Annotated in this window: 41 protein-coding genes and 1 tRNA gene (2 of these 42 running past the window's edge); 33 read left to right on the top strand and 9 right to left on the bottom strand. The window is 73.0% G+C overall.

Translation table 11 applies throughout. From position 1 onward, the window contains the following. From gltB to ACH45N_RS18190, 4 genes are all read left to right on the top strand, one after another. A protein-coding gene (gltB, locus tag ACH45N_RS18205; RefSeq protein ID WP_397396361.1) for a glutamate synthase large subunit crosses the window boundary here: on the top strand, positions 1-3,594 show its 3' portion. It extends 990 nt beyond the left edge of the window; the window shows 3,594 of its 4,584 coding nt (coding positions 991-4,584); its start codon lies beyond the left edge, outside the window; it ends in the stop codon at positions 3,592-3,594. Then, positions 3,587-5,065 (top strand): glutamate synthase subunit beta, encoded by a 1,479-nt coding sequence (locus ACH45N_RS18200; RefSeq protein ID WP_397396359.1) that lies wholly within the window; start codon positions 3,587-3,589, stop codon positions 5,063-5,065. The genes gltB and ACH45N_RS18200 overlap by 8 nt, the downstream gene beginning before the upstream one ends. Before the next feature lie 71 nt (positions 5,066-5,136). Further along, complete coding sequence (gene pyk, locus ACH45N_RS18195; RefSeq protein ID WP_397396357.1) at positions 5,137-6,573, top strand: pyruvate kinase; 1,437 nt, start codon at positions 5,137-5,139, stop codon at positions 6,571-6,573. A 160-nt stretch (positions 6,574-6,733) separates the two neighbouring features. After that, on the top strand, positions 6,734-8,398 hold the full coding sequence (locus ACH45N_RS18190; RefSeq protein ID WP_397396355.1) for a RyR domain-containing protein: 1,665 nt from the start codon (positions 6,734-6,736) through the stop codon (positions 8,396-8,398). An 86-nt stretch (positions 8,399-8,484) separates the two neighbouring features. Here ACH45N_RS18190 and ACH45N_RS18185 read toward each other — a convergent pair. Next, a tRNA-Leu gene (locus ACH45N_RS18185) sits at positions 8,485-8,561 on the bottom strand. Positions 8,562-8,632: 71 nt separating this feature from the next. Here ACH45N_RS18185 and ACH45N_RS18180 point away from each other — a divergent pair. Beyond that, on the top strand, positions 8,633-9,295 hold the full coding sequence (locus ACH45N_RS18180) for an ANTAR domain-containing response regulator (RefSeq protein ID WP_285102343.1): 663 nt from the start codon (positions 8,633-8,635) through the stop codon (positions 9,293-9,295). Between the two features lie 147 nt (positions 9,296-9,442). Beyond that, entirely contained in the window at positions 9,443-10,099 is a 657-nt protein-coding gene (locus tag ACH45N_RS18175) for a GNAT family N-acetyltransferase (protein ID WP_397396353.1), read from the top strand. A 184-nt stretch (positions 10,100-10,283) separates the two neighbouring features. On the opposite strand, the gene ACH45N_RS18170 is transcribed toward ACH45N_RS18175, so the two are convergent. After that, complete coding sequence (locus tag ACH45N_RS18170) at positions 10,284-10,667, bottom strand: PaaI family thioesterase (RefSeq protein WP_377221261.1); 384 nt, start codon at positions 10,665-10,667, stop codon at positions 10,284-10,286. Between the two features lie 70 nt (positions 10,668-10,737). Here ACH45N_RS18170 and polA point away from each other — a divergent pair, with 70 nt between their 5' ends. Further along, the gene (polA, locus tag ACH45N_RS18165; protein WP_397396351.1) at positions 10,738-13,467 is read left to right on the top strand and encodes a DNA polymerase I; all 2,730 of its coding nucleotides are present in this window, start codon (positions 10,738-10,740) and stop codon (positions 13,465-13,467) included. 6 nt (positions 13,468-13,473) lie between these two features. On the opposite strand, the gene ACH45N_RS18160 is transcribed toward polA, so the two are convergent. Next, positions 13,474-14,274 carry a class I SAM-dependent methyltransferase gene (locus tag ACH45N_RS18160; RefSeq protein ID WP_397396349.1) on the bottom strand — a complete coding sequence of 267 codons (801 nt, stop codon included), beginning with the start codon at positions 14,272-14,274 and terminating at the stop codon, positions 13,474-13,476. Positions 14,275-14,490: 216 nt separating this feature from the next. On the opposite strand from ACH45N_RS18160, the gene ACH45N_RS18155 reads away from it, so the two are divergent. The 6 genes from ACH45N_RS18155 (at position 14,491) to ACH45N_RS18130 (ending at position 24,794) form a co-directional block, all read left to right on the top strand. Continuing rightward, the gene (locus ACH45N_RS18155) at positions 14,491-16,143 is read left to right on the top strand and encodes an ABC transporter substrate-binding protein (protein WP_397396347.1); all 1,653 of its coding nucleotides are present in this window, start codon (positions 14,491-14,493) and stop codon (positions 16,141-16,143) included. Between the two features lie 171 nt (positions 16,144-16,314). Then, positions 16,315-17,322, top strand: coding sequence for an ABC transporter permease (locus ACH45N_RS18150; RefSeq protein ID WP_397396345.1), 1,008 nt, complete (start codon positions 16,315-16,317; stop codon positions 17,320-17,322). A gap of 56 nt (positions 17,323-17,378) precedes the next feature. Further along, positions 17,379-18,281 carry an ABC transporter permease gene (locus tag ACH45N_RS18145; protein ID WP_397397509.1) on the top strand — a complete coding sequence of 301 codons (903 nt, stop codon included), beginning with the start codon at positions 17,379-17,381 and terminating at the stop codon, positions 18,279-18,281. After that, positions 18,278-20,080 carry a dipeptide ABC transporter ATP-binding protein gene (locus ACH45N_RS18140; RefSeq protein ID WP_397396343.1) on the top strand — a complete coding sequence of 601 codons (1,803 nt, stop codon included), beginning with the start codon at positions 18,278-18,280 and terminating at the stop codon, positions 20,078-20,080. The genes ACH45N_RS18145 and ACH45N_RS18140 overlap by 4 nt, the downstream gene beginning before the upstream one ends. Before the next feature lie 192 nt (positions 20,081-20,272). After that, a complete protein-coding gene (gene rpsA, locus ACH45N_RS18135; RefSeq protein ID WP_397396341.1) occupies positions 20,273-21,748 on the top strand; it encodes a 30S ribosomal protein S1 in 1,476 nt (491 codons plus the stop codon). A gap of 244 nt (positions 21,749-21,992) precedes the next feature. Next, positions 21,993-24,794 carry a tetratricopeptide repeat protein gene (locus ACH45N_RS18130; protein WP_397396339.1) on the top strand — a complete coding sequence of 934 codons (2,802 nt, stop codon included), beginning with the start codon at positions 21,993-21,995 and terminating at the stop codon, positions 24,792-24,794. Between the two features lie 43 nt (positions 24,795-24,837). Here ACH45N_RS18130 and ACH45N_RS18125 read toward each other — a convergent pair whose 3' ends face one another. Next, the gene (locus ACH45N_RS18125; protein WP_397396337.1) at positions 24,838-25,761 is read right to left on the bottom strand and encodes a cation diffusion facilitator family transporter; all 924 of its coding nucleotides are present in this window, start codon (positions 25,759-25,761) and stop codon (positions 24,838-24,840) included. 233 nt (positions 25,762-25,994) lie between these two features. Then, the gene (locus tag ACH45N_RS18120) at positions 25,995-27,884 is read right to left on the bottom strand and encodes an ABC transporter ATP-binding protein (RefSeq protein ID WP_397397507.1); all 1,890 of its coding nucleotides are present in this window, start codon (positions 27,882-27,884) and stop codon (positions 25,995-25,997) included. A 247-nt stretch (positions 27,885-28,131) separates the two neighbouring features. On the opposite strand from ACH45N_RS18120, the gene ACH45N_RS18115 reads away from it, so the two are divergent. Further along, positions 28,132-29,364 carry a cytochrome P450 gene (locus ACH45N_RS18115; protein WP_397396335.1) on the top strand — a complete coding sequence of 411 codons (1,233 nt, stop codon included), beginning with the start codon at positions 28,132-28,134 and terminating at the stop codon, positions 29,362-29,364. Positions 29,365-29,383: 19 nt separating this feature from the next. On the opposite strand, the gene ACH45N_RS18110 is transcribed toward ACH45N_RS18115, so the two are convergent. After that, on the bottom strand, positions 29,384-30,358 hold the full coding sequence (locus ACH45N_RS18110; RefSeq protein WP_397396333.1) for an alpha/beta hydrolase: 975 nt from the start codon (positions 30,356-30,358) through the stop codon (positions 29,384-29,386). Positions 30,359-30,481: 123 nt separating this feature from the next. Between ACH45N_RS18110 and coaE the strand changes: the two genes are divergently transcribed. The 6 genes from coaE to ACH45N_RS18080 all read left to right on the top strand — a co-directional run bounded on the left by coaE (position 30,482) and on the right by ACH45N_RS18080 (position 36,834). Beyond that, on the top strand, positions 30,482-31,111 hold the full coding sequence (gene coaE, locus ACH45N_RS18105; protein WP_397396331.1) for a dephospho-CoA kinase: 630 nt from the start codon (positions 30,482-30,484) through the stop codon (positions 31,109-31,111). Between the two features lie 31 nt (positions 31,112-31,142). After that, a complete protein-coding gene (locus ACH45N_RS18100; RefSeq protein WP_397396329.1) occupies positions 31,143-31,829 on the top strand; it encodes a pyroglutamyl-peptidase I in 687 nt (228 codons plus the stop codon). A gap of 37 nt (positions 31,830-31,866) precedes the next feature. Further along, positions 31,867-33,978: an excinuclease ABC subunit UvrB gene (uvrB, locus tag ACH45N_RS18095; protein WP_397396327.1), complete on the top strand. Its 2,112-nt coding sequence runs from the start codon at positions 31,867-31,869 to the stop codon at positions 33,976-33,978. Positions 33,979-34,041: 63 nt separating this feature from the next. Next, positions 34,042-34,470: a VOC family protein gene (locus tag ACH45N_RS18090; protein WP_397396325.1), complete on the top strand. Its 429-nt coding sequence runs from the start codon at positions 34,042-34,044 to the stop codon at positions 34,468-34,470. 106 nt (positions 34,471-34,576) lie between these two features. Then, positions 34,577-35,548, top strand: a complete 972-nt coding sequence (locus ACH45N_RS18085; RefSeq protein WP_397396323.1) for an NAD(P)-dependent alcohol dehydrogenase — start codon at positions 34,577-34,579, stop codon at positions 35,546-35,548. A gap of 257 nt (positions 35,549-35,805) precedes the next feature. Continuing rightward, a complete protein-coding gene (locus ACH45N_RS18080) occupies positions 35,806-36,834 on the top strand; it encodes a TerC family protein (RefSeq protein WP_397396321.1) in 1,029 nt (342 codons plus the stop codon). A 147-nt stretch (positions 36,835-36,981) separates the two neighbouring features. Here ACH45N_RS18080 and ACH45N_RS18075 read toward each other — a convergent pair whose 3' ends face one another. Both ACH45N_RS18075 and ACH45N_RS18070 read right to left on the bottom strand, forming a co-directional pair. Further along, a complete protein-coding gene (locus tag ACH45N_RS18075) occupies positions 36,982-37,851 on the bottom strand; it encodes a hypothetical protein (RefSeq protein WP_397396319.1) in 870 nt (289 codons plus the stop codon). Between the two features lie 137 nt (positions 37,852-37,988). Continuing rightward, entirely contained in the window at positions 37,989-38,270 is a 282-nt protein-coding gene (locus ACH45N_RS18070) for a YciI family protein (protein WP_377228526.1), read from the bottom strand. Between the two features lie 88 nt (positions 38,271-38,358). Here ACH45N_RS18070 and sthA point away from each other — a divergent pair, with 88 nt between their 5' ends. After that, a complete protein-coding gene (gene sthA, locus ACH45N_RS18065) occupies positions 38,359-39,777 on the top strand; it encodes a Si-specific NAD(P)(+) transhydrogenase (RefSeq protein ID WP_397396317.1) in 1,419 nt (472 codons plus the stop codon). An 88-nt stretch (positions 39,778-39,865) separates the two neighbouring features. Here sthA and ACH45N_RS18060 read toward each other — a convergent pair whose 3' ends face one another. Beyond that, entirely contained in the window at positions 39,866-40,102 is a 237-nt protein-coding gene (locus tag ACH45N_RS18060) for a hypothetical protein (protein ID WP_020014780.1), read from the bottom strand. Positions 40,103-40,306: 204 nt separating this feature from the next. On the opposite strand from ACH45N_RS18060, the gene ACH45N_RS18055 reads away from it, so the two are divergent. The 12 genes from ACH45N_RS18055 to ACH45N_RS18000 form a co-directional block, all read left to right on the top strand. Continuing rightward, on the top strand, positions 40,307-43,102 hold the full coding sequence (locus ACH45N_RS18055) for a tetratricopeptide repeat protein (RefSeq protein ID WP_397396314.1): 2,796 nt from the start codon (positions 40,307-40,309) through the stop codon (positions 43,100-43,102). Positions 43,103-43,183: 81 nt separating this feature from the next. Then, positions 43,184-46,147, top strand: a complete 2,964-nt coding sequence (gene uvrA, locus ACH45N_RS18050; RefSeq protein WP_397396313.1) for an excinuclease ABC subunit UvrA — start codon at positions 43,184-43,186, stop codon at positions 46,145-46,147. Between the two features lie 185 nt (positions 46,148-46,332). After that, positions 46,333-47,433 carry a C2 family cysteine protease gene (locus ACH45N_RS18045; RefSeq protein ID WP_397396311.1) on the top strand — a complete coding sequence of 367 codons (1,101 nt, stop codon included), beginning with the start codon at positions 46,333-46,335 and terminating at the stop codon, positions 47,431-47,433. Positions 47,434-47,462: 29 nt separating this feature from the next. Beyond that, entirely contained in the window at positions 47,463-47,756 is a 294-nt protein-coding gene (locus tag ACH45N_RS18040; protein ID WP_397396309.1) for a hypothetical protein, read from the top strand. 87 nt (positions 47,757-47,843) lie between these two features. After that, complete coding sequence (locus ACH45N_RS18035) at positions 47,844-48,329, top strand: OsmC family protein (protein ID WP_377236624.1); 486 nt, start codon at positions 47,844-47,846, stop codon at positions 48,327-48,329. Positions 48,330-48,391: 62 nt separating this feature from the next. After that, entirely contained in the window at positions 48,392-50,395 is a 2,004-nt protein-coding gene (uvrC, locus tag ACH45N_RS18030) for an excinuclease ABC subunit UvrC (protein WP_397396306.1), read from the top strand. A gap of 19 nt (positions 50,396-50,414) precedes the next feature. Next, positions 50,415-51,353, top strand: coding sequence for an RNase adapter RapZ (gene rapZ / locus ACH45N_RS18025; protein ID WP_397396304.1), 939 nt, complete (start codon positions 50,415-50,417; stop codon positions 51,351-51,353). Further along, the gene (gene yvcK / locus ACH45N_RS18020) at positions 51,350-52,360 is read left to right on the top strand and encodes a uridine diphosphate-N-acetylglucosamine-binding protein YvcK (protein WP_397396302.1); all 1,011 of its coding nucleotides are present in this window, start codon (positions 51,350-51,352) and stop codon (positions 52,358-52,360) included. Before rapZ ends, yvcK begins: the two co-directional genes overlap by 4 nt. A gap of 440 nt (positions 52,361-52,800) precedes the next feature. Next, positions 52,801-54,438 carry an ABC transporter substrate-binding protein gene (locus ACH45N_RS18015; RefSeq protein WP_397396300.1) on the top strand — a complete coding sequence of 546 codons (1,638 nt, stop codon included), beginning with the start codon at positions 52,801-52,803 and terminating at the stop codon, positions 54,436-54,438. Further along, positions 54,438-55,403 (top strand): ABC transporter permease, encoded by a 966-nt coding sequence (locus ACH45N_RS18010; protein ID WP_397396298.1) that lies wholly within the window; start codon positions 54,438-54,440, stop codon positions 55,401-55,403. Before ACH45N_RS18015 ends, ACH45N_RS18010 begins: the two co-directional genes overlap by 1 nt. Then, complete coding sequence (locus ACH45N_RS18005) at positions 55,400-56,248, top strand: ABC transporter permease (RefSeq protein WP_397396296.1); 849 nt, start codon at positions 55,400-55,402, stop codon at positions 56,246-56,248. Before ACH45N_RS18010 ends, ACH45N_RS18005 begins: the two co-directional genes overlap by 4 nt. Continuing rightward, positions 56,245-57,671, top strand: the 5' portion of a protein-coding gene (locus ACH45N_RS18000) for a dipeptide ABC transporter ATP-binding protein (RefSeq protein ID WP_397396294.1). It continues 283 nt past the right edge of the window; only the first 1,427 of its 1,710 coding nucleotides appear in the window; its start codon is at positions 56,245-56,247; its stop codon lies off the right edge, out of view. Before ACH45N_RS18005 ends, ACH45N_RS18000 begins: the two co-directional genes overlap by 4 nt.

Raw genomic sequence — 57,671 nt, 5'->3', positions numbered from 1 at the left:
GACCCCGCCCTGCGGTCGTTCTACCAGTACAACGCGAACCTCATCGAGCCGTGGGACGGCCCCGCCTCCCTGACGTTCACCGACGGCACCCTGATCGGCGCCGTGCTCGACCGCAACGGCCTGCGCCCCGGGCGCTGGTGGGTCACCGAGGACGGCCTGGTCGTCCTGGCCTCCGAGGCCGGCGTGCTCGACATCGACCCCGCCACCGTGGTCCGCAAGGGCCGCCTCGAGCCCGGCAAGATGTTCCTCGTGGACACCGGCTCCGGCCGGATCGTCGAGGACGAGGAGGTCAAGTCCGGCCTCGCCGCCATGCACCCGTACGGGGACTGGATCCGCGAGCACTCGGTCTACCTCGACGAGCTGCCCGACCGCGAGCACGTGGCGCACAGCCCGGCGTCGGTCCGGCGTCGGCAGCGGGCCTTCGGCTACACCGAGGAAGAGCTCAAGATCATCCTGTCGCCGATGGCGACGACCGGCGGCGAGCCGCTGGGCGCCATGGGCTCCGACACGCCCGTCGCGGTGCTCTCGCAGCGCCCGCGCCTGCTGTTCGACTACTTCACGCAGATGTTCGCGCAGGTGACCAACCCGCCCCTGGACGCGATCCGCGAGGAGCTGGTCACGGCCATCGGCAGCGCCATCGGCCCGGAGCCGAACCTGCTGGCCGACCTGCCGGAGCACGCGCGCAAGCTCGTGCTCGGCTTCCCGGTGCTGGACAACGACCAGCTCGCCAAGGTCGTGCACGTCGAGCGCGACCGCGAGCTGGAGGGCCTGTTCCAGGCCGAGACCATCCAGGGCCTGTACGACGTCTCGGGCGGTGGCGCCGCGCTGCTCGCCCGGCTGGAGGCGATCTTCGCCGACGTCGACCGGTACGTGGAGGAGGGCGCGAGCTTCCTCGTGCTCTCGGACCGCGACGCGAACTCCGAGCTCGCCCCGATCCCGTCGCTGCTCCTGACCAGCGCCGTGCACCACCACCTGGTGCGCAAGCACACCCGCAACCGGGTCTCCCTGGTGGTCGAGGCCGGCGACGTGCGCGAGGTGCACCACGTCGCGCTGCTCATCGGCTACGGCGCGGCCGCCGTGAACCCCTACCTCGCGATGGAGACGGTCGAGGACCTCGCCCGCCGCGGGTACCTGGACGTCACGCCGGAGCAGGCGGTCGCCAACCTCATCAAGGCGCTCGGCAAGGGCGTGCTCAAGGTGATGTCCAAGATGGGCATCTCCACGATCATGTCCTACCGCGGCGCCCAGATCTTCGAGGCCGTGGGCCTGTCCCACGACCTGGTCGAGGACTACTTCACCGGCACCACCTCGCGGCTCGGCGGCATCGGCCTGGACGTCATCGCGGCCGAGGTCGCGGCGCGGCACGCCGAGGCCTATCCGCCGTCGGGCAACAAGAAGCCGGGCGAGCGCCTCACCACAGGTGGCGAGTACCAGTGGCGCCGCGACGGCGAGGACCACCTCTTCGACCCGGAGACGGTGTTCCGGCTGCAGCACGCCACGCGGTCCGGTCGGATGGACATCTTCCGGCAGTACACGCGGCGCGTGGACGAGCAGTCGAACCGCCTCATGACGCTGCGCGGCCTGCTGCGCTTCAGCCCCGACCGCGAGCCGGTGCCGATCGACGAGGTCCAGCCGGTCTCCGAGATCGTCAAGCTGTTCAACACGGGCGCCATGTCCTACGGCTCGATCTCGGCCGAGGCGCACGAGACCCTCGCGATCGCGATGAACCGCCTCGGCGGCCGCTCCAACACGGGCGAGGGCGGCGAGGACCCGGAGCGCCTGTACGACGACGAGCGCCGCTCGCGCGTCAAGCAGATCGCCTCGGGCCGGTTCGGCGTGACGTCGGAGTACCTCACGCAGGCCACCGACATCCAGCTCAAGCTCGCCCAGGGCGCCAAGCCCGGCGAGGGCGGCCAGCTGCCCGGGAACAAGGTGTACCCGTGGGTCGCCGCGACCCGGCACTCGACCCCCGGCGTCGGCCTCATCTCGCCGCCGCCGCACCACGACATCTATTCGATCGAGGACCTGGCCCAGCTCATCCACGACGCGAAGAACGCCAACCCGTCGGCGCGCGTGCACGTGAAGCTGGTCAGCGAGTTCGGGGTGGGGACGGTCGCGACAGGGGTCTCGAAGGCGCACGCCGACGTCGTCCTCATCTCGGGGCACGACGGCGGGACGGGCGCCTCGCCGCTCACGTCGCTCAAGCACGCCGGCACGCCGTGGGAGATCGGCCTGGCCGAGACCCAGCAGACGCTCGTGCTCAACGACCTGCGCGACCGCATCGTGGTGCAGGTCGACGGGCAGATGAAGACCGGCCGCGACGTCATCGTCGCGGCGCTGCTCGGGGCCGAGGAGTTCGGCTTCGCGACGGCGCCCATGGTGGTCTCGGGCTGCGTCATGATGCGCGTCTGTCACCTGGACACCTGTCCCGTCGGCGTCGCCACGCAGAACCCCGAGCTGCGCAGCCGGTTCACCGGCAAGCCGGAGTTCGTCGTGAACTTCTTCGAGTTCATCGCCCAGGAGGTGCGCGAGCACCTCGCGGCGCTCGGGTTCCGCAGCCTCGAGGAGGCCGTGGGCCAGGTGCAGGTGCTCGACACCCGCAAGGCGGTCGACCACTGGAAGGCGCAGGGCCTCGACCTGACGCCGGTGCTCGCCCGGCCGCAGCTCAAGGAGGGCTCGTCCCTGCGCCACACCCGGGTGCAGGACCACGGCCTCGCCCGGGCGCTGGACAACCAGCTCATCGCGGCCGCGGCCCCGGCCCTGGAGCGCGGGGAAGCCGTCAAGATCGAGCTGCCGGTGCGCAACGTCAACCGGACGGTCGGCACGATGCTGGGCCACGAGGTGACCAAGCGGTACCGGGGCGCGGGCCTGCCGGACGACACGATCGAGGTGACCCTGACCGGGTCCGCCGGCCAGTCGCTCGGCGCGTTCCTGCCGCGCGGCATCACGCTGCGCCTGTTCGGCGACGCCAACGACTACGTCGGCAAGGGCCTGTCGGGCGGCCGCGTCGCGGTGCGGCCCGACCGGGCCTCCGTGCTCGACGGCGCCAACGTCATCGCGGGCAACGTCATCGGCTACGGCGCCACCTCCGGCGAGGTGTTCCTGCGCGGACGCGTGGGGGAGCGGTTCGGGGTGCGCAACTCCGGCGCGACCCTGATCGCCGAGGGCGTGGGCGACCACGCCTGCGAGTACATGACCGGCGGTACCGTGCTGGTGCTCGGTCCCACGGGCCGCAACGTCGGCGCGGGCATGTCCGGCGGCACCGCGTTCTTCCTGGACCTGCGGGTCTCCCGCGTCAACCAGGCGGCGCTGGAGGCGGGCGAGCTCGCCGTCGGCGTCCTGGACGACGCCGACTGGGAGACCGTGCGCGGCCTCCTGGAGCGGCACCTGGCCGAGACCGGCTCGACCGTCGCGGCCGAGCTGCTCGCGGACCCCGCCGCCGCGCGGGGCCGGTTCAGCCGGCTGCTGCCCCCGGGCTGGGCGCGCGTGCGCCTCGCCCTCGCCGAGGCCGAGGCCGACGGCACCGACATCTCGGGCAAGACCCAGTGGGACCCGTCCGTGTGGAACCAGATCATGGAGGTGGCACGTGGCTGACCCCCGAGGATTTCTGAAGGTCCGGGAGCGGGAGCTCCCGCCGAACCGGCCCGTCGAGGTGCGGCTGCGTGACTGGAAGGACACGCACGCGCACCGCGAGGAGGGTCAGGCGTTCTTGAAGGAGCAGGCCGGCCGCTGCATGGACTGCGGCGTGCCGTTCTGCCACCAGGGCTGCCCGCTGGGCAACCTGATCCCCGACTGGAACGACCTGGTCTGGCGCGGCCAGTGGGCCGACGCGATCGACCGCCTGCACGCCACGAACAACTTCCCGGAGTTCACCGGGCGGGTGTGCCCGGCGCCGTGCGAGTCGTCCTGCGTGCTGAGCATCAACCAGCCCGCGGTCACCATCAAGAACGTCGAGGTCTCGATCATCGACGAGGCGTTCGCGCGTGGCCTGGTCACGCCGCACGTCCCGGAGCGGCTCACCGGTTCCACGGTGGCCGTCGTCGGCTCGGGCCCCGCGGGCCTCGCCGCAGCGCAGCAGCTCACGCGCGCCGGTCACACCGTGGTCGTCTACGAGCGCGACGACGCCATCGGCGGCCTGCTGCGCTACGGCATCCCGGACTTCAAGCTCGAGAAGCTGCACATCGACCGCCGTCTGGCGCAGATGGAGGCCGAGGGCACCCGCTTCCGTGCCGGCGTGACGATCGGCGAGGACATCAGCTGGGACGCCCTGCGCCGCCGGTTCGACGCCGTCGTGGTCGCCACGGGCGCCACCGTGCCGCGCGAGCTGCCCGTGCCGGGACGGGACCTCGCCGGCATCCACTACGCCATGGACTTCCTGACGCCCGCCAACAAGGCGGTCGCGGCCGGTACGCCCGACGACCTGCCCGAGGGCGCGCCGACGGCGGCCGGGAAGCACGTGGTCATCATCGGCGGCGGCGACACCGGCTCGGACTGCCTCGGCACCGCGCTGCGCCAGGGCGCCGCGAGCGTCACCACGCTCGCCATCGGCAAGAAGCCGCCGGTCGAGCGCCCGGCGAACCAGCCGTGGCCCACCGACCCCATCCTGTTCGAGGTCTCGACCTCGCACGAGGAGGGCGGCGAGCGCACCTACCTGGCCTCCACGGTCGAGTTCCTGGCCGACGAGGACGGCAACGTCCGCGCCCTCAAGGTCGCCGAGACCGAGTACCTGCCCGACGGCCGCCGCGCCCCGAAGGCCGGCACCGAGCGTGAGATCCCCGCGGACCTCGTGCTGGTGGCCATGGGGTTCACCGGCCCCGAGGTCGGCGTGCTCGAGGAGCAGACCGGCATCGAGGTCACCGAGCGCGGCCTCGTGGCCCGCGGCGACGACTACGCCGCGAGCCTGCCGGGCGTGTTCGTCGCCGGTGACGCCGGCCGCGGGCAGTCCCTCATCGTGTGGGCGATCGCCGAGGGCCGCGCCGCGGCCGCCGCGGCCGACACCTACCTCCAGGGCAGCACCGAGCTGCCCGCCCCGGTGCGTCCCCGCACGCTCGCTCTGCGATCGTGACCCGAGAACCCCACCGGGAGTTGTACACCCCCACAGGGCGCGCTGGCGCCCACCATGCCTAGGCTGGAGACATGCGCAGAGCCAAGATCGTGTGCACCATCGGACCCGCCACGGAGAGCCCGGAAAAACTCCGGGAGCTCGTTGACGCCGGCATGAACGTGGCGCGGATCAACCGCAGCCACGGCGAGCAGGAGGCTCATGCGGCGGTATACCGCAACGTGCGAGAGGCCGCCAAGGCGGCAGGAAAGTCGGTCGCCGTACTGGTCGACCTGCAGGGACCCAAGATCCGGCTCGGCCGGTTCGCGGGAGACGAAAAGCATTTCTTGAACAAGGGCGACACGTTCACCATCACAACCGAGGACATCCTCGGCAACCGTGAGATCGTCTCGACCACCCACAAGGGCCTGGCCCAGGACGCCCAGGTGGGCGACCCGCTGCTGATCGACGACGGCAAGGTGCGCGTGCGCGTCACCGCCGTCGACGGCCCGCGCGTCGTCACCGAGGTCGAGGTTCCCGGACCGGTCTCGAACAACAAGGGCATCAACCTGCCCGGCGTCGCCGTGTCCGTGCCCGCCCTGTCCGACAAGGACGAGTCGGACCTGCGCTGGGCGCTCGCCCTGGGCGCCGACTTCATCGCGCTGTCGTTCGTGCGGTCCGCCAAGGACTACGAGGACGTCCGCCGCGTGATGGAGGAGGAGGGCCGCACGGTCCCCGTCATCGCCAAGATCGAGAAGCCGCAGGCCGTGGAGAACCTCGCCGAGGTCATCGCGGCGTTCGACGGCGTCATGGTGGCGCGCGGTGACCTCGCGGTCGAGATGCCGCTGGAGCAGGTGCCGCTCGTGCAGAAGCGCATCGTCGAGATGGCGCGGCGCAACGCCAAGCCGGTCATCGTCGCCACGCAGGTGCTGGAGTCGATGACGACGTCGCCGACGCCGACCCGCGCCGAGGCGTCCGACTGCGCCAACGCGGTGCTCGACGGCGCCGACGCGGTCATGCTCTCGGGCGAGACCTCGGTGGGCGACTACCCGATCATCACGGTCCAGACCATGGCCCGGATCATCGAGGCCACGGAGGAGGCGGGCCGGGAGCGCATCGCGCCGCTCGGCTCCACGCCGCACACCCGTGGTGGCGCCATCACGCGTGCCGCCGCCGAGATCGGTGAGACGCTCGGGGTCAAGTACCTCGTGACGTTCACGCAGTCGGGCGACTCCGCGCGCCGGATGTCCCGCCTGCGCTCGTCCATCCCGCTGCTCGCGTTCACCCCCGAGCAGGACGTCGCCAACACCCTCGCCCTGACGTGGGGTACCTCCGAGTACCTCGTGCCCAAGGTCGACACGGTGGACGCCATGGTCGCCCAGGTGGACCTGACCCTGCAGGACCAGGGCCTCGCCGAGAAGGGCGACACGGTGGTGGTGGTCTCGGGTGCGCCGGTCGGCGTGCCGGGCACGACCAACTCGATCCTGGTGCACCGCATCGGCTCCCACACGGACGGCCGCAGCAAGGGCTGACGTCACACGACGGCCACGCCGAGAACGACCGCGCCGAGTCAGCGTCCTGGTCCGCCTGTACCCCGGATTCGTCCGGGGTACAGGCGGACCAGGACGCTGACTCGGCGCGGTCGTTCTCACGCTGGCAGTCGGGTGGCGGAGATGTCGCTATTGTTCCGGCGTGAACCGCGCCTCCCTGCCCTGGTCCCGGATCGGCTTCGCCGTGCTCGTGGTGGTCTCGCTCAGCCTCGGCTGGTGGGGCCTGATGCTCGACACCACGCACGTGCCCGGCCGCACCTGGTACGACGTCGTCTACCACGACCTCCAGCTCTTCGTGATGGGCGCCGACCCCGCCAGCGGCGGCGGGCCGCTGTCCTGGCAGCTCCAGGTCGCGCGGTTCCTCGCGCCCGGCACCGCCGTCTACGCCCTGTTCGAGGCGGCGCGCGCCCTGTTCACCGGTGAGCTCCGGCGGTTCAGCCAGCGTCGTGCGCGCGGGCACGCGATCGTCGTCGGCGAGACCGACGCCGCCGACACCGTCACCGCCGCGCTGGAGGCGGCCGGGCACCGCGTGCTGCGCACCCCGGACGCCGCCGGCCTGTCCGACGTCGGCCTCCCGGGCGCGACCGTGCTGTACGCGTGCGGCGACGACACCACCGACGCGACGGCGAACGTGCTGACCGTCGCGGAGGCGGAGGCGGCGGTCCGCCGCGCGGGCCGCGGCCCCGAGCGGCTGTACGCGCACGTCAGCGACCCCGACCTGGGCGTGGCGCTCCAGGCGCGGCACCTGAGCTGCGCGGAGCCCGGCGTGGACTTCTTCACGCTCGACGTCATCGCCGCGCAGGCCCTCGCCGTCCGAGAGGTGCGGCGCATCCTGGACGCCCCCGGCGGCCCGGCCCCGGTGACGCACCTGGTGGTGGTCGGCTCGGGCGAGTTCGCCAAGGCCCTCGTGGTGGGGCTGGCCCGGGAGTGGGAGCTCGCGGGGGAGGGGCTGCGCCTGGTCGTCGACCTGAGCGCGGACGACGCCGACCACGTGGCCGGCGAGCTGCGGGCCCGCTGGTCGCCCGTGGCCCAGCGGATCGAGCTGCGGGCGGTGCCGGTGCTCGGTGCGGGCGGCGGCACCCCGGACACCGTCTACGTGTGCCACGCGTCGGACGGCGTGTCCCTGCGGGTGGCGCTGACGGCGACGCGGCTGTGGCACGGCGGCCCCGGGTCGCTGGTGCTCCTGCTCGACGGACTGGCGGGCCTGACGGGCGCGTTCGGCACCGAGGCGTCGCGCGTGCTCGACAACCTGGACGGCCGGCTGCGGACCGTGACCACGCGCGACCTGCTCGCCGACGTCGAGCGTGTCGAGGCCCGGGCGCACGCCGACATGTACGAGCGGATCGCGCGCTCCGTGCACCACGTCTACCTGCGCAACCAGCTCGAGCGTGGCGTCGGCTGGGGCGAGGTCCCCGCGATGGTGCGCTGGGAGGACCTGTCGGACGACCTGCGGGCCTCCAACCGGGGCTGGGTGGTCGGGCTGCCCGCGCGCCTGTCACGCATGGGCGCGACGATCGCACCGCGCGACGGCGCCCCGGACGTGGTCTTCGACGGCGCGGAGCTCGACCGGCTCGCCGAGGCCGAGCACGAGCTGTGGGAGTCCGTGCGCGTCGCCGCGGGCTGGCGCAGCGGCCCCGTGCGGGACGACGCCGCCCGGATCCACCCCATGATCGGCGTGCCGTGGTCGGAGCTGTCCGAGTCGAACCGGGAGAAGGACCGCGACGTGGTGCGGCTGCTGCCCGAGATCCTGGCGGAGTTCGGGCTGGAGGTCGTCCGGTACGAGACGAGCCCGGTCGTCGTCGGCTGACGGAGTTGACCATGCACCCGCTGCCAGAACTGCCGCCCGGCTGGCAGCAGGTGCCTGCTGAACCGCGGTCAGCCGGTGACGATGAGTGGTGCCCCCGGTGGGATTCGAACCCACACTGGATCGGGTTTGAGCCGATTGCCTCTGCCGGTTGGGCTACGGGGGCACGCCGCGTGGTGCAGCAGACATCGAACCACACCGCCGGCCTGGGTCCCAAGCCCAGGTGCGCAACGTAGGATGTCCTTCGTGACCGACGAGAACACCGAGAAGCTTTCCCTGGACCTGCCCCCGCTGGTCGATGCCGAGCCCGAGGCAGCTCCCGCCAACCCCTCCCGTCGCGCCGTCGTGGCGGAGGACGAGGCACTCATCCGCATGGACGTCGTGGAGACCCTGCGCGAGGCGGGTTTCGACGTCGTGGGTGAGGCCGGTGACGGCGAGACCGCCGTCAACCTGGCCATCGAGCTCAAGCCCGACGTCGTCGTGATGGACGTCAAGATGCCCGAGCTGGACGGCATCTCTGCCGCCGAGCGCATCGGCAAGGCCCACGCCGCGCCCGTCGTGCTGCTCACGGCGTTCTCGCAGACGGAGCTCGTCGAGCGCGCCCGCGACGCCGGTGCCATGGCGTACGTGGTCAAGCCCTTCACCCCGGCCGACCTGCTGCCCGCCGTCGAGATCGCCATCTCGCGGTACTCGCAGATCGGTGCGCTGGAGGCCGAGGTCGCCGACCTGACCGAGCGCTTCGAGACCCGCAAGCGCGTGGACCGCGCCAAGGGTCTGCTCATGACGAAGATGGGCCTGTCGGAGCCGGAGTCGTTCCGCTGGATCCAGAAGACGTCGATGGACCGCCGCCTCACCATGCGCGAGGTCGCCGACGCCGTCATCGAGCAGGTCGGGGCCTGAGCGAGCGGTGGAACACGCCATCCGGACCCGTCGTCCCGGAGCGGGTGAAATTCGGCACTGCCTGTTCTCTGCCGGCCCGCTCGGGACTAGTGTCTGCGCGGAGCCGGGCGTGACGTCCGGCCGCCAGACACCCGGGAGGAGATGAGCGTGCGCACCGTGCTGGACATCCACCCCGCGCGCGAGGCCGACCTACCCGCCGTGGCGGCGCTGGCCGCTGCCGCGCGCGACGACTCGCCCACCGGGGCCCAGCTCGGCGCCCAGGAGGTCGACCGGCTGCTGGAGCACCTCAGCGTGCTGCTGGCGGCGGGCGGTCATGTGCTGGTCGCGGAGCAGGACGGCCAGGTCGTCGGAGTCGTCCTGGGCCGGGTCGTGGCGGCATACCTCTTCGCGGAGCGCGCCAGCCTCTACCTGGACATGCTGTTCGTGGCGCCGCAGACCCGCCGTCACGGCGTCGGTCACGCGCTGCTGCGCGCGGCCACCGACCTCGCGGCCGAGCACGAGTGTCACGACATCTACTCCGCGCCCGTACCCGGCAACCGCGGCGTCCAGCGCTTCCTCGCCCGCCTCGGGTTCGCCCCGGCCGCCGGCCACCGCGTGGCGTCCGTCGCCGCGCTGCAGCGCCGCCTCGCGGCCGAGGCCACCGCCCGCGACGGCGCGCACGGCCGGCGGTCCGCCCGCGGCGGCATCGAGGATCTCATCGCCCGCCGCCGCCGGGCCCGCTCCGTGATGGAGTCCGGGCCCATCGACATGCGCGCGGTGGGTGGCGGCGCCCCGTCGCGCCGCCACCCGGCGAAGGCCGGCTAGCGCTCTCCTCGCGGAGCAGGCCGGCGATCGGAGTCCGTCGCTCTCCCCGGGCCGGGAAGATGCCTTCGCAGCGGGAAGGGTAACGAGCACGGAGCAGTGCTACCTCTCTGTTACCTCCCCGGCTGCGTAAGCCCTGCCCTGGAGCGGTGATGCCGTCGAACACCGTGCGCCGGGGGCCTCCGGCTCAGCCGAGGATCATGCAGGTCAGGCGCGCCGTGCACACCCGCTTGCCGGCGTCGTCGGTGATCACGATCTCGTAGGACGCCGTCGACCGGCCCAGGTGGATCGCCGTCGCCGTGCCCGTGACGTGGCCGTCGCGCGCGCCCCGGTGGTGCGTGGCGCTCACCTCGATGCCCACGGTCTTCTTGCCCGGCCCGGCGTGCGCCTGCGCGGCCAGCGAGCCGAGGGTCTCGGCGAGCACCACAGAGGCGCCCCCGTGCAGCAGACCGGCGGGCTGTGTGTTGCCCTTCACCGGGATCCGCCCGACGGCGCGGTCCGGGGCGAGCTCCAGGAGCTCCATCTCCATGCGCTCGAAGAGCGTGCCCGCGGTGTCGGCGCCGGCGTACATGGCCTTCCAGTCGATCTCGGAACCTGCGTCGGAAGGCGTCGCGGAAGCGCTCGTGTCAGTCATGCGAGCTATGTTGTCAGGCGTGACCTCCACCGCGCCAAGCCGTACTCCGGGTACGCCGTCCTCAGGCCGCCCCCGTCTCCTGCTGATCGACGGTCATTCCATGGCCTATCGGGCGTTCTACGCGCTGCCCGACACCCTCGCGACCAGCTCAGGACAGATCACCAACGCCGTCTACGGCTTCACGTCGATGCTGACGAACCTGCTGCGCGACGAGCAGCCCACCCACATGGCGGTGGCGTTCGACGCGGGCCGGGTCACGTTCCGCACGGAGCGCTTCCCCGCCTACAAGGGCACGCGCGACGCCACGCCGGACGCGTTCAAGGGGCAGGTGCCCCTGATCAAGGAGGTGCTCGACACCCTCCGCATCAGCTCGATCGAGCTGCCCGGCATCGAGGCCGACGACATCCTCGCCACCCTCGCCACGCAGGCCAAGGCCGCGGGCATGGAGGTGCTGGTCTGCTCGGGCGACCGCGACACGCTGCAGCTCGTCAACGGCGACGTCACCGTCCTGTACCCCAAGAAGGGCGTCTCCGAGCTGGCCCGCATGGACCCCGAGGCGGTCGAGGCCAAGTACGGCGTGCCGCCCGAGCGCTACCCGGACCTCGCGGCGCTCGTGGGCGAGACCAGCGACAACCTCCCGGGCGTGCCCGGGGTCGGGCCCAAGACCGCCGCCAAGTGGATCACCGCGCACGGCGGCCTCGCCGCGCTGCTGGACGCCGCCGACGAGATCAAGGGCAAGGCGGGGGAGAACCTGCGCGCGCACCTCGACCAGGTGCGGGTCAACCGCGAGCTGAACGCCCTGCTGACCGACGTCGAGCTGCCGCTCGCCGTGGCCGACCTCGCCCTCGCGGGCTTCGACCGCGAGGCCGTGCACCTCGTCTCGGACACGCTGCAGTTCGGCCAGCTCCGTGACCGGCTGCTCGCCGTGGACCCCGCGGGCGCGGCCGAGGAGGAGGCGCCCGCCGGCGCGTCCGTCGAGCTCGACCTGGCCGACCTCGACCCGGGCGCCCTCGGCGCCTGGCTCGCCGCGCGCACCGGGCGCGTGGGCGTCGAGGTGTCCGGCAAGACCACGCCCGGCGGCGGGGACGCGTGGGCCGTCGCCGTGGCGCAGCCGGGCGGCGAGGCCGCCTACCTCGACCTCACGCAGCTCGGGCCCGACGACGAGAAGGCGCTCGCGGCCTGGCTCGCCGACGCCGACGCGCCCAAGGTGCTGCACGGGGCGAAGGCGGCCGCGCACATGCTCGCGGCGCGCGGCATGGAGCTCGACGGCGTCGTGTTCGACACCGAGCTCGCGGCCTACCTGTGCTACCCGGACCAGCGCGGCTACGACCTGGGCGACCTCGCCGTCCGGCACCTGGGGCGGGAGCTCAAGGTCGCGGAGCCCGAGGGCGCGCAGGGCGCGCTGGACCTGTCGCTGGAGGGCGAGACCGAGGGGCAGGCCGAGGCCGTGCGCGCGCAGGGTGTCGCCGACCTCGCGACCGCGCTGGAGGGCGAGCTCGCCGACCGCGACGCCACGCACCTCCTGGACGACGTCGAGCTGCCGCTCTCGGGGGTGCTCGCCCGGATGGAGCGCATCGGCATCGCGGCGGACACCGAGTACCTCACGGGCCTGGAGAAGCAGTTCGCCCAGGGGGTGGCCGACGCCGCGGCCGACGCCTACGCCGTGATCGACCGCGAGGTGAACCTCGGCAGCCCCAAGCAGCTGCAGGAGGTCCTCTTCGACCAGCTCGGCATGCCCAAGACCAAGAAGATCAAGACCGGCTACACCACCGACGCGGCGAGCCTGCAGGACCTGTTCGTCAAGACGGAGCACCCGTTCCTGGCGCACCTGCTGGCGCACCGCGACGTCTCCCGCCTCCGGGTCACGGTCGAGGGGCTGCTCAAGTCCGTGGCCCCGGACGGCCGCATCCACACCACGTTCCAGCAGACCATCGCCGCCACGGGCCGCCTGAGCTCGACGGACCCGAACCTGCAGAACATCCCGATCCGCACCGAGGCGGGCCGGCAGATCCGCCGCGCGTTCCGGGTGGGCGAGGGCTACGAGTCCCTGCTGACGGCCGACTACAGCCAGATCGAGATGCGCATCATGGCGCACCTGTCGGGCGACGAGGGCCTCATCGCGGCGTTCAACTCGGGCGAGGACCTGCACCGCTACGTGGGCTCGCGTGTGTTCGAGGTCGACCCCGCCGACGTGACGCCCGAGATGCGCTCCAAGATCAAGGCCATGTCGTACGGCCTGGCCTACGGCCTGAGCGCCTTCGGCCTGTCGCAGCAGCTCAACATCGCCACGGGCGAGGCGCAGACGCTGATGGACGACTACTTCGAGCGGTTCGGCGGCGTGCGCGACTACCTGTCGGGCGTGGTCGAGGAGGCGCGCGCCACCGGCTACACCGCCACGATCCTCGGCCGCCGGCGCTACCTGCCCGACCTCACGAGCGACAACCGGCAGCGCCGGCAGATGGCGGAGCGCATGGCGCTGAACGCGCCCATCCAGGGCAGCGCCGCCGACATCATCAAGCTCGCGATGCTCCGCGTCCAGCGCGCGCTGGACGAGCGCGGTCTCGCCTCGCGCCTGCTGCTCCAGGTGCACGACGAGCTCGTGCTCGAGGTGTCGCCGGGGGAGCGGGACGTGGCCGAGGAGGTGCTGCGCACCGAGATGGGCGCGGCGTTCGAGCTCAACGTCCCGCTGGACGTCTCCGTCGGTACCGGCGCCACCTGGCACGAGGCGGGCCACTAGCCGAGGTCAGGGGCGGGTCGTCACGAAGACCGCGGTGCCCGGGAGGTAGCGGCCGCGCTCCGGCCCCCAGCCGCCCCAGACCTGGTCGTTCCAGTCCGGCCACTCGGGCTCGACCAGGTCGACCAGCCGCAGCCCGGCGGCGACCACGTCCCGCACGTGGTCGCCGACGGTCCGGTGGTACTCCGCGTAGACGACCCGCCCGGCGGCGTCCGCCTCCACGTAGGGGCGGCGGTCGAAGTACGACCGGTTGGCCGTGAGGCCGTGCAGGCTCGGGTCGTCCGGGAACGCCCAGCGCAGGGGGTGGGTCACCGAGAACACCCAGCGGCCGCCGGGGCGCAGCACACGGGCGGCCTCCCGGTGCACGCGCACGGGGTCGGGCACGAAGGGCAGGGCGCCGAACGACGTGAAGACGACGTCGAACGCGCCGTCCGCGAAGGGCAGCGCCCGCGCGTCGGCCTGCACCCGCGGCACGACGACGCCGGTCGCGGCGTCGAGGCGCACCGCCCCCGCCAGCATGCCCGCCGAGAAGTCCGTGGCGACCGCCCGCGCGCCGCGGGACGCGAGCCAGCGCGAGCAGTGCGCGGCCCCGGCCCCGACCTCCAGCACGTCGCGCCCGGCGACGTCGCCCAGCAGGCCCGCCTCCGCCTCGGTCAGTCCCTCCGGCCCCCAGCGGAACCCGGCGTCGCCGAGGAAGTCGCGGTGCTCGTCGAGGTACTCGCCCGCGTTGGCGTCCCACCAGCTCCGGGCGACGCCGCGGTCGTCGGGCAGGTCGCGGTAGCCGAAGGACACCGGTTCGTCAGAGGTCACGGTGCCATCATCCCCGCTCGGCCCGCTCGCGCACGCACCGGTGAAGCCCGGGCCAACTACCACATTCATAGCGGTAACAAAAGGGTCACGATTGGATTGCGAGTGCCGTAGCGAAATACGGAAGCAACGAAAGGGCTCCTAAGGTCAGGCGCAAACGTCTGCGCGTCGTCGTGCCCGAACCCGGGCCTGCCGATGCGCTCGAGGAAGGAGAGTGCCATGCGTCGACGCGCTACGCGCCTTGCGGGCGGCGTCACCCTGGTGACCGCGCTCGCGGTGGCTCTGAGCGGTTGTGTCGCCAGCGAGCGGGACGCCGACGGAGGTGAGGGCGGGGGCACTGACGGCACGTTCGTCTTCGCCGGCTCGGCCGAGCCCAGCTCGCTCGACCCCGCGTTCGCCAGCGACGGCGAAACGTTCCGGGTCGCCCGCCAGATCTTCGAGGGCCTGGTCGGTGTCGAGCCCGGCACCGCCGACCCCGCCCCCCTGCTCGCCGAGAGCTGGGACATCAGCGACGACGGCCTGGAGTACACGTTCCACCTCAAGGAGGGCGTGAAGTTCCAGGACGACACGGACTTCGACGCCGAGGCCGTGTGCGCCAACTTCGACCGCTGGCACGACTGGACCGGTCTGGCCGCCCACGAGAACCTCTCGTACTACTACAAGGCGGTCTTCGGCGGTACGGGCGACGACAGCCTGTACGACTCGTGCGAGGCGTCCGACGCGGCCACCGCCGTCATCACGCTGAACACGCCGATCCCCGAGCTGGTCCCGGCGCTGTCGCTGCCGTCGTTCTCGATGCAGTCGCCCACGGCGATGGAGGAGTTCGGCGCGGACGACGTCGAGGGCACGGCCGACGCGCCGAAGCTCACCGAGTACGGCCGGGAGCACCCGGTCGGCACGGGCCCGTACACGTTCCAGGAGTGGAAGAGCGGCGAGAGCGTCACGCTGGCCGCCAACGAGAACTACTGGGGCGAGATCGGCGACGTCAAGACCATCGTCTTCACGGTGATCGCCGACGGCACCGCGCGTCGTCAGGCGCTCGAGGCCGGCGACATCGACGGGTACGACCTGGTCGCGCCCGCCGACGTCGACGCGCTCAAGGAGGCCGGCTACACGATCCTCGACCGCGACGCGTTCAACATCCTGTACCTGGGCATGAACCAGGCGCAGAAGCCGCTGGACGACATCAAGGTCCGCCAGGCGATCGCCTACGCGATCGACAAGGAGGGCCTCGTCCAGGCGACGCTCCCGGAGGGCACGGCGCCCGCCACGCAGTTCGTGCCGGAGATCGTCACGGGCTACAGCGACGACGTCACGACCTACGACTACGACCCCGAGAAGGCCAAGGAGCTCCTCAAGGAGGCCGGCCAGGAGAACCTCGAGCTCGAGTTCAACTACCCGACCGAGGTCTCGCGTCCGTACATGCCGGACCCCGCCGCGATCTACGAGGCCGTCTCCGCGGACCTCGAGGAGGTCGGCATCACGGTCACGGCGACGCCGGAGCCGTGGAGCCCGACGTACATCGACACCATCCAGGGCGGCGAGAAGCACGGTCTGCACCTGCTGGGCTGGACGGGTGACTACAACGACACCTACAACTTCATCGGCACGTTCTTCGGGGCGCCGTCGCTGGAGTGGGGCTTCGACGACCAGGAGGTCTTCGACGCGATCAAGGACGCCCGCAATGCTCCGCTGGACGAGCAGGAGGACGCCTACAAGCACGCCAACGAGGTGATCATGGACGCCCTCCCCGGTGTCCCGCTGGCCAGCCCGGTGCCGTCGCTCGTCGTCGCGCCCGGGGTCGAGGGCTACCCGATCTCCCCGGTGCAGGACGAGGTGTACAGCGTCATCACCCTCGGCGGTGACGAGTAGTCGAGGGGGTAAGGTTCCCTCTCGAACTGCCTGGGGCGCCCACGCCCTAGGGTGAAATACCTCAGGTCGGGGCGCGGCTTCCGCCGCGCCCCGACCGCTGTCCGGAGTCGCCCGGGCCGGCCACGAGCCGGTTGCGCGGTCGACCGATGAACGCATGTCTGTCGAGGAACGATGCTCAGACTGATCGTGCAGCGCCTGCTGCTCCTGATACCCATCCTGCTGGGTCTGTCGATCCTGCTGTTCGGCTGGGTTCGCGCCCTGCCCGGCGGGCCCGTGCAGGCCATGCTCGGCGAGCGGTACACCCCCGAGGCCGCCGCCGAGATCGAGGCCCAGCTCGGCCTCGACCAGCCCCTGATCGTGCAGTACGGCAAGTACCTCATGCGGCTGCTGCAGGGCGACTTCGGCACCTCGCTGCAGAGCGGCCGGCCCGTGATCGACGAGTTCCTCACGCGGTTCCCCGCGACGATCGAGCTCACCGTGGTGGCGCTGGTCTTCGCGATCGGCATCGGCATCCCGCTCGGCTACGTGGCGGCCCGCCGGGCCGGCTCGGTCGTCGACCACTCGGCGGTCGTGGTCTCGCTGATCGGCGTCACGGTGCCCGTGTTCTTCCTGGCCTTCATCCTGAAGTACGTGTTCGCCGTCGAGCTCGGCTGGTTCCCGACGACGGGGCGGCAGAGCGCCACGATGGTCGCGACGCACCCGACGAACTTCTACGTCCTGGACGGCCTGCTCACCGGTGAGTGGGACGCGGCCTGGGACGCGCTGGTGCACCTGATCCTGCCGGGCATCGCGCTCGGCACCATCCCGCTCGCGATCGTGGCCCGCATGACGCGCGCCGCCGTCTCCGAGGTGCAGAACGCCGACTACGTCCGTACGGCGCGGGCCAAGGGCATCAAGCCCGCCCGCCTGCGCGCGGACCACGTGCTGAAGAACGCCATGCTCCCCGTGGTGACGACCATCGGCCTGCAGGTCGGCCTGCTGCTGTCCGGGGCGGTGCTCACCGAGACCGTCTTCGCGTTCAGCGGCATCGGCAGCTTCCTCGCGGACTCCGTCTTCAACGCGGACTACCCGGTCATGCAGGGCTTCGTGCTCATGATCGCCGTGGTCTACGCCCTCGTAAACCTGCTCGTCGACGTGTCGTACGGGCTGATCGACCCCCGGTTGAGGAGGCAGCAGTGAGCGCCAACGAGCTTCCTGTGACCGACGGCGTGGCCGCCGAGCCGCTCCGTACCAGCATCCACGGCGACGGGCCCGGCGGGGAGGACCACGCCGGCGAGGGCGTCTGGGCGCGTGCCTGGCGCACCCTGCGCCGGAACCCCGTCGCGATCATCGGCTTCGTCATCGTCGCCGTGTTCGTCGTGGTGGCGGTGCTCGCGCCGCTGCTCGCCCCGTACGGCCCCACCGAGCTGCCGGGCCGCGCCGAGGTGCGGCCCACCATGATCCCCGGGCCGTCGGCCGAGTACCCGCTCGGCCTGGACCGCTACGGCGGCGACGTGCTGAGCAAGCTGATCTGGGGCGCCCAGGCCTCGCTCCTGGTCGGCGTGCTGTCCACGCTGTTCGGCCTCGTCGGCGGCATGCTGCTGGGCCTGCTCGCCGGCTGGCTGGGCAAGTGGGTCGACTTCGGCGTGATGCGCCTGGTGGACCTGATGCTGTCGGTGCCCTCCCTGCTCCTGGCGGTGTCGATCGCGGCGATCGCCGGCCAGTCCTCGATGTCGGTGATCATCGCCATCGGTGTGGTGCAGATCCCGATCTTCGCCCGCCTGCTGCGCGGCTCGATGCTCGCGCAGCGCGGCCAGGACTACGTGCTGGCCGCGTCCGCGCTGGGCCTCAGCCGGCGTTCGGTGACCATGAGCCACGTGCTGCCCAACAGCATCGGCCCCGTCATCGTGCAGGCGACGCTGACCCTGGCCACGGCAGTGATCGAGGCCGCTGCGCTCTCCTTCCTCGGGCTGGGCGGCGGCGAGCCGTCCACCGCGGAGTGGGGGCGCATGCTGACGGCCGCGCAGCAGGAGCTCGCGGTCGCACCGCGCCTGGCGATCCTGCCCGGTCTCTGCATCGCGATCACGGCACTCGGCTTCACCCTCGTGGGCGAGAGCCTGCGCGAGGCCCTCGACCCCCGGAACAGGACCCGACGATGACCGACATCGCTGACAACACGGCCGACGCCCCGGTGGACGGGCCCGCGGACGCCCCCGTCGACGCCCCGGTGGACGCCCCCGTCGAGGACGTCGTCCTGCGGGTCGAGAACCTGAGCGTCGACTTCCGGACCGAGGGCGGTCCCGCCCGCGCCGTGGCGAACGCCAACCTGACCGTCCGGCGCGGCCAGACGGTCGCGATCGTGGGGGAGTCCGGCTCGGGCAAGACCACGCTCGCCATGGCGGTGCTGGGCCTGCTGGCCAGCAACGGGTCCGTGGCCGAGGGCCACATCTGGTTCAAGGACGAGGACCTGGGCCACATCAGCGCGCAGCGCATGGCGCAGCTGCGGGGCACGGAGCTCGGCCTGGTGCCGCAGGACCCGATGACCAACCTCAACCCGATCCTGCGGATCGGGCAGCAGATCGACGAGGGCCTGATCGACAACGGCCTGCGGACGCGCCGCGACGCGCGCGCCCGCACCGTCGAGCTGCTCGACGAGGTGGGCCTGCCCGACGCCGCCCGCCGAGCGGGCCAGTACCCGCACGAGTTCTCCGGCGGCATGCGCCAGCGGGCGCTCATCGCCATGGGCCTGTCCGGCCGCCCGGCCCTGCTGGTCGCGGACGAGCCGACGTCGGCCCTCGACGTGACCGTGCAGCGGGGCATCCTGGACCAGCTCTCCGGCCTGACCGAGGAGCTCGGCACCGCGGTGCTGCTCATCACGCACGACCTCGGCCTCGCGGCCGAGCGCGCCGACATCGTGGTGGTCATGTACCACGGCGAGATCGTGGAGCAGGGCCCGGCCCGCCAGGTCCTCACCGCGCCGCAGCACGACTACACCAAGCGCCTCATGGCGGCGGCACCGTCGCTCGCCTCGCGGCGCATCGAGATCGCGCGCGAGCGCGGCCTGGAGGACGTGCTGGACGACGCGCTGCTCGCCCCGGGCGAGGCGGCCGAGCCGGCCGACGCGCCGGAGGGGGCGGAGGCCGCGCGTGCCGACGCGGCCCCGCTGGTCTCCGTCAAGGACGTGAGCAAGGTCTTCTCGATCCGCGGCGGTGGCCTGCTGTCCCGGAGCAAGGACTTCACCGCCGTGGACGGCGTGAGCCTCGACATACCGCGCGGCTCCACCGTGGCGGTGGTGGGGGAGTCGGGCTCGGGCAAGTCGACCCTGGCCCGGATGATCCTCGACATCGAGAAGCCCACCACGGGTTCCATCACCTTCGACGGCGGCCTCGTGGGCGCCGGCAAGCACAAGGAGCAGATCGCCTACCGGCGCCGGGTGCAGCCCGTGTTCCAGGACCCGTACTCCTCGCTGGACCCGCTCTACTCGGTGTTCCGGGCGATCGAGGAGCCGCTGCGCGCGCACGACTACGGCGACGCCGCGGCCCGCCGCGCCCGCGTGGAGGAGCTCGCGGAGCAGGTGGCGCTCAGCAAGGGCCAGCTGCGGCGGTTCCCGTCCGAGCTGTCCGGCGGCCAGCGGCAGCGCGTGGCGATCGCCCGCGCGCTGGCGCTGTCGCCCGAGCTCGTGGTGTGCGACGAGGCGGTCTCGGCGCTCGACGTCGTGGTCCAGGCCCAGATCCTGCAGCTGCTCGCCGGCCTGCAGGAGGAGCTGGGGCTGACGTACCTCTTCATCACGCACGACCTCGCGGTCGTGCGGCAGATCGCGGACCGCGTGCTGGTCATGCAGCAGGGTCGCGTGGTCGAGGAGGGTACCGTCGACTCGGTCTTCGACTCGCCGGCCACCGACTACACCCGGGCCCTGCTGGACGCCATCCCGGGCAAGGATCTGGAGCTCGCGCTCTGAGCATGGAGGACCGGATCCGTGCGGTTCGCGCCACCCTGGCTCGCGTTGACCAGGGCGCTGCCGCGCCACTAGGATGACTGGCGGTGCCGTGCGCCTTCCGGCGACCTACCGGCACCTCACGAGCACCGCACCAGCAGAGCTCAACAGACCCTGTCCGTACTACGCCATGTCCGCATCGGAGCATCGAACTCAATGACCATCTCCACCCCTGCGAAGTCCGCACCCCAGGTTGCCGTCAACGACATCGGCACCGAGGAGGACTTCCTTGCTGCCATCGACGCCACCATCAAGTACTTCAACGATGGTGACATCGTCGAAGGCACGATCGTCAAGGTGGACCGTGACGAGGTCCTTCTCGACATCGGCTACAAGACCGAGGGTGTCATCCCGTCCCGGGAGCTCTCGATCAAGCACGACGTCGACCCTGGCGAGGTTGTCGCCGTCGGCGACGCCGTCGAGGCACTTGTCCTCCAGAAGGAGGACAAGGAAGGCCGTCTGATCCTGTCCAAGAAGCGCGCACAGTACGAGCGCGCCTGGGGCACGATCGAGAAGATCAAGGAGGAGGACGGCGTCGTCACCGGCACCGTCATCGAGGTCGTCAAGGGCGGCCTCATCCTCGACATCGGCCTGCGCGGCTTCCTCCCCGCCTCCCTCGTGGAGATGCGTCGTGTCCGCGACCTCCAGCCGTACGTCGGCAAGGAGATCGAGGCCAAGATCATCGAGCTCGACAAGAACCGCAACAACGTCGTGCTCTCGCGCCGTGCCTGGCTCGAGCAGACGCAGTCCGAGGTTCGCTCGACCTTCCTGCAGACGCTGCAGAAGGGCCAGGTGCGCCCGGGTGTCGTCTCCTCGATCGTCAACTTCGGTGCGTTCGTGGACCTCGGCGGCGTCGACGGTCTGGTGCACGTCTCCGAGCTGTCCTGGAAGCACATCGACCACCCGTCCGAGGTCGTCGAGGTGGGCCAGGAGGTCACCGTCGAGGTGCTCGACGTCGACTTCGACCGCGAGCGTGTCTCCCTGTCGCTGAAGGCGACGCAGGAGGACCCGTGGCAGACCTTCGCCCGGACGCACGCCATCGGTCAGGTCGTGCCGGGTAAGGTCACCAAGCTGGTCCCGTTCGGTGCGTTCGTGCGCGTCGAGGACGGCATCGAGGGCCTGGTCCACATCTCGGAGCTGGCCGTGCGCCACGTCGAGCTGCCGGAGCAGGTCGTCACCGTCGGCGCCGAGGTGTTCGTCAAGGTCATCGACATCGACCTGGAGCGCCGCCGCATCTCGCTGTCGCTCAAGCAGGCCAACGAGGGTGTGGACCCGGAGTCCGAGGACTTCGACCCCGCGCTGTACGGCATGGCCGCCGAGTACGACGAGGCCGGGAACTACAAGTACCCGGAGGGCTTCGACCCGGAGACCAACGAGTGGCTCGAGGGCTTCGAGACCCAGCGCGAGTCGTGGGAGGCGGAGTACGCCAAGGCGCACGAGCGCTGGACCGCGCACCGCAAGCAGGTCGCCGAGGCGCTCACCGCGGACACCGAGGCGTCGTCCGAGGCCCCGGCCGCTCCGACCGGTGGCGGCAGCACCAGCTACTCCTCGGCTCCGGTCGAGGAGGCCGGTGGCACGCTGGCTTCGGACGAGGCGCTCGCCGCGCTTCGCGAGAAGCTCACGGGCAACTGACCTGAGCTGATCACCGACGGCCCGTCGCCCCTCCGGGGGCGGCGGGCCGTCGCTGTGTCAGCGGGCACGGCACGGGCCGGCTCGGGGTGCGACCGGGTCCCGCTCTTTTCGGGATACGGTGGCCGGGGCCGACGCCGACCGCCGTCCAACGCTGTGACCTGCGGCGACGCCGTCCGCGACCGCCCCGGGGAGTATCACAGCGTGCGCTGGTCAGGAACGCGGGAGTGCTGTTGGATGTCTGGACATGAGCCGACCCGGACCCGACGAGGTGCGGAGCCCGGTGGCGCGCGAGACGAGTCCGGCGGCCCTCCTCGCTCCCGAGCGGGAGGTCGTGCCGTTCACCGGCCGCGGGCGGGAGCTCGCCGACCTGCGCGCCTGGGTGCGCTCCCGGGAGCCCGTCGCGCTCCGCCTGATGTGCGGGCTCGGCGGCGTCGGCAAGACCCGCCTGGCGCTCGAGCTCGGCCGGCGCCTGCGCCGCACGGGCTGGACCGTGGTGCACGTGCCGCCCGGCGAGGAGGTGGCGGCGGTGGTCGCGGTCGCCGCGGCGCGCCGGGTCCTGCTGGTGGTCGACGACGCGGGGCACCGCCTCGAGCTGCCCGCGATGCTCGACGCCGTCGCGGAGACCCGGACCCGCGGCCGGCTGCGGATCCTGTGCACCGCCCGCACCGGCGGCCAGTGGTGGCGGCGGCAGCGGTGGACCAGCACGCTGTGGGCGGGGCGGACGCCGTCGGTCACGCAGATGGCGCTGGCGCCCGCGTTCGACCGGACGGTGGAGGTCGGGCCGGACCCCGCGCTCGGCCTGGAGGTGGACCGCTCGGAGGACGACCGGGTGCTGCTGGGCACGGCCGTGGCGCGCTTCGCGCGGGCGCTGGACCGGCCGGTGCCCGAGGTCTCGTTCGAGCTCACGCCGGACCACCGGCCGCGCGCCCTCGACCTGCAGGCGGCCGCCCTGGCGGCGGTGCTCGGGCCTGTGCTCGGTCCGGCGGGGCCGGACCCCGACGAGCAGGGACCGGTCGCCGTCGACCCCGCCCGCGGGCTCGAGGCCGTGCTGGACCACGAGCGGGCCGGCTGGGCGGCGTCGGCCCCGGCGGCCGGGCTCGTGGCCGGGCCGGGTGGGAGCGCGGAGGCGGCGCTGGCCACCACGCTGCTGGTGGGGGACACCTCGGAGGCCGGCGTGCGCGCCGCCCTGCGGCGCGCGGGCGTGGAGCCGGACGGCGGGCGGACGGACGAGGCCGTCGCCTGGGTCCGGGCGCACCTGCCCGACGTGCCGCGCCTGGCGGAGCTGCTCGTCTCCCGGGTGCTGGCGGGGCAGGGGCGGCTGATCGAGGCGTGCACGCGGGACCTGGGGCGCCAGGAGGCCTTCGGGGTGCTGGCGTTCGCCACGGCGATGAGCCTGGACCGGCCCGCGACGGGCCGGGACGTCGCCGGGGAGCTGATCGCGGCGGCGGCGTCCGCCCTGCCGGACGACGGGCCGGCGGACCTGGCGGGCCTGATGCGGGTGACGCGCCGGCTGCCGCGCTCGTCGGGCCCGCTGGCGGTGCCCGTGCTGGACCGCCTCACGCACCGCGTCGCGGAGCTCGCCCGCCTCGTGGGCGACGAGGCCACGCAGGGCGAGGCGCTGACCGACCTCGGCGTCGTGCTCATCGCCGAGGGCGAGCCCGCCGCCGCGGTGCAGGTGCTGCAGGAGGCCGTGGGGCTCTGGCGCGGCCTCGCCCGGACGGACGAGGCGCGGTACCGCCCGCCGCTGTGCACCGCGCTGAACAACCTCGGCATCGGCTACTGGGCGGTGGGCCGGCACGCCGACGCCCTCACGGTCCAGGAGGAGGTCATCACCCTGTGCGCCCGGATCGGGCCGGGGGACGCGCCCTGGGCCGACGCCGAGCACGCGCGGGCGCTGCAGAACGCCGGCGTGTCCTACACGGAGCTGGGCCGGACCGGCGAGATCGAGGCCACGCAGCGTGCGTCGCTGGACATCTACCGCCGGCTCGCCGAGGGCGATCCCGTGCAGTACGAGCCGCGGGTCGCCGCGGTGCTGGGCAACTTCGAGGCACTCACGGAGAGCGGCCGGCCCGAGGACGCCCTGCCCGCGAACGCGGAGGCGGTGGCCATCCGGCGGCGGCTGGCCGCGGGCCGGCCCGAGCACCTGGGGGAGCTGGCGTGGTCGCTCGGCCAGCTCGGCACCACCCTGGAGGCGCTCGGGCGGTACGAGGAGGCCGGGTCCGTGCTGGTGGAGGCGCTGCAGATCCAGCGGCGCCTCGCCGACGAGAACCCCCGGGGCACGCGCGCCGACCTGTCGGGCGCCCTGTCGGCGCTCGGCGCCCTGTACTCGACCACGGGCCGCGCCGACGAGGCGCTCCGGCTGGAGCGGGACGCGCTGGAGATCCGGCGCGAGCTCGCCCGCGAGCACCCCGCGCGGTACCTGCACTACCTCGCGCACTCCCTGTCCAACCTGGGCGTCACCTACGCCCGGCGCGGCCGGTTCGACGAGGCCGTGCTGCTCGAGGAGGAGGCGGTGGGCATCCGCCGGGGGCTCGCCCGCCGCAACGCCCGGTCGCTGAAGTACCTCGCGCAGTCGCTGTCCAACCTGGGCGTGCGCTACGCCGACCTGGGCAGGTTCGAGGAGGCGCTGCGCCCCACGCAGGAGGCGGTGGACATGCTGCGCCGGCTCGTGCGGGACCAGCCGGAGAAGTACCGCACCGGCCTCGCGGAGGCGCTGGCGAACCTGGGGGCCACGCTGCTCGACCTGGACAAGCCGACCGAGGCCCTGGGGCCCATGCGGGAGGCGGTCGCGATGCGGCGTCAGCTCACCGTGGAGAACCCCGACAAGCACCGGCCGGACCTCGCGCTCACGCTCTCCAACCTCGCCAGCGCCCTGAGCGCCGCGGGGGACAACGTGGCGGCCCTCGGGCTGGCGCGGGAGGCCGTGGAGCTGCGCCGCCGGCTCGCCGCCGACCTGCCGGAGCGCTACCGCGCCGAGCTGGACCGGTCCCGCGCGGTCCTCGCGCGGATCGAGGCGGCGATCCGGAACCCGACGACGGTCCGGTAGGCGCGGGCAGCCGGCGTCGGGCGCGTCCGGCGGGCAGCCGGCGTCAGGCGTGCTGCGGGTGCTCGTGCGCGACGTGCGTGTGCGGCTCGACCTGGAACGTGGAGTGCTCCACCGCGATGTCGAAGTGCTGCGCCACGCACTCCTGGAGCTGGTCCAGGATGCGGGCGGCGTGCCCGTCGGTGAAGCAGTCGGTGCGCACCACCACGTGGGCGCTGAGCACCGGCAGGCCGGTGGCGATCAGCGACGCGTGCATGTCGTGCACGTCCTCGACGTGGTCGAGGTCCAGCAGGTGGGCACGCACCTCGTCGAGGTCCAGCCCGGGCGGGGAGGACTCCAGGAGCACCGAGACGGTCTCGCGCAGCAGGCGCAGGGCCCGCGGCAGGATCAGCGCGCCGATCAGCAGCCCCGCCACGACGTCGGCGCGCTGCCAGCCCGTGAACGTGATGACCAGGGCCGCGACGACCACCGCGAGCGAGCCCAGCGCGTCGTTCACGACCTCCAGGAACGCGGCGCGCAGGTTCAGGTTCGCCGTCCGGCGCCCGGCCAGGACGGCCAGCGCGGCCAGGTTCCCCGCCAGTCCCACCGCGCCGAAGACGACGAGCTCGGGACCGGGTACCTCGGGCGGCGCGACGAGCCGCAGCACGCCCTCCACCACGACGTACACGCCCACGACCAGCAGCACGCCCGCCTGGGCGAGCGCCGCGATCACCTCCGCCCGCCGGTACCCCCAGGTGCGGCGGGCCGACGGCGGACGCAGCGCCAGGCGGGCCGCGAACAGGGCCATCGCGAGCCCGGCGGCGTCGGTGAGGAGGTGCACCGTGTCGACGAGCAGCGCGAGGCTGCCCGTGAGCAGCGCGCCGACGACCTGCGCGACCAGGACCGCCGCCGTGATGCCGAACGCGGCGGTCAGGCGCCCGCGGCCGCCGTCGGGCAGGTGCTGGTGGTGGTGCGTGTCCACACGGTCCATCCTCCCAGCCGCGGGTGCGGTGCGCCCGGCCCGGGAGCGGTAGCGCTGCCGAGGGGACGGGCGACGTTGTGGGTCCGACCACGGAGCGCGTGCACGCCCCCAGGCGTCAGCACCATCCTGCGACGTCGGCAGGTTCCTTTGACGTCGGCAGTTTGTATCGAGGTCGGCACAGGCCTGTGCCGACCTCGATACAAACTGCCGACTCCGCGGGACAAACTGTGGCCGACCTCCGCTCAGGAGGCCTCGGCGAACTGCGTCCGGTACAGGTCGGCGTACAGGCCGCCGGAGGCGAGCAGCTCGGCGTGCGTCCCGGACTGGACCACCCGCCCGTCGTCGAGCACCACGATGCGGTCCGCGGCGCGCACCGTGGACAGGCGGTGCGCGATGACCAGCGACGTCCGCCCGGCCAGTGCTTGGTCGAGCGCGACCTGGACGGCCGCCTCCGACTCGGAGTCGAGGTGCGCCGTGGCCTCGTCGAGCACCACGACGTCCGGCGCCCGCAGCAGCAGCCGCGCGATCGCCAGGCGCTGCCGCTCGCCGCCCGACAGGCGGTACCCGCGGTCGCCCACGACGGTCTCCAGGCCCTCCGGCAGCCGGTCGACCAGGTCCCAGATGCGCGCCTGGCGCAGCACCCGCTCCAGGTCGGCGTCGGTGGCCTCGGCGCGGACGAACCGCAGGTTCGCCGCGACCGTGTCGTGGAACAGGTGCGCGTCCTGCGAGACGACGCCGACGGTGGCCCGCAGCGACGCGAACGTCACGTCCCGCAGGTCCAGCCCGGCGATGCGGACGGTCCCGGCGGTCGGGTCGTACATGCGGCTGACGAGCTGCGAGACCGTCGTCTTGCCGGCCCCCGACGGGCCCACCAGCGCGACCATCTGCCCGGCGGGCACCTCGAACGAGACGTCGCGCAGCGTGTCCGTCGTCGGGTCCTTGCGCGGCCCGGCCACCGACTCCAGGGACGCGAGCGACACGTCCTCCGCACGCGGGTACCGGAACGTCACGTCCGCGAGCGAGAGCGAGGCACCCCGGGCGGCGACGGCGGGCCGCAGGTCCGCGGCGTCCGGCCGCTCGGCGACCGACGGCTCCAGGTCCAGCACCTCCAGCACGCGCTCGAACGAGACGAGCGCCGTCATCACGTCCACCTGGACGTTCGCCATCGCCGTCAGCGGCCCGTACAGCCGCGTCAGGTACGTGGCCAGCGCCACGACGGTGCCCACGGTGAGCTCGCCCGCGATGGCCTGGAGGCCGCCGAACCCGTAGACGCCCGCGACGGCGAGGGACGCGATGGTGGACAGGCCCACCCGGAACCACGTGCCGAACAGCGCCGTCCGCACACCGAGGTCGCGGCGCTCGCGGGCGGGCCCGGCGAACCGCTCGGACTCGGCGTCCGGGTCGCCGAAGACCTTGACGAGGTGCGCGCCGGCCACGTTGAACCGCTCGTTCATGACCTGGCCCAGGTCGGCGTCGACCTCCATGCCGCGGCGGGTCAGGCCGGCGAGCCGCCGGCCGAACCAGCGGGCCGGGAACACGAACACCGGCACCAGCACGAGCGCCCCGAGGGTGAGCTCCCACGACATCGTGAACATCGCCGCGAGCGTGAACGCGATGGTCAGCGTGTTGGACACGACGGTCTGCAGGGTGGAGGTGAAGGCGCGCTGCGCGCCCAGCACGTCGCCGTTGAGCCGCTGCACGAGCGCCCCGGTCCGGGCGCGGGAGAAGAACGCGAGCGGCATGCGCTGGACGTGGTCGAACACCGCCACCCGCAGGTCCAGGATCAGGCCCTCGCCCACCTGGGACGAGACGAGCCGGTCCGCCACGGAGAGCCCGGCGGCCAGGAGAGCGAGCACGCCGGCCGCGGCCGCCAGCAGCACGACCAGGCGGGTGTCGCCGGCCGTGATCCCGTGGTCGATGAGCCGCTGGAACAGCAGCGGCGTGGCCGCCCCCGCGGCGGCCTCCAGGGCCAGGATCAGCACGAACAGGGTGAGCCGGCCCCGGTAGGGCCGCGCGAACGAGACGATGCGGCGCAGGGTGGCCCAGCCGAGCCGCTGCCGAGTGACGGACTCGTCCTGCGTGAACGAGCGCATCGAGCGGCCTCCGCCCATGCTCCCCCCGCCTCCGTGCATGCTCACCGTCGCATCGTCCTCACCGTCGAATAATCCCACGGGGACGGACCGGCGGCGGCCACGGAGACCCGACAGGCCCCCTCGTGCACACACCCGTACGGACGGTAGCGGGCCCCCTGGGGTGATCCGGACCACACGCGTGTTACGCGTTCCCGGTCGGCCGTGATAGAAACCCTCGATCGGGCGTCTACGCAGGTCGCCCCATGAATCAATGGATGAGTCCATGAATATCGACGGGTGGAGTGCCATGTCTGAGCTCGAGCCGCAGAGCAGCGGGAGCCGGCTGGCCCTGGTGGAGCTGACCGGTGCCGAGGACATGACGGCGGCGCTGCGCGAGCTGCAGGAGCAGTGGGGCCCCGTGGCCCCCGTGGACCTGGAGCCCGGGGTCCCCGGCTGGCTGGTGCTCGGGCACGCCGAGGTCATGGAGGTGATGCGCACGGAGAGCGTCTTCGCCAGGGACCCGCGGCACTGGAGCGAGCGGCTGCCGCTGAACTCCTCGCTGCACGCGATCCTCTCCCCGGCCGGACGGCGCGCGCTGTACTACGCCGACGGCGCGGAGCACCGGCGGCTGCGGCTGCCGGTGGACGAGGCGTTCGCCTCCATCGACGAGGCGCAGACCGCGGCCATGGTGCGCGGCGTCTGCGGCCGGCTCATCGACTCCTTCGCGGACCGGGGTGACGCGGACCTGATCGGCGAGTACGCGGCCGCGGTGTCGTTCCTGGCCGTCTCGGGCATGTTCGGCTTCAGCGAGCCGCAGGGCATCGCCCTGCTGCGCTGCGCGCACGGCGTGTTCGGGCACGGCGGCGACGCGGTGGCGGCGCTGACCACGATGGACCAGATCGTGCTGGACCACGTGCAGGCCACCCGGCAGAACCCGGGGCCCAACCTGACCGCCAAGTTCGTCGCGCACCCCAACTTCGAGGACGACACGGAGATCGTGCACTCGATGGTGGTGGCGATCTGCGCGGCCAACGAGATGCTGGTGACCTGGATCGCGGCCACGCTGCGCCGCATGCTGACCGACCCGCGGTACACGGGCCGTGTCACGGGGGTGCGCCGCGGGCTGGACGACGCGATGGACGAGACGCTCTGGGGCGAGCCGCCCGTCGCCAACCTGCCCGCCCGGTACGCCGTGACCGACTGCACGCTGGGCCGGGCGCAGATCCGGGCCGGCGACGCGATCGTGATGGGCCTGGCCGCCGCGAACAACGACCCGCGGGTGCGCACCGAGGACGACCTGTTCGAGGCCGGCAACCGGTCGCACCTGTCGTTCGGCGTCGGGCCGCACGCGTGCCCCGCCCGCCGCCCGGGGCGTCTCGTGGTGAAGATCGCCGTCGAGAGCCTGATGGAGCGCCTGGACCTGCGGCTCACCGACCCGCAGGTCACGTGGGCGCCGTCGCCGTGGTCGCGCTACCCGGCCGTGCTGCCGGTGGCGTTCACGCCCGAGCGCAAGCCCACGCGGACGCCGGCCCGGGTCTGAGGACCCGGGCCGCCCGGCCCTATCGGCCCGCCGCGTCGACGAACCGCGTGCTCGCGTCCGAGATCCGGGACCGGGCCTCGTCGTGGGTGATCGTCGCGGTGCCGTCGCCGGGCTGCGGCCCGTAGTCGCCGAAGAAGGCGTGGACCGCGCCGTCCACCACGGTGTACGTGGTGGACGACGGCAGGCTCGGGCGCGCGGCGTCGATCTTGGCGGGCGTGGCGAGCCCGTCCCGCGAGGCGGAGACGGACTCGACGGCCACCGGCAGCGAGCTCAGGTCCTCGGCCGGGTAGGACGCGTACAGCAGCAGGCCGACGGCGGGCGCGTCGGTGTCGTCGGCCGCGCCGGCGGCGTCCGTGGACGCGACGACGCCGCCGAGCGAGTGCCCGCCCACGACCCAGCGCTCCGCGGCCGGGACCGCCTCCCGGGCGGCGTCGAAGGCCCCGCCGGCGAGGAACGCGACGGCGAGCGGCTGCTTGGCGATCACCACCGTGTGCCCCGCCTCGGCCAGCGGCCGGAGCACCGCGGCGTAGGCGCGCGCCTCGACCTTGGCGCCGGGCTGGAAGAACACGGCGGTCCCGGTGGCCTCCCCGCCGGCGCCCTCGGCCGCCGCCTCGGCCGGCGCGAGCACCACCCGCGTGGCGGACTCGGTGACGGTGACGGCCTCGTCCGAGAACATCGCGGTCAGCGCCGGCTCCACGGCGGTGAACGGGCGCAGCCAGGCCAGGGCGGCGATCCAGCCGGCCCCCGCGACGACCAGCGCCACGTCCAGGACCCGGCGCGAGCCCGGCCGGGCGGTCCGCGGGCGGACGCCGCGCCACAGCGCCCACGCGCAGCCCAGGACGGTCAGGACCAGCAGCACGGCGTACGCGGGATGCCCGTGCACCACCGCGCCCCACGCCGTCAGGCAGGCCCACAGCACGACGACCAGCCCGGCGGAGGCGACCGCCCGGGTGGTCCAGGTGAGCCAGGCCGGGCGGCCCCTGTCGACGATCATCGTGCTCCTTCGTGCTGGCGTACTGTGGTCCCGTGCCCGTCCAGGTCGCGGGACGTGCGGTCACACCGTACGTGCCGACCGGGACCACGGCAGAACTCCAACGATCCCGGCACTGAGGACCCCATGTTCCGCATCGGACTGACCGGAGGGATCGCGGCCGGCAAGTCGGTCGCGACCGAGCGCCTGGCCGAGCTCGGCGCCGTCGTCGTCGACCACGACCTGCTGGCCCGGGAGGCCGTCGCCCCCGGCTCAGTCGGCCTGGCCGAGATCGTCGAGGCGTTCGGCCCCGGCGCCCTCACGGCGGACGGCGGCCTCGACCGCCCGGCCCTCGGGGCCCTGGTGTTCGCGGACGCCGCCGCGCGCACCCGCCTGAACGAGATCGTGCACCCCGAGGTGCGCCGGCTCTCCGCGGAGCGCGAGGCCATGGCGGGCGCCGCCGACCCCGCCGCCGTCGTGGTGCACGACATCCCGCTGCTGGTCGAGACCGGGCAGGCCGAGCACTTCCACCTCGTCGTCGTGGTGCACACCCCCGCGGAGCAGCGCGTGCGCCGCCTCGTGGAGGGCCGGGGCCTGTCCGAGGACGCCGCCCGGGCCCGCATCGCGGCGCAGGCCGGCGACGACGAGCGGCTCGCCGCCGCCGACGTCACCCTCGACGGTTCGGGCAGCGAGGACGACCTGCGCTCCCAGGTCGATACGCTGTGGCAGCGCGTGGCCGGCGAGGTCGCGCAGGAGGCGGAGGCGGACACCGTCTGAACCGGGCCGCCCCGGGGGAGGAGCAGGCACGATGAAGGTTCTGGTCACGGGGTTCGAGCCGTTCGGCGGCGACGCCGTCAACGCCTCCGCCGAGGCGGTCGCCGCGCTCGCGGAGCGCTGGGCGGGACCCGAGGAGCTGGTCACCGCCGTCCTCCCGGTCGAGTTCGACCAGGTCCGCGGGCCGGACGGCCCGTTCCTGCGCCTGCTGGACGAGCACCGGCCCGACGTCGTCGTCGCCGTGGGCCTGGCCGCCGGCGTCACCCAGGTGCGGGTCGAGCGGGTGGCGATCAACCTGATGGACGCGCGCATCCCCGACAACGGCGGCGCCCAGCCGGTCGACGCCCCGGTGGTCGACGGCGGCCCCGACGCCCGGTTCGCCACCCTCCCCGTCAAGGCGGCGGTCGACGCCGTCCGCGCGGCCGGCATCCCCGCCGGCGTCACCTACAGCGCCGGCACGTACGTCTGCAACGCCACCTTCTACGCCCTCCAGGACGCGCTGGCCGCGCGGCCCGGCGTGCTCTCCGGCTTCGTGCACGTGCCGCGCACCACGGAGGAGGTCGGGGCCGAGGCGTCGGCGTCCGCCCTCGTGGACGGCGGCGAGGCGCACCTCCCGGTGGGTGAGCTCGCCCGCGCGCTGGAGATCGTGGTGCGCACGGCGCTCGCGGCGGCCCGCGGCGAGGTGGCGGAACCCGCCGTGGCGGGCGGGACGCTGCACTGAGGACCTGAGTGTCAGTGGTCCGCCGTACGGTAGTGACATGCGACCCGTGACCGATCTGCAGCGCACGGTGGCCCCGTTCGAGGTCATCTCCGAGTACCAGCCCGCCGGCGACCAGCCGACGGCCATCGCCGACCTGACCGAACGTATCCAGGCGGGCGAGAAGGACGTGGTGCTGCTCGGCGCCACGGGTACGGGCAAGTCCGCGACCACGGCCTGGCTCGTCGAGAAGCTCCAGCGCCCCACCCTGGTCATGGCGCCCAACAAGACGCTCGCCGCGCAGCTCGCCACGGAGTTCCGCGAGCTGCTGCCGAACAACGCCGTCGAGTACTTCGTCTCGTACTACGACTACTACCAGCCCGAGGCGTACATCGCGCAGACGGACACCTACATCGAGAAGGACTCCTCGATCAACGACGAGGTGGAGCGCCTGCGGCACTCCGCCACCTCGTCGCTGCTGACGCGGCGCGACGTCGTCGTGGTCGCCTCGGTGTCCTGCATCTACGGCCTGGGCACGCCGCAGGAGTACGTCGACCGCATGGTCCGGCTCGACGTCGGGGACGTCGTGGACCGTGACGACCTGCTGCGCCAGTTCGTCACCATGCAGTACACGCGCAACGACATGTCGTTCACGCGCGGCACGTTCCGGGTGCGCGGCGACACGGTGGAGATCATCCCGGTGTACGAGGAGCTCGCCATCCGCATCGAGATGTTCGGCGACGAGATCGAGTCGATCCAGACGCTCCACCCGCTCACGGGCGACGTGGTGCGCAGCGAGGAGTCGATCTACGTGTTCCCGGCCACGCACTACGTGGCGGGCCCGGAGCGCATGGAGCGCGCCATCGGCGGCATCGAGAAGGAGCTCGAGGAGCGGCTGGCCGAGCTGGAGAAGCAGGGCAAGCTGCTGGAGGCGCAGCGGCTGCGCATGCGCACCACCTACGACATCGAGATGATGCGCTCGATCGGCACCTGCGCCGGCATCGAGAACTACTCGATGCACATCGACGGCCGCGAGCCGGGCACCGCGCCCAACACGCTGCTCGACTACTTCCCCGAGGACTTCCTGCTCGTCATCGACGAGTCGCACCAGACGGTGCCGCAGATCGGGGCGATGTTCGAGGGCGACGCGTCCCGCAAGCGCGCGCTCGTCGACCACGGCTTCCGGCTGCCGAGCGCGATGGACAACCGCCCCCTGAAGTGGGAGGAGTTCACCGAGCGCATCGGGCAGACCGTGTACCTCTCGGCCACGCCCGGCGACTACGAGCGCTCGCTGTCGGACGGCGTCGTCGAGCAGGTCATCCGCCCCACGGGCCTGATCGACCCCGAGGTCGTCGTCAAGCCGACGACCGGCCAGATCGACGACCTGCTGGGCGAGATCCGTGACCGCGTGGACCGCGACGAGCGCGTCCTGGTGACCACGCTGACCAAGAAGATGGCCGAGGACCTCACGGACTACTTCCTGGAGCGCAACGTCCGGGTGCGCTACCTGCACTCCGACGTGGACACGCTGCGCCGCGTCGAGCTGCTGCGCGAGCTGCGGCTCGGGGAGTACGACGTGCTCGTCGGCATCAACCTGCTGCGCGAGGGCCTCGACCTGCCCGAGGTGTCGCTGGTCGCGATCCTCGACGCCGACAAGGAGGGCTTCCTGCGGTCCGGCCGGTCGCTGATCCAGACGATCGGCCGCGCGGCACGTAACGTGTCGGGCCAGGTGCACATGTACGCGGACAAGATCACGCCCGCCATGCAGATGGCGCTGGACGAGACCAACCGGCGTCGCGAGAAGCAGATCGCGTACAACACCGAGCGGGGCCTGGACCCCCAGCCGCTGCGCAAGAAGATCGCCGACGTGACCGACATGCTCGCGCGCGAGGACCTCGACACGGCCGAGCTGCTGGCCGGCGGGTACCGCAACAGCCGCAGGTCGAAGGGCGAGGGCCGGGCCCCGGTGCCGGGTTCGCCCAAGGAGGCCGCGACGTCGGGCAACCGGCTGTCGGGCGCCGCCGCGAGCGAGCTGGCCGAGCTCATCCAGGAGCTCGCCGACCAGATGCACGCCGCCGCCGCGGAGCTGCAGTTCGAGGTCGCCGCGCGCCTGCGCGACGAGATCTCGGGGCTCAAGAAGGAGCTGCGGCAGATGCAGGCCGCGACGGCCTGAGGCCGGCGCCGACCACGGACGGACCAGGCAGACGGACGGACGAGACGGACGGAGTACCTCGGCATGGCGCGGACGTTCCAGGTGACCTTCGACGCGACCGACCCGCGCGCGCTGGGAGACTTCTGGTGCGAGGTGCTCGGCTACGTGCGTGACGCGCCTCCCGCTGGCTTCGCCACCTGGGAGGAGGCCCTGACCGCCTGGGGTGTGCCCGAGCAACGGTGGAACGACAAGAACGCCGTCAGCGACCCGGACGGCGTGGGCCCGCGCATCTTCATCCAGAAGGTGCCCGAGCCCAAGGCGGCCAAGAACCGCGTGCACCTCGACGTCGACGTGGCCGCGGGCCTGGCCGGTGAGGAGCGGATCGTGAAGATCCGCGCCGAGGCGGAGCGGGTCACCGCGCTCGGGGCCCGCGTCGTCGACGAGGTGGCCGAGCTCGGTGAGTTCTGGATCGTGCTGCGCGACCCCGAGGGCAACGAGTTCTGCCTGCAGTGACCTGCCGGGAGGGAGGCACCGAGTTCATCCTTGACCCGCTCACGGCGCCCGGAGGACCCTGATCGCGCAGGGTGGCAGCGCACGTCGGGAGAAGTGGCGGGACCGGATGCGGGCTCTGACGCAGGACAGGTACGGCTGGGACGCCCTCGCGGTCCGCGACGTCCCCGACCCGGTGCCCGGTGAGGGCCAGGTGCTCGTCCAGGTGCACGCGGCCGGCGTCAACCCCTACGACTGGCACTACGCCGCCGGGCAGCCGCTGATCGCCCGCCCGACGCTCGGCGGCCTCACCGGCCCGCGGCCCCCGGTGCGGGGCGCGGACCTCTCGGGCGTCGTGGTCGAGGCCGGTCCGGGCGTCACCACGTTCGGTCCGGGCGACGAGGTCCACGGCTTCGGGACGAGCGGCACGTTCGCGGAGCTGGCGCTCGCGGACGTCGGCAGCATCGCCCGCAAGCCGGTCGACCTCGCCCACGTCGAGGCGGCGGCGATGCCGATGGCCGCCGTCACGGCCCTGCAGTTCCTGCGCGCCGCCGAGCTCACGGCCGGGCAGAACATCGCGATCACGGGCGCCGGCGGCGGGATCGGGCACTTCGCGGTGCAGATCGCGGCGGCCTGGGGTGCGAACGTGACCGGGGTGTGCGGTCCGCGCAACGCCGCGATGGTGCGCGAGCTCGGCGCGTCCGAGGTCGTCGACTACACGCAGGACGACGTGACGGCGGGCGAGCCGCGCTTCGACGTCGTCCTCACCAATGCGGGCCGGTACCCGCTGCGGGCGCTCGGCCGCGTGCTCGTGCCGGGCGGGCTGCTCCTGGCCAACGACGGGAGCCGGGAGGGCCTGCTCGGCCCCCTGCCCGAGCTGGCGGTGGCGCCGCTCCTGTCGCGGTTCCGGCCGTACCGGGTCGTGAACGTCACGGCGACCACGAGCGGCGAGGACCTGGCCGTGCTGGACGGCATGGTCGCCGACGGCGTGCTGCTGCCGATCGTGAGCGCCACCTACCCGCTGGAGCGCGCCGTGACCGCCGTCCGGCAGGTGGCCGGACACGGGCACGCGCGCGGCAAGCTGGTGGTCACGCTCCGCTGAACGTGCCGTAGATCACGTACGGGAACAAACCTGACGTCCCGTATGCTCTCCCTCTGTTGGAGGGGAGTACCTCAGAACGGCCCGGTCGTCATCACAGCTGCCGATGACGCCAGCTCGGCCTGGCCGGCTCGTGGTGCACCGGTGCGTGGTCTCGGCCAGGCTGGTGCGCGGGCGGGCGAGGAAGACCTCCGGTGCCCTGCTGTGCTCACCGGAGGCTCGATGCGATCGCGCGTTCCTCCCTGTTCCGGAAGGAAACAATGGTCCACGAACTGCCCGTGACCTTCGAACTGATCTCGCTGGGCGCGATGGTCCTGCTGCTGGTCGCCGACCTCCTCATCGTCGGGCGCAGACCGCACGTCCCGACCATGAAGGAGAGCGCCGTCTGGGTGAGCTTCTACGTGGCCCTCGCCGTGGTGTACGGCGTCATCGTCTGGGCCGTCGGCGGCGTCACCCCGGCGGCGGAGTTCTACGCCGGCTGGCTCATGGAGTACTCGCTGAGCGTCGACAACCTCTTCGTGTTCGTCATCATCATGGCCCGGTTCGCGGTGCCGCGTGACCAGCAGCAGAAGGTGCTCATGGTGGGCATCATCATGGCCCTGCTCTTCCGTGCCGCGTTCATCCTCGCCGGCGCCGCCCTGCTCGAGCAGTTCACCTGGCTCTTCTACCTCTTCGGTGCGTTCCTCGTCTACACGGCGATCCAGCAGGCGATCCCCGAGAAGGAGGAGGAGCACGACGACTACAAGGAGAACGCGCTCATCCGGGTGATGCGCCGGGTCCTGCCGCTGCACCACCAGTACAACGACGGGAAGCTGACCACCACGGTCGACGGCCGGCGCCTGTTCACGCCGCTGATCATCGTCTTCCTGGCGATCGGCTCGACGGACGTCCTGTTCGCGCTCGACTCGATCCCGGCGATCTTCGGCATCACGAAGGACCCGTTCATCGTGTTCGCCACCAACCTGTTCGCGCTGATGGGCCTGCGCCAGCTCTACTTCCTGCTGGGCGGGCTGCTCGACCGGCTGGTGTACCTGCCGTACGCGCTCTCGGCCGTCCTCGGCTTCATCGGCATCAAGCTGATCCTCGAGGCGCTGCACACCAACTCGATCTCCTGGATCAACGGCGGCGAGGGCTTCCACTGGGCGCCCGAGATCCCGATCTGGCTGTCGCTCACGGTGATCGTGGTCTCCCTCGTGGTCGGCACCGTGGCGAGCCTGATCAAGTCGGCGCACGACGCGCGGATCGAGGCGGCCCAGCCCGCGCCGGAGCCGGAGGACGCCACGAAGTGACCCGCTGAGCGGTCCGGCCCAGCGGTCCGGGCACGGTGGTACAGCAGACCGGCGGCCGCGTCCCCTGGGGGGCGCGGCCGCCGGCCTGCGTGCTGTCGGTGCCGGTGCCAGTGTCGGTCAGACCGCCGCGGATCAGGCCACCGCGGATCAGACCACCGTGTAGTCGACCTCGATCGAGAAGATCTCCCGGTCGCCGGACCGGATGGTCCCGGTGAACGCCCGCTCGTGGACGGCGGGCTCGGCCGGGGCCGAGGGTTCGACGTCCACGGTGCAGAGCTCGCCGGCCGCCGCCAGGTTGTCCGCCCGCAGCCGGAAGAGCCCCGGCAGCCAGCGGGAGCCGGGGCCCGCCGCGGCCTCCAGCACGTGGTCGAAGAGCGCGAACGCGGCGTAGCCGGCCACCGACACGGGCAGCGCCGGATAGCTGTCGAAGTGTCCCCGGCACATCGACGCCTCGACCGCGAGCTTGGCTGCGGCGTTCCGGGCGTCCGTGGCGACGTCCTCGAGCGGGGCGGGCAGGGCGTAGGGGTTGACCGGCTCCTCCGCGTCCGGGGACCGGGCCGGCCCCATCATGCGGCGGAAGACGGGTACGGACATGACGAGGTACTCGACGTCCATCTGGGCCACGAGGTTGCCGTGGGCATCGCGCAGCTCGGTCCGGGCCTCGGCGCGGTGCCGGCCCGTCATCTGCGCGCTCGCGGTCCCGGTGAGCGCGGTCAGCGGGCCGGCGGTGGCCGGGTACATCCGGCCGACGCCGCGGTGCGCGAGGTAGTAGTGCCGCCTGGAGCTCGGGTTGGTCGTGGCCGCCGCGCAGAGGCCGAGGATGGCGAGGTGCCGGCCGGCCTCCGCGATGTTGACCGGTGTGGCCTGCCGTCCTGTCGGCGACTGGACCGGGACCCGTGCGCTGGTGAGCCCGGGTTCCGGGCTGGTCAGCTCGCTGAGTGCGTAGTAGGGCGGCGTCACGCAGATGCGCGGGCCGATCTGGTCGTATCCCACCGATGTACCGTCGACAGAGGTCATGCAGTGCCTCCCCGAACCTAGTCAGCAGTGTTCGAACAGGCATCATGTGCACCACGAAGCGCGCCACGCCATGCTCGAAACGTGACTATTAAGTAAAAACCTCTGTATGAATGGGTATAGGGTGAATTTGGCGGGTGTTACCCGGCGAGGCCGCCGATCACCACGTCCCACTGCCGCACGCCGCGCTCGGCGACCAGGCCGCGCAGCGCGAACGGGTCCTCGTCCAGGATCGCCAGCGCCGCGTCGGCCGACTCCGCCTCGAGGATCAGCAGGGCACCGACCCCGCCGTCGACCGGGCCCGAGGCGCGCACGACGCCGTCCGCGTTGAGGGCGCGCAGGAAGGCGCGGTGGTCGGGGCGGACCTCGTCGCGGGTCGCGACGTCGTCGGTGTAGGTGTAGCTCACGGCGTAGGTGCTCATGGGGGCAGCCTGCCATCCGGCCGGGTCAGCCGGTTAATTCTTGATGAAGACGCTCGCCCTGCACCCGCGCGCGCCCCACACTCTGAGCATGGACGCACGTGAGAACCACTTCGACCTCGTCGTGATCGGCTCCGGACCCGGCGGGCAGAAGGCCGCGATCGGCGCCGCCAAGCTCGGCAGGCGCGTGGCGGTGGTGGAACGGCGCGACCAGGTCGGCGGGGTGAGCCTGCACACCGGCACCATCCCGTCCAAGACCCTGCGCGAGGCGGTGCTGTACCTGACGGGCCTGCAGATGCGCGACGTCTACGGCTCCAGCTACCGGGTCAAGGAGCACATCACCGTCCCGGACCTGCTGGCCCGCCTGCAGCACGTCATCGGCCGCGAGATCGAGGTGGTGCGCAACCAGCTCGCCCGCAACGACGTCGAGACCGTCGTGGGCAGCGCCCGGTTCACCGGCCCGCACGACCTCGAGGTGACCGACGCCGAGGGCGACGTCGTGCGCCGGCTGACCGCCGACAAGGTGGTCATCGCGGTCGGCACCGCGCCCGCGCGGCCCGCCAACATCGCGTTCGACGGCGTCCGCGTGGTCGACTCCGACGGCATCCTCGACGTCAGCCAGGTGCCCCGCACCATGGTCGTGGTCGGCGCCGGCGTGATCGGGATCGAGTACGCCTCCCTGTTCGCCGCGCTCGGCACCCGGGTCACCGTGGTCGAGGCGCGCGACAAGATCCTCGACTTCTGCGACTCCGAGGTGGTCGAGGCGCTCAAGTTCCAGCTCCGCGACCTGTCCGTCACGTTCCGGCTGGGGGAGACCGTCGCGTCGGTCACCGCGGGAGAGAACGGCACCGTCACCACGCTGGCCTCCGGCAAGCGGGTCCCCGCCGACTGCGTCCTGTACTCCGCCGGCCGGCAGGGGTCCACCGACGGGCTCGACCTCGCTGCGGCCGGCCTCGCGGCGGACCGGCGCGGCCGGCTCCAGGTCGACAAGCAGTTCCGCACCGACGTCGAGCACATCTACGCCGTCGGCGACGTCATCGGCTTCCCCGCGCTCGCGGCGACCTCGCAGGAGCAGGGGCGCCTCGCGGCGTACCACGCGTTCGGCGAGCCGGTCTCGTCCGTGCTGGAGCTGCAGCCCATCGGGATCTACACGATCCCGGAGATCTCCTACTGCGGGGACACCGAGGACCAGCTCACCACCGCGGGCGTGCCGTACGAGGTGGGCGTCGCGCGCTACCGCGAGCTCGCCCGGGGGCAGATCGTCGGCGACTCCTACGGGATGCTCAAGCTGCTCGTCTCCACCGAGGACCGCAAGGTGCTGGGCGTGCACGTGTTCGGGACGGGCGCCACGGAGATCATCCACATCGGGCAGGCGATCATGACCACGGGCGGCACCGTGGACCACCTGGTCGACACCGTCTTCAACTACCCGACGCTCGCCGAGGCCTACAAGGTCGCGGCGCTGGACGTGACCAACAAGATGCGGGACGTGGAGCGGTTCGGGCTCTGAGGCCGGATGCGTCCGGGGCCCGACGCGCGAGGGCGCCCGACCACCCCGGGGTGGACGGGCGCCCTCGCGCGTGACCGGTGCGGCGGTGCTACTTGTCGCCGGCGATCGCGGGCACCTCGGCGTCCGCGAGGGTCACGAGCGCCTGGGCGTGCACGGCGTGCTGCCAGTTGCCCAGGTCCGCGACCGTCTTGATCTTGAGCTCGGCGAGCATCTCGTCGTGCTTGGGCGTGAGGCCCAGCAGCGCCGACGGCGGCGCCGCGAGGATCGCGGCGATGCTCTGGTCCTTGTAGGCCTTGTCGACGAGCTTGTTCAGGTTCAGGCTCACGTGCCTGCCTTTCGTCCGTGCGGTCGTGGAGCGGCCGGATTCTCACCCGGCCGAGGGAAGGATGTCGTGATCGAGGGCGGTATGCAACTTTTGCCCGCATTGTCTGAGTGGCGCTGATCTGTCGGAACCCGCTTTGTTACCGGGGTGAATGAGTCGTCAGCTACCTCTTGAGTGTTGGACGTTCGTCCGGTTGACTTGGTCCTCGTGGTGGTCCCGGATGTCTCGACCAGGCTGGCTGCCGCGGTCCGGACCGCCCGTACGGCGGTGGGCCGCGGCCCGCTCCCGGCTGCGGCCGAGGGCGTCCCGCACGACGACGCCCGGTGGCCGGCCGTGCTGCTCGACCCGGCCCGCGCCGTCGTCCCGTTCCTGGGCCGCGAGCGGGAGCTCGGCGAGCTCCGCGCCTGGGCCGAGGCGGACGTGCCGGTCAGCCTGCGCCTGGTCGTCGCCCCCGCCGGCTTCGGCAAGACCCGGCTCGCGGGCGAGCTCGGCGACCGGCTGAGCGGGTCCGGCTGGACCGTCGTCCGCGTGCCGCGCGGCAAGGAGGCCGCCACGGTCCGCTCCCGCCCCGCGGGCGACGTGCTGTTCGTCGTCGACGACGCGGCGGCACGGCGCGGCCTCGGCGCGATGCTGGACGCCCTGGCCCGCCCCGCCCGCGGCCGCACCCGGGTGCTCATGCTCGCCCGTGTCGCGGGGGAGTGGCTGCGCCGGCTGCGCTGGGGCTCGACGCTGTGGACGCAGCTCGGACCGGGCGACGCCACGCAGACGGCCCTGGACGCCGCGCTCGCCCCCGACCTGACGGACGTCATGGTGCTGGAGGCCGCCGTCGCGGCGTACGCCGGGCACCTCGGTGTGGCGTCCCCCGCGCTCGGCGACCTGTCCGCGGACGAGCCGGACCACGGCTCCCGCGTGGTCGACCTGCACGCGGCCGCTGCGCTCGCCGCCCTCACCGTGGCCGGCGTGCCGGTCCCGGCCCACGAGCCGAACCCGTTGCGGGGGCTCCTGGCCGTGGCCGCCGTCTCGTGGGCCGCGTCCGCGCGGGAGGCCGGGCTCGAGCTGAGCCTGGACGAGGTGCAGGACGTCGTCGCGGCGGCCTGCCTGCTCGGGGCCGACGACACGGCGGGTGCGCGCGACGTGCTGCGCCGCGTGGTGCCGGGCCTGCCGGCGCGCGCGGGCGCGCGCTGGCTGCTCGGGCTGCCGGCCGCCACCGCGGAGCTCGGTCCGAGCGCCGCCGGGCCCGACCGCCTCGGCGACCTGCTGGTCACCGACCGGCTCGGTCGCTCGGTCTCCCTGGTCGGTTCGTGCACGTGGGGCCTGTCCCGCAAGGCGGCCCTGCGCGTGGTGCGGGTCGCCCGGCGGCTGGAGGTCGAGCTGTCCGAGGTGCCGGAGGCGACCGCGCTGGCGGGCGAGCTGCTGCGCCGGGCCGCCGACTCCTCCGGCGACGACCCGCGCGCGCTGCGGACCGCGTTCCTGCTCAAGCAGCGCTCGGTCGTCGACGCCTCGCCCGACGACGTGTACCGCGGTGAGCGGGCCGTCGCGGTCGCGAAGGACGCCGTGGGCCGCGCGGAGGCGCTGGTCGACCTCGGCATCGCGCTGCGCGACGTGGCGCGGGTGGCGGAGTCGCTGGAGGTGCTGGACTCGGCGGTCGAGGCCTGGCGCCGCATCGCCGCCGGCGACCCCGACCGCTACCGCACCGCGCTGGTCTCGGCGCTCAACGCCCTGGGCAGTGCGCGCTGGCGGGCCGGGCACAGCCGGGAGTCGCTGGCCGCCCACCGGGAGGCGGTCGAGCTGTGCCGGGCGGCACCCGAACGCGACCGGGGCTGGTGCGAGGCGGAGCTGGCGCGCGTCCTGATCAGCCTGAACGTGGTGCTCAACGACGCCGGCTCGCCCCAGGAGGAGGACGAGACCTTCGCCGAGCTGCTCCCGATCCTGCGGACCCTGGTGGAGCGCGACCCGCGGCAGTGGTCGGTGTTCCTGACCACGGCGCTGTCCAACCGTTCGGTGACGCTCGGCGAGAGCCGCCCGCAGGAGGCCCTGCCGTTCGCGCGGGAGGCGGTGGAGCTCAGCCGCGAGATGGTACGGCAGGCCCCGAAGCGGCACCGCAACGAGCTCGGGTTCGCCCTGACGAACCTGGCCAACGCGTACGCCGCGCTGGGCCGGGACCGCGAGGCAGTCGAACCGCTCGGCGAGGCCGTCGCCGTGCGGCGCGAGCTGGTCCGCGAGAACGCCGCGACGCACACCTGGACGCTCGCCTACAGCCTCGCGTCGCTCGGCGCGGTGCGCTCCCGGCTCGGGGACCTCGACGAGGCGGTCTCGCTGGAGCGGGAGGCGGTGCTGCTGCGCCGCCGGCTCGCCCGCGAGCACCCGGCGCGGTACCGGCGGATGCTCGCGGCGTCCCTGTCCAACCTCGCGGTCACGCACTCCCGGGCGGGCGAGCCGGAGGAGGCCCTGCCGCTGGAGCGGGAGGCGGTCGCGATCCGGCGTGCCCTGGCCAAGGACGGGCAGCCCGGCGAGGACCACCTGGCGCACTCGCTCTCCAACCTGGGCGTGCTCTACGCCGAGCTCGGCCGGCCGGCCGACGCCGTGGCGCCCACCCAGGAGGCGGTGGGGCTGCTGCGGCAGCTCGCCGAGGAGGACGCCGGCCGGTTCGAGCCTCCCCTGGCCGACGCGCTGCTCAACCTCGGCGCCGCGCTCCTCGACGCGGGCCGGGCGCAGGAGGGCGTGGAGCCGACGACGGAGGCCGTGCGCCTGCGCCGGGAGCTCGCCGGGCGCAGCCCCGAGGTGCACCTGCCGGGCCTGGCGGCCGCGCTGACCAACCTCGTCGCGGTGCACGTCGAGCTCGGGCGGTCGGAGACGGCGGCCGAGTACGCGCAGGAGGTCGTGCAGGTCCGCCGCCGGCTCGTCGACGGCTCGTACGCCCACGAGCAGGACCTCCTGCGCGCGCTTGACCTGCAGGCCCGCGTGCGGAGGTCCGGTGCCGTCGACGGGCGCGCGATCCGCTGAACCGTGCGGATGTGACGAGTCTCCCAGCCTGATCCGTAGAACACCCGTGCGAATGTCAGTGGTCCGCCCTAGGATGCCTCTGTGAGCAATCGTCTCGTCGTCTCCGGTGCCCGTGAGCACAACCTCAAGAACGTCGACCTGGACCTTCCCAGGGACCGGCTCATCGTCTTCACGGGGCTGTCGGGCTCGGGAAAGTCGTCGCTCGCGTTCGACACGATCTTCGCCGAGGGTCAGCGCCGGTACGTCGAGTCCCTGTCCGCCTACGCGCGGCAGTTCCTGGGCCAGATGGACAAGCCCGACGTCGACTTCATCGAGGGCCTGTCGCCCGCGGTGTCGATCGACCAGAAGTCCACCAACCGCAACCCGCGGTCCACCGTCGGCACCATCACCGAGGTCTACGACTACCTGCGCCTGCTCTACGCGCGCGCGGGCACGCAGTTCTGCCCGGTGTGCGGCGAGAAGGTGCAGTCGCAGACGCCGCAGCAGATCGTGGACCAGATCCTGGAGCTGCCGGAGAACACCCGGTACCAGGTGCTGGCGCCCGTGGTGCGCGGCCGCAAGGGCGAGTACGCGGACCTCTTCAAGGAGCTGCAGGCCAAGGGCTTCTCCCGCGCCCGGGTCGACGGCGAGGTGGTCCAGCTGACCGACCCGCCCACGCTCGAGAAGAAGCTGAAGCACGACATCGAGGTGGTCGTGGACCGGCTCGTGGCGCGCGACGGCGTGCAGCGCCGGCTCACCGACTCGGTGGAGACGGCGCTGGCCCTGGCCAACGGCCTGGTGATGATCGAGCTGGTCGATGCCGACATCGACGACACGACACGCACCCGCAAGTTCTCCGAGAAGCGCGCCTGCCCCAACGAGCACCCCCTGGCGCTCGACGAGATCGAGCCGCGGACCTTCTCGTTCAACGCGCCCTACGGCGCGTGCCCCGAGTGCACCGGCATCGGCTTCCGCCTGGAGGTCGACCCCGACCTCATCGTGCCGGACGACGAGCAGACGCTGCGCGGCGGCGCCGTCGCCCCGTGGGCGCAGACGTCGTCGGAGTACTTCGAGCGGGTGCTCTCCGCGCTGGCCGAGGAGATGAAGTTCTCCATGGACGTGCCGTGGCGCGCGCTGCCGGCCCGGGCGCGGGAGGCGATCCTGCACGGTCGCGACCACAAGGTGCACGTCAAGTACAAGAACCGGTGGGGCCGCGAGCGGCAGTACTCGACCGGCTTCGAGGGTGCGGTGACGTTCCTGGAGCGGCGTCACCGCGAGACCGACTCGGACTGGTCGAAGGAGAAGTACGAGGCCTACATGCGCGAGGTCCCGTGCCCGACCTGCGGCGGCGCACGACTCAAGCCGGAGGTGCTCGCGGTCAAGGTGGACGGCCTGTCCATCGCCGACGTCTGCCGCCTGCCGGTGGGGGAGGCCGCCGAGTTCCTCAAGGGCATCGAGCTCGGCGTCCGCGAGGCCCAGATCGCGACGGAGGTCCTCAAGGAGATCCACGCGCGCCTGGGCTTCCTGCTCGACGTCGGGCTGCACTACCTCACGCTGGAGCGGCCCGCTGGCACGCTGTCGGGCGGCGAGGCGCAGCGCATCCGGCTCGCGACCCAGATCGGCTCCGGCCTGGTCGGCGTGCTGTACGTGCTGGACGAGCCGTCGATCGGCCTGCACCAGCGCGACAACCGCCGGCTCATCGACACGCTCACCCGGCTGCGGGACCTGGGCAACACGCTGATCGTCGTCGAGCACGACGAGGACACGATCCGCGCGGCCGACTGGATCGTCGACATTGGCCCGGGCGCGGGCGAGCACGGCGGCGTCGTCATCCACTCGGGCGACTACGCCGGCCTGCTGGAGCAGCAGGACTCCCTCACGGGCGCGTACCTCGCCGGGCGGCGGTCGATCCCGCTCCCGGCGCAGCGTCGGCCCGTCGACGCCGACCGGCAGGTCACGGTGGTGGGCGCGCACGAGAACAACCTGCGCGACGTCGACGTGTCCTTCCCGCTCGGCGTGCTGACCGTGGTGTCGGGTGTCTCGGGCTCGGGCAAGTCGACGCTCGTGAACTCGATCCTCTACACGGTCATGGCCAACCAGCTCAACGGCGCCCGCCGCGTGGCCGGCCGGCACAGGCGCGTGACGGGCCTGGACCAGCTCGACAAGGTGGTCCACGTGGACCAGGGGCCGATCGGCCGCACGCCGCGGTCCAACCCCGCCACCTACACGGGCGTGTGGGACCGGATCCGCAAGATCTTCGCGGAGACCGAGGAGGCCAAGGTGCGCGGCTACGGGCCGGGCCGCTTCTCGTTCAACGTCAAGGGCGGGCGCTGCGAGGCGTGCGCGGGCGACGGCACCATCAAGATCGAGATGAACTTCCTGCCGGACGTCTACGTGCCCTGCGAGGTCTGCCACGGCGCCCGGTACAACCGCGAGACCCTCGAGGTGCACTTCAAGGGCAAGACGGTGGCCGACGTGCTGGACATGCCGATCGAGGAGGCCGCGGAGTTCTTCAAGGCGTTCCCGGCGATCTCGCGGCACCTGTCGACCCTGGTCGACGTCGGCCTCGGGTACGTGCGGCTCGGGCAGCCCGCCCCCACGCTGTCAGGCGGTGAGGCGCAGCGCGTCAAGCTGGCGGCGGAGCTGCAGAAGCGGTCCTCGGGCCGCTCGGCCTACGTGCTGGACGAGCCGACCACGGGTCTGCACTTCGAGGACGTGCGCCGGCTGCTCGGCGTGCTGCAGTCGCTGGCGGACAAGGGCAACACGGTCATCGTGATCGAGCACAACCTGGACGTCATCAAGAGTGCCGACTGGGTCATCGACATGGGTCCGGAGGGTGGCAGCGGCGGCGGCATGGTCGTGGCGCAGGGCACGCCCGAGGCCGTGGCGGAGGTTCCGGAGAGCCACACCGGGACGTACCTCGCCGAGATCCTCGACGGCCACGCGCCCGTGGACGCCGCGCCGACCAACGGGGCGCCGAAGGCAGCCAAGGCCAAGGCCGCTGGCGCCAAGGCGAACGGGACCGCGGCGAGCCGGTCCCGGCGCAAGGCCGCCGTCGCGGGCTGAGCCGGCCGGCGCCGGCCAGGCGCCCGGAGGGCCGGACCGAACCCTGACACGGGTACGGCCAGGCCCTCCGGCGCGCTGCGGGGGTGCGTGTCGCGGACCTGCCGGGAAGCGTTGCCCGGGGCACGTGTCCTGGCGGCACCGGGCGGCAGTGCTCTACAGTGATCTCGACGAGGAGGTTGCCTGATATGTCGGAGATGTACGGCGCGGACATCAGCGCGCTCCGGACCCTCGGGAACACCATGGTCCAGCAGAGCGACGTGCTCGAGACGGCGGTCGGCCAGATCACGCAGGCGGTCTCGACGACGGCGTGGTCCGGACCCGACCACGAGGGCTTCCTCGAGGAGTGGCACGTGACGCACTCCGGGGCGCTGCGCGCGGTCGCGCTGGGCCTCGCGGAGGTGGGGCGCCGCGTCATCGCGAACGCGGACGCCCAGGAGCGGACGAGCGAGACGTACGACGGCGGTGTCGGCGGCGCCGTGGGCGGCGCGTCCGGCCGGGGTCCCGAGGGCACCGACCAGAGCTCGTCCGGCGGCCAGGGCGACAAGGACAAGGCGGCGGGCGACCTCGGCAAGCTGGAGGACGCCGGAAACGTGCCGCTCGACGACAAGGCGATCGACGCGAGCCAGATCGAGCAGGGCAGCCTCGCGGACTGCTGGTTCCTCGCCTCGGCGGGCGCCATCGCCGAGCGGGACCCGGACTGGATCCGCGAGCACATCAAGCGCAACGACGACGGCACCTACACGGTGACGTTCTACGAGGACGGCGAGCCGGTGCAGGTCACCGTGGACTCGAAGGTCTACGAGAACGCGGCCGGGGACCCGAACGGCGACCCGTCGTGGATCTCCATCTACGAGAAGGCCGCCGTGCAGCACCTGGGCGGCCAGTACGACGACATCGAGTACGACAGCGCGGCCAAGGCGCTGGAGATGATGACGGGCAAGGACACGTCCAGCGAGTCGCTCGACCCCGTCCTGCCGTGGGAGGACCCGCCCAGCCTGGAGTCGATCCGCGACCGGCTGGGCAACGGCGAGCCGGTCGTGGCCGCCAGCCCGGACGGCGGCGGCTGGTTCGGCGACCCGCCGCCGGACAAGGAGGTCGTCAACAACCACGTGTACGTGGTGGACGGCGTCTCGGCCGACGGCAAGACGATCACGCTGGTCAACCCGTGGGGCCCGGACGGCGGCACGGGCTCCGACGGGAACACCAAGCCGGGGACGATCACCATGTCCGCGGAGGAGTTCTATGAGAACTTCGACTCCGTGACCTACGGCGGGTCGATGAAGTGACCGCCGCCGAACGAGGGAGAGGGGCTGCCGTGGCGGACGACACGGGGACGGGCCCGGGCGCGGTGGTCCGGGTGCGGCAGAGCGCGCAGGCGCGGTTCGGCGCCACGCGCGTGGGCGTCATGATCGCGGGGCCGCGCGACGGCGTGCCGACGGCGCGGCTCCTGGTCCGGTCCGACGACGGGCGGCGGGCCACGGTCGACGCCGTGGTCGGCGACTGCGTGGACCTGTTCGGCGAGGGCACGCTGGAGCTCGTCGGGGTCGAGGGCGGGCGCACGCCGAAGGAGCAGAGCTCGGTCACGGTCCGTCAGCTCCCGGGTGCCTGACCGGCTCCCGGCAGTCCCGCCGGGCCGGCCCGCCCGGCCGCCCGGGAGGCGTGGCCCTCGTCACCCCGCCCCGCTAGGGTGAGCAGCATGAGCGGAGCCACGCATGACTACGCCGTGACGGTGCGGTGGACGGGCGCGGGGGACACGGGTACGTCGTCGTACACCGCGTACTCGCGCGACCACGAGATCGACCTGGCCCACAAGCCGCCCCTCCTGGGCTCGGCGGACCCGGCGTTCCGGGGCGACCCGGGCCGGTACAACCCCGAGGAGCTGTTCGTCGTCAGCCTGAGCCAGTGCCACATGCTGTGGTTCCTGCACCTGGCGGCGGAGTCGGGGCTGGTCGTGCGGGAGTACTCGGACGCGGCGACGGGCACCATGCGCGTCGAGTCGCGGGGCGAGGGCGCGTTCACGGACGTGACGCTGCACCCGCGGGTCGTGGCGGACGCGGGCGAGCTCGCCACGGACGAGCACGTGGCCGCGCTGCACCACAAGGCGCACGCGATGTGCTTCATCTCGCGCTCGGTCAACTTCCCGGTGCACGTCGCGCCGGTGCCGCTCGCCGTCCCCGCCTGACCGGGCAGGGCCGGCCCGCGTCGCCGTCCCACGTTGTCAGTGGCACCGCTTAGGTTGGTGCCATGGCGGATCCAGCAACCTATCGACCCAAGGCGGGAGAGATCCCGACGTCGCCCGGTGTCTACCGGTTCCGCGACGAGCACGGCCGGGTCATCTACGTGGGCAAGGCGAAGAACCTGCGCCAGCGCCTGGCGAACTACTTCCAGGACGTGGCGCACCTGCACGAGCGCACGCAGCGGATGGTGACCACCGCGGCGTCGGTCGAGTGGACGGTGGTGGGCACCGAGGTCGAGGCGCTCGCCCTGGAGTTCACCTGGATCCAGCAGTACGACCCGCGGTTCAACGTGAAGTACCGCGACGACAAGTCGTACCCGTACCTCGCGGTGACCCTGGGCGAGGAGGTGCCCCGCGCGCAGGTCATGCGCGGCGCCAAGCGCAAGGGCACGCGGTACTTCGGGCCGTACGGGCACGCCTGGGCCATCCGGGAGACCCTCGACCTGCTGCTGCGGGTGTTCCCGATCCGCACCTGCTCCGCGGGCGTCTACAAGCGGGCGGGCCAGTCGGGCCGCCCGTGCCTGCTGGGGTACATCGACAAGTGCTCGGCGCCGTGCGTGGGCCGCATCAGCGTGGAGGACCACCGCGCGCTGGTCCTGGACTTCTGCGACTTCATGGCGGGCGACACGGCCAAGTTCGAGCGCCGGCTGACCAAGCGCATGCAGGAGGCCGCCGCCGAGATGGAGTACGAGCAGGCCGCCCGCCTGCGCGACGACATCGAGGCGCTGCGCCGCGCCACCGAGAAGAACGCGGTGGTGCTCGGCGACGCCACGGACGCCGACGTGTTCGCGCTGGTGGGCGACGAGCTGGAGGCGGCCGTCCAGGTCTTCCACGTCCGCGGCGGCCGCATCCGCGGCCAGCGGGGCTGGGTGGTCGAGAAGGTCGAGGACATCAGCGACGGCGAGCTCGTGGAGCACCTGCTGCAGCAGGTGTACGGGTCGGACCAGGACCTGAGCGGCGCCGAGGCCCGCGACGCCGTGCCCCGCGAGGTGCTCGTCCCGGTGCTGCCGCCCGACCTGGACCAGGTCAGCGCCTGGCTCTCGGGCCTGCGCGGCTCGCGCGTGGACGTGCGCGTGCCGCAGCGCGGCGACAAGAAGGAGCTCGCCGAGACCGTCCGCAAGAACGCGGAGCACGCGCTCGTGCTGCACCGCACCCGCCGCGCCGGCGACCTCACGACCCGCAGCCAGGCGCTGCGCGAGATCCAGGAGGCGCTCGACCTGGAGTCGGCGCCCCTGCGCATCGAGTGCTACGACATCTCGCACACCCAGGGCACCTACCAGTCGGCGTCCATGGTGGTGTTCGAGGACGGCCTGCCCCGCAAGAGCGAGTACCGCTCGTTCAGCATCCGTGGGTCGGACGGCGACGGCGCCCGCGACGACACGCAGGCCATGCACGAGGTCATCACGCGCCGCTTCAAGCGGTACCTGACCGACCGGCTCAAGGCCAACGACGTCGAGATCTCCGCGGGGGAGGACCGCGACGGCGACGACCCGGCCGGCGCCCTGCCCGGTGCGTTGCCCGGTGCGCTGCCAGGCGGCGAGGTCGCCGCCGACGCCCCCGAGGAGAAGGCCCGGTTCGCCTACCCGCCGAGCCTCGTGGTGGTCGACGGCGGGCCGCCGCAGGTCGCCGCCGCCAAGAAGGCGATGGACGAGCTCGGCATCACCGACGTCGCGCTGTGCGGCCTGGCCAAGCGCCTGGAGGAGGTCTGGCTGCCGGGCGAGGAGTACCCGGTCATCCTGCAGCGCTCCAGCGAGGGCCTCTACCTGCTCCAGCGTGTCCGCGACGAGGCGCACCGGTTCGCGATCACGCAGCACCGCCGCCGGCGCAGCAAGGGCATGACCGCCTCGGTGCTCGACGACGTCCCCGGGCTCGGCCCGGCCCGCAAGAAGGTGCTGCTGACCCACTTCGGCTCGCTCAAGCGGCTCAAGGCGGCGAGCGTCGAGGAGATCGCCAGCGTGCGGGGCATGGGGACGACGACGGCCGCGGCCGTGGTTGCCGCCCTGAAGGCCTGACGCTGGCATGCTTGGTGCCATGAGCAACACCGAGCCGTCCCCCACCACGGCCCCCGAGGGAATCGCCGCGGTCGAGGCCGCCACGCACACCCCCGAGCGCAGCGACCCGCAGGTCCTCGTGATCACCGGGATGTCCGGCGCCGGCCGGTCCCGGGCCGCCGCCGTGCTGGAGGACCTCGACTGGTACGTGGTCGACAACCTGCCGCCCATGATGCTGGTGCCCCTGGTCGACCTCATGGCCAAGGGGTCCAGCATCGAGCGCGTCGCCGTCGTCGTGGACGTGCGCGGCCGCCAGTTCTTCTCGGAGCTGGACAAGGTGCTCGTGCACATGACGGAGGCCAAGGTGGCCTACCGCATCCTGTTCCTGGACGCGAGCGACGAGGTGCTGGTGCGGCGCTTCGAGCAGGTGCGCCGCCCGCACCCGCTGCAGGGCGACGGCCGCATCCTGGACGGCATCGCCGAGGAGCGCTCCGTCGTCGCGACCCTCGCCGAGCGCGCCGACCTGCGGATCGACACCTCCGACCTGTCCGTGCACGACCTCGCCCGGGAGATCCGCGCCTGGCTCGCACACGACGCGACCGAGCAGCTGCGCATCAACGTGATCTCGTTCGGGTTCAAGTACGGCATCCCCCTGGACGCGGACCACGTGGTGGACGTACGGTTCCTGGCCAACCCGTACTGGATCACCGAGCTGCGGCACCTGACGGGGCGTGACCAGCCGGTACGCGACTACGTGCTCGCCCGCCCGGGCGCCGTCGAGTTCGCGGACCGCTACGTCGAGGCCCTGGCACCGGTGCTCGCCGGCTATCTCAACGAGGAGAAGCGCTACGTGACCATCGCCGTGGGATGCACGGGCGGAAAGCACCGGTCCGTCGCCATGTCCGACGCCATCGCCGAGCGGCTGCGCGCCCGCGGGCAGCTCGTCTCCGTCTCCGCGCGCGACCTGGGCCGCGAATGATCCCGCACGCGCCGGGGGTGCCCGACGTCCCCGCCCCGGAGTGGAGCAAGAACCCGTCGGTCGTCGCCCTCGGCGGCGGCCACGGCCTGTCCGCCAGCCTGTCCGCGCTGCGCCTCATGTCGGACCGCCTCACAGCCGTCGTGACGGTGGCCGACGACGGCGGCTCGTCCGGCCGGCTGCGCGAGGAGCTCGACGTGCTGCCGCCCGGCGACCTGCGGATGGCGCTCGCGGCCCTGTGCGACGACTCGGAGTGGGGCCGGACCTGGAGCGCCATGCTGCAGCACCGGTTCTCGTCGTCGGGCGAGCTGGACAACCATGCCATGGGCAACCTGCTCATCGTGGCGCTGTGGGAGCTGCTCGGGGACCCGGTCGAGGGGCTGGACTGGGTGGGCCGCCTGCTCGGCGCCCGCGGGCGCGTGCTGCCGATGGCGTCGGTGCCGCTCGTGGTCGAGGCCGACGTGCGGCACACCGCGGCGCCCGGGGAGCCGGAGGCGCCCCTGGAGACCGTGATCGGGCAGAGCCGGGTCGCCGTGACGGAGGGCCGGATCGAGCAGCTCCGGCTGCTGCCCGCGGACCCGCCGGCGTCCCCGGAGGCCGTCCAGGCGGTGCTCGACGCCGACTGGGTGGTCCTCGGCCCCGGGTCCTGGTACTCCTCCGTGCTGGTCCACCTGCTGGTGCCCGCCCTCGCGGACGCCCTGCACGTCACCAAGGCGCGCCGGTGCGTCACGCTCAACCTGTCCGCGGAGAACGGCGAGACGGCCGGCCTGACCGCCGTCGACCACCTGGAGGCCCTGCACAAGCACGCGCCCGGCCTGCGGATCGACGCCGTGCTGGCCGACCCGTCCGCCGTCGAGGACGTCGCGGCCCTGGAGGCCGCGGCCGCGTCGATGGGCGCGCGCGTGATCATGCGGCAGGTACGCCGCGGCGACGACACCGCCAGGCACGACGGCCTGCGCCTGGCGGCCGCCTACCGGGACGTGTTCGAGGGCGTCTACGGCGACGTCTGACCCGGCCTGACCAGCCGCCCCGTCCGCGATGCGAGACCCTTCGTGGACACCGTTGACATGCCCAGCGGACGGCCGTAACTTCCCGCATACCGAATTCCGATCAATCCGATAGGGAATTCGAATCGGAGGGAGACCGGCATGGCCCGAGCGATGAACGGCACGGTGCAGATCGCGCACGCCCGCTCCCTGTGTCGTGCCCGCCAGTGTTGTCCCGCCGGCCGCTGACCGCACCCAGGTAAGACCTAGCAGCGCCCCTGCTGACCGGCCCGTCGCGGCCGTCCGTCGTCGTCCCCGCCCCGGGGCCGGCATCCCGCGCTCCGTCACCTCGCGTCGCCCGCCACCCGTCGTCACCCCACCCTGCCCCCGCGTCACCTCCGGTGACGGACCTTCGTGCACCCGCACGCAGGTCCGCCTCGCCGTGCCCCGAGAGGACAACCCCCATGGTCCCGAACCAGCCCCGCCGCACACCGCCCACGCCGGCCGCCGCCGTCGTCACCGCCCTGGCCGCCGCGCTCGCCCTGACCGGCTGCGCCGGACCCGACACCGCCGCGGGCGGCGCGCCCGCCGAGCCGACGCCGGGCGGCACGCTCCGGTTCGCGCTCGGGGCCGCGCCGCAGGGTGTGGACCCGCAGCAGGTCGGCTCGAACGTCAGCATCTACGTGGCGCGGCAGCTCGCCGACTCGCTGACCGACCAGGACCCCGAGACCGGCGAGATCCAGCCGTGGCTCGCGGAGAGCTGGGACGTCAGCGACGACCTGACACGGTTCACGTTCCACCTGCGTGACGGCGTGACCTTCTCCGACGGCAGCGCGCTGGACTCCGCCGACGTGAAGGCCAGCTTCGACGCCGTCGCGGGCGACCTCGGGGCGAGCGCGCCGCTCGCGGCGAGCTACCTCGCGGGCTACGAGCAGACCGAGGTGCCCGACGAGCACACGGCGACCGTCGTCTTCGACGCGCCGAACGCGCAGTTCCTGCAGGCCACCTCGACGGTGTCGCTCGCGATCCTGGCGCAGGAGACGGCGGCGGTGGACCCGGCCGAGCGCCTGCAGGGCGACGTCGTCGGCTCGGGGCCGTTCGTCCTGGACAGCTACACGCAGGACCAGGGCGCCGTCATCACGCGCCGCGAGGGCTACGACTGGGCGCCCGCGTCGGCCGAGCACGACGGCGACGCGTACCTGGAGCGCGTCGAGTTCTCGGTGGTCCCCGAGTCCGGGGTGCGGGCCGGCGGGCTGGCGTCCGACCAGTTCGACGCCGTCGGCGACGTGCTGCCGCAGGACGTCCCGCAGGTCGAGGGCTCGGGCGGCACGGTGCTGACCCGCGCCAACCCCGGCGTGCCGTTCGTGCTCCAGCCCAACCTGACCCGCGCGCCGCTGGACGACGTCGAGGTGCGCCGCGCCCTGCTCCTGGCGATCGACCGCCAGGAGCTGGTCGACACCGTGCTGTCCGACGCGTTCGAGCCGGCCACGGGCATCCTCGCGTCCACCACGCCCGGCTACGCCGACCTGTCCGACCGGCTCGCCTTCGACCCCGAGGAGGCCGGCCGCATCCTCGACGGCGCCGGGTGGACCCTCGGCCCGGACGGCATCCGCGAGAAGGGCGGCGAGCCGCTGGAGATCGAGGTGACCTACACCCCGGTGTTCACCGGCAGCGGCCCGGTGCTCGAGCTCGTGGCCCAGCAGCTGCGGGCCGTCGGCGTGGACCTCACGCTCCGCCAGCTCACGGCCCCCGAGCAGACCGTCGCCCAGGACTCCGGCGACTACGACCTCTACTACTACAACGTCACCCGGGCCGACGCCGACATCCTGCGCACCCAGTTCTCCACGGCGCAGCGCAACCTCAGCCTGCGCGAGCCCGACGACGTCGTGGACCCGCTGCTCGACGAGCAGCTCGGCGAGGCCGACCCGGCCACCCGCGACGCGATCGCGGCCGAGGCGCAGGAGGCGCTGCTGGACGAGGGCCTCGCCGTCCCGCTGTTCGAGCTGTCCCAGTCGATCGGGGTGCGCGGCGACGTGCACGGCGTCACGTTCGACGCCTCCTCCCGCCTGCTGTTCCACGACGCCTGGATCGAGCAGGAGTGATGGCCGCCTACGTGCTGCGCCGCCTCGGCGGCGCCGTCGCGGTCCTGTGGGCGGCGTTCACGCTCTCCTACCTGATCCTGTACCTGCTGCCCAGCGACCCGGTCGCGATCATGCTCGACCAGGGCGCCGGGGGCGAGCGCGTGGACCCCGCGCGGGTCGCGGAGCTGCGCGAGCGCTACGGGTTCGACCAGGGCCCGCTCCAGCAGTACGTGACGCTGCTCGGCCGCTCCCTCACGGGCGACCTCGGCACGTCCATCAGCAGCGGCGCCCCCGTGACCGGCCTCATCGCGGACGCGTTCCCCGAGACCGCCAAGCTCGCCGGCCTCGCGCTCGCGCTCGCCCTGGTTGCCGGGGTGGGCATCGCGCTGCTCGCGTCCTGGACCCGGGCCGCGTGGCTGCGCGACCTGCTGCTCGCGCTGCCGCCGCTCGGCGTCGCGGTGCCCGGGTTCTGGGTCGGCCTCGTGCTGCTCCACCTGTTCTCGTTCACCTGGTTCGTCTTCCCGGCGGTCGGCAACGAGGGGTTCGCCTCCCTGGTGCTGCCCGCGGTCACGCTCGCGGTCGGGCTCGCCGCCGTCGTCGCGCAGGTGCTCTCCCAGGGCCTGCGCGAGGCCTGGGGCGCGCCCTACGTCGAGACGGCGTTCGCCAAGGGCTCCGGGCGGGCCCGGGTGCTCGGCGCGCACGTGGTGCGCAACGGGTCGCTGCCCACCGTCACCGTGCTCGGCGTCCTCGTGGGCAACCTGCTCGGCGGCACGGTCGTGGTCGAGACGGTGTTCTCCCGCCAGGGCTTCGGCCGGCTCGTCGAGAACGCCGTGACCACGCAGGACATCCCCGTGGTCCAGGGGCTCGTGGTCGTCGCCGCCGCGGTGTTCGTGCTCATCAGCCTCCTGGTCGACCTCGTGCACCCCCTGCTCGACCCGCGGGTGCTCGCCGGCGCCCCCGGCCGCCCCGGGGGAGGCGCGCGATGACCGGACCCCTCGCCGTGCTCCGCACGGGTCCTCTCGCCCTTCTGCGGACGAGGCCCGCCGCGCTGGTGGCGCTCGCGATCGTGGTGCTCGTCCTCGCCTGGGCGCTCGTCCCCGGCCTGTTCACGGGCCAGGACCCGATCACCGGCGTCCCCGCCGACAAGCTCCAGGCGCCCGGCGCCGCCCACTGGTTCGGCACCGACCACCTCGGCCGCGACCTGTTCTCCCGCACCGTGCACGGCACCAGCCTGTCCGTGCGGGCCGCGCTGCTCGCCATCGGCGTCGCCCTCGTGGCCGGGTCCGGTGTCGGCCTGCTCGCCGGCTTCCTCGGCGGCCCCGTCGACGACGTCCTCATGCGCGCCACCGACGTGCTGCTCGCCATCCCCGGCCTGCTGCTGTCGCTCGCCGTCGTGACCGCGCTCGGCTTCGGCACCGTCAAGGTCGCGGTCGCCGTCGGCATCGCGTCGGTGGCCACGTTCGCCCGCGTCATGCGCAGCCAGGTGCTGCGCGTCCGGCACGCCACCTACGTGGAGGCCGCACGGCTCGCCGGAGCGAGCCGCGGCGCCGTCCTGCTGCGGCACGTGCTGCCCAATGCCGCCGGCCCCGTGCTGGCGCTCGCGGCCGTCGAGCTCGGCGCCGTGATCCTGGCGGTCTCCGCCCTGAGCTTCCTCGGCTACGGCGCCACGCCGCCCACGCCCGAGTGGGGCTCCCTGGTCGCCGAGGGGCGCGACTACCTGGCCGTCGCCTGGTGGTACTCCACGCTGCCGGGCCTGGTCATCGCCCTGTTCGTGCTCGCCGTCGGCGTGCTCGGCCGGGCTCTCACCCGCGAGACGAGGACGGACCGATGACGCTGACGACGCGGCCCGGCACGGGCACCCCCGCAACCGGCACCCCCGCTCCGGCGACCGCCGCGGGCGACCCCGCGCCGTCGGGCGGCCCGCTGCGCGTGCGCGGCCTGCGGGTCGCGTACGGCGCGGCCGAGGTGGTGCACGGCGTGGACCTGGACGTCCGGCCCGGCGAGGTGGTCGCGCTGGTCGGCGAGTCCGGGAGCGGCAAGTCCACCACGGCGCACGCCCTGATCGGCCTGCTGCCCGACGGCGGCCGCGTCACCGCGGGGGAGGTGACGCTCGGCGCCGGGCCGCGGTCCACGCCGCTGACCGGCCTGCTCCCCGACGCGTGGCGGCGGGTGCGCGGCGTGCGCGTCGGCTTCGTGCCGCAGGACCCGGGCACCGCGCTCGACCCCGTGGTCCGGGTCGGCGACCAGGTCGCCGAGGCCCTCGTGGTGCACGGCACGCCGCGCCGAGCCGCCCGCGAGCGGGCCGTCGAGATCCTCGCCGAGGTGGGGCTGGACCGGCCGCGGGAGCGGGCCCGGCAGTACCCGCACCAGCTCTCCGGCGGCATGCGGCAGCGCGTGCTCGTGGGGATCGCCATGGCCTGCGAGCCGGAGCTGGTCATCGCGGACGAGCCGACGTCCGCCCTGGACGTGACCGTGCAGCGGCGGGTGCTCGACCTGCTCGCAGACCTCACCGGCCGCGCCGGCACGGCCGTGCTGCTCATCACGCACGACCTCGCCGTCGCCGCCGACCGGGCCGACCGGGTGGTCGTGCTCAAGGACGGCGTGGTGGTCGAGGAGGGGCCCGCTGCCCGCGTGCTGGGCGCGCCCGAGCACCCGTACACGCGGGAGCTCGTCGCGGCCGTGCCCGGCAGAAATAATGTGCCAAGCGCGTCGGCGAGGCCCGCCCCGGCCACCGGCGACCCCGAGCCCCGGCCCGCCCTCCTGGAGGTCCGCGGCCTGGTCAAGGAGTTCCGGCTGGGGCGCCGCGAGCGGCTCCGAGCCGTCGACGACGTGTCGTTCGCCGTCCCGCGCGGCTCCGCGTTCGCCCTGGTGGGGGAGTCGGGGTCGGGCAAGTCGACCACCGCGCGCCTGGTGCTCGGCCTGGAGCGGCCCGACGGCGGCACGGTCGAGCTGGACGGCGCGCCCGTCGGCGCCGACCGGGCGACCCGACGCCGCACCCAGCTGGTGCACCAGGACCCGTACTCGTCGCTGGACCCCCGCTTCACGGTCGCCGTCGTGGTCGAGGAGCCGCTGCGGGCCCACCGCATCGGGGACCGCGCCGAGCGGCGCGACCGGGTGGCGCAGCTCCTCGAGCAGGTGCACCTCTCGCCCGACCTGGCCGGACGGCGGCCCGCCGCGCTGTCGGGCGGGCAGCGCCAGCGGGTCGCCATCGCGCGGGCGCTGGCGCTCGACCCGGAGCTGCTCGTCCTGGACGA

The sequence above is a fragment of the Promicromonospora sp. NPDC019610 genome (assembly GCF_044389365.1).
Lineage (GTDB): Bacteria > Actinomycetota > Actinomycetes > Actinomycetales > Cellulomonadaceae > Promicromonospora.
Note: the sequence above shows the minus strand (reverse complement) of the source record. Positions and strands in the feature narration are given on the sequence as shown.

What these genes read in the sequence shown, in the direction of transcription:
- pyk (WP_397396357.1), top strand. Translation starts at nt 5,137, where the DNA reads ATGCGCAGAGCCAAGATCGTGTGCACCATCGGACCCGCCACGGAGAGC.
- ACH45N_RS18180 (WP_285102343.1), top strand. Translation starts at nt 8,633, where the DNA reads ATGTCCTTCGTGACCGACGAGAACACCGAGAAGCTTTCCCTGGACCTG.
- ACH45N_RS18170 (WP_377221261.1), bottom strand. Translation starts at nt 10,667, where the DNA reads ATGTACGCCGGCGCCGACACCGCGGGCACGCTCTTCGAGCGCATGGAG.
- polA (WP_397396351.1), top strand. Translation starts at nt 10,738, where the DNA reads ATGTTGTCAGGCGTGACCTCCACCGCGCCAAGCCGTACTCCGGGTACG.
- ACH45N_RS18155 (WP_397396347.1), top strand. Translation starts at nt 14,491, where the DNA reads ATGCGTCGACGCGCTACGCGCCTTGCGGGCGGCGTCACCCTGGTGACC.
- ACH45N_RS18150 (WP_397396345.1), top strand. Translation starts at nt 16,315, where the DNA reads ATGCTCAGACTGATCGTGCAGCGCCTGCTGCTCCTGATACCCATCCTG.
- ACH45N_RS18140 (WP_397396343.1), top strand. Translation starts at nt 18,278, where the DNA reads ATGACCGACATCGCTGACAACACGGCCGACGCCCCGGTGGACGGGCCC.
- rpsA (WP_397396341.1), top strand. Translation starts at nt 20,273, where the DNA reads ATGACCATCTCCACCCCTGCGAAGTCCGCACCCCAGGTTGCCGTCAAC.
- ACH45N_RS18130 (WP_397396339.1), top strand. Translation starts at nt 21,993, where the DNA reads ATGAGCCGACCCGGACCCGACGAGGTGCGGAGCCCGGTGGCGCGCGAG.
- ACH45N_RS18125 (WP_397396337.1), bottom strand. Translation starts at nt 25,761, where the DNA reads ATGGACCGTGTGGACACGCACCACCACCAGCACCTGCCCGACGGCGGC.
- ACH45N_RS18120 (WP_397397507.1), bottom strand. Translation starts at nt 27,884, where the DNA reads ATGCACGGAGGCGGGGGGAGCATGGGCGGAGGCCGCTCGATGCGCTCG.
- ACH45N_RS18115 (WP_397396335.1), top strand. Translation starts at nt 28,132, where the DNA reads ATGTCTGAGCTCGAGCCGCAGAGCAGCGGGAGCCGGCTGGCCCTGGTG.
- ACH45N_RS18110 (WP_397396333.1), bottom strand. Translation starts at nt 30,358, where the DNA reads ATGATCGTCGACAGGGGCCGCCCGGCCTGGCTCACCTGGACCACCCGG.
- coaE (WP_397396331.1), top strand. Translation starts at nt 30,482, where the DNA reads ATGTTCCGCATCGGACTGACCGGAGGGATCGCGGCCGGCAAGTCGGTC.
- ACH45N_RS18100 (WP_397396329.1), top strand. Translation starts at nt 31,143, where the DNA reads ATGAAGGTTCTGGTCACGGGGTTCGAGCCGTTCGGCGGCGACGCCGTC.
- uvrB (WP_397396327.1), top strand. Translation starts at nt 31,867, where the DNA reads ATGCGACCCGTGACCGATCTGCAGCGCACGGTGGCCCCGTTCGAGGTC.
- ACH45N_RS18090 (WP_397396325.1), top strand. Translation starts at nt 34,042, where the DNA reads ATGGCGCGGACGTTCCAGGTGACCTTCGACGCGACCGACCCGCGCGCG.
- ACH45N_RS18085 (WP_397396323.1), top strand. Translation starts at nt 34,577, where the DNA reads ATGCGGGCTCTGACGCAGGACAGGTACGGCTGGGACGCCCTCGCGGTC.
- ACH45N_RS18080 (WP_397396321.1), top strand. Translation starts at nt 35,806, where the DNA reads ATGGTCCACGAACTGCCCGTGACCTTCGAACTGATCTCGCTGGGCGCG.
- ACH45N_RS18075 (WP_397396319.1), bottom strand. Translation starts at nt 37,851, where the DNA reads ATGACCTCTGTCGACGGTACATCGGTGGGATACGACCAGATCGGCCCG.
- ACH45N_RS18070 (WP_377228526.1), bottom strand. Translation starts at nt 38,270, where the DNA reads ATGAGCACCTACGCCGTGAGCTACACCTACACCGACGACGTCGCGACC.
- sthA (WP_397396317.1), top strand. Translation starts at nt 38,359, where the DNA reads ATGGACGCACGTGAGAACCACTTCGACCTCGTCGTGATCGGCTCCGGA.
- ACH45N_RS18045 (WP_397396311.1), top strand. Translation starts at nt 46,333, where the DNA reads ATGTCGGAGATGTACGGCGCGGACATCAGCGCGCTCCGGACCCTCGGG.
- ACH45N_RS18035 (WP_377236624.1), top strand. Translation starts at nt 47,844, where the DNA reads ATGAGCGGAGCCACGCATGACTACGCCGTGACGGTGCGGTGGACGGGC.
- uvrC (WP_397396306.1), top strand. Translation starts at nt 48,392, where the DNA reads ATGGCGGATCCAGCAACCTATCGACCCAAGGCGGGAGAGATCCCGACG.
- rapZ (WP_397396304.1), top strand. Translation starts at nt 50,415, where the DNA reads ATGAGCAACACCGAGCCGTCCCCCACCACGGCCCCCGAGGGAATCGCC.
- yvcK (WP_397396302.1), top strand. Translation starts at nt 51,350, where the DNA reads ATGATCCCGCACGCGCCGGGGGTGCCCGACGTCCCCGCCCCGGAGTGG.
- ACH45N_RS18015 (WP_397396300.1), top strand. Translation starts at nt 52,801, where the DNA reads ATGGTCCCGAACCAGCCCCGCCGCACACCGCCCACGCCGGCCGCCGCC.
- ACH45N_RS18010 (WP_397396298.1), top strand. Translation starts at nt 54,438, where the DNA reads ATGGCCGCCTACGTGCTGCGCCGCCTCGGCGGCGCCGTCGCGGTCCTG.
- ACH45N_RS18005 (WP_397396296.1), top strand. Translation starts at nt 55,400, where the DNA reads ATGACCGGACCCCTCGCCGTGCTCCGCACGGGTCCTCTCGCCCTTCTG.